Below are 57,671 nucleotides of genomic sequence, written 5' to 3'. Positions count from 1 at the left end.
TGACCGGTTACGGCAATTTCTTTTTCGGTCATAAGGCCGATATCACGTCCGATCGCTTGTGCGGTTGTCTTATGATCTCCAGTAATCATGATAGTCCGAATTCCAGCCTTCTTGGATTCTGCGATCGCTCCATAGACAGCTTCACGAGGGGGATCAATCATAGCTGTCAAGCCTACGAGCACCAGATTTTGTTCATCCTCAAGACCCACTTCAGTGACTGTATTTGGTACAGTTTTGTAAGCATAGGCAAGTACACGTAGTGCTCTGCTGGAGAATTCCTCATTGGCTTCAATGAAACGATCAAGAACCTCCGGTGTCATCGGCACTTCTTGTCCACTTAGTAGTACATGTGTACAAAGACTAAAGAGTACATCTGGTCCGCCTTTAGTGATCATTGCTTTTTGTCCGTTAAAAGTGTGTAAGGTCGTCATTAGCTTGCGATCCGAGTCAAAAGGAAGTTCGGCTTCACGAGGGAAATTATCGCGTATTTCCTTGTAATCTTTATTCATGCTGTTACTGAAGGCAATAAGTGCCACCTCAGTTGGATCGCCTAGTTCTTTACCATCTTCATTAATGTTAGAGTCGTTACAAAGCACGGCAATGTGTAGGAGGCGCCGGGCTTCCTCAGACCATTCTTCGGGCTCTTGATTGAATTGATCACGATCACCTTCCGGTAAAAAGTAATCTACAACCGTCATTTTATTTTGGGTCAGAGTACCGGTTTTGTCCGTACAGATGACACTGGTTGATCCAAGTGCTTCGACGGCTGGCAGCTTACGAATAATCGCATGTTGCTTAGCCATTTTGTTCGTTCCTACGGATAAGACAATCGTTACGATCGAGGATAGAGCTTCAGGAATAGCGGCGACTGCCACCGCGACTGCAAACATTAGGGCATTCAGGATGGCTTCCGTGGTATCCACTGTATCATTCGACAGCCAAACACGTCCGGCTTGGATGGCAAAGATCAAAACGGACAGCACGATAATCGCTACACCCAGCTGCTTGCTAAAGGTTTCGAGCTTACGCTGTAGTGGCGTCTGCTTGGCTTCGGCGCTCTCGATGAGTTCGGCAATTTTGCCGATTTCGGTTGTTAGTGCAGTTCCTGTTACTACAAGAGTTCCACGGCCATATACAACCAAAGAACCGCTAAACGCCATATTACGACGGTCCCCGAGTGGAGATTCCTTCGAGATGGTATCCGTATGCTTCTCTACAGCTTCGGATTCTCCGGTCAGCATGCCTTCATTGATCTTCAAGCTTCCAGATTCTATGATACGGCCGTCGGCTGGTACGAAATCTCCAGCCTCCAGTAATACGATATCACCGCGAACAAGCTCTCTGGCAGGGACGGTTTTTAAGGCTCCATCCCGCAACACTTTAGCCTCGGGTGCCGACATCTGCTGCAAGGCATCGAGTGAACTCTCTGCTTTACGAGTTTGGATGACACTTATAACTGCATTGAGAATCAACACGAGGAAAATGATAAGCGACTCCATAACTTGACCCATAACAATCTGGACAATGGCCGCAATAAGCAGTACGACCACCATAGGGTCCTTGAAATTTTCAAGAAAAAGCTTCCAGAGGGGATCTTTTTTCTTTCCTTTTAATTCATTGTAACCATCACGTTCCAGTCGTTTGTCGACTTCTGCCGACGTAAGCCCGTTAGTTGTACTCTGCACTTCCTGTAAACTGTCTGTTACATTTTTGCGGTAATACTCCACTAATGATAGCTCCTCTCCGCTGTACTGTGTCTTTTTTTTAGGTCTCATAAGCTTCGATTTACTGCATAAGTGCACATAACTGCGTGTTCTACACAAGTATGGTATACCAGTTCGTCAAATCAGTAGACTTCAGGACCTATCTTCAAACTTACGATTCAACTTGACGCAAGTTTCAAAATATGGAGCTTAGTATGCGCATATCTAAAAAAAGATCATTCGTAATCGTCCATATTGTGAAATCTTTTTAATGAATTGGGAAGGCATAGGGAATTCCTAGATCTTGCGTGTGTTTTCCTATGATTATGGGGGATAACACCTTTAGTATTAGTATAGTTGTGGATAGAATTGGAAGGTAAAATAATGTGAGTATACATGTAAGCGTTTACAAGTTGGGGGGCGATTAATAGCAAGAAAAGATGTTTCTGCAAAGAGTGCAAAGGGGTAGCACTGTTTCGTATTTTCTGATTTTAGACCGGATTGAGGGCTGTTACAAGGAATTGTAGGCAATTCGCTAATGCTAAAGACCAAAATTAGGAGGAATGCTGCAAATGAACAAAATGCTTAAACAAGTCATCTCGATCTTACTCGCAATCGCGATACTTATACCGTCAGGTTTGTTTGCTCCGGTTACGGAAGCTGCGACATCTGAAATTCCTGTACTATTGTATCATCGTATTGTCGATACAGCGACGAATGAATGGACAGATACAAGCGTAGATAAATTCAAGAGCACTATGAAATATCTTTATGATAACGGCTATAATACATTGACTGCGGATCAATATGTGAACATTAAAGCCGGTGTCGAGGCAGCTCCTGCCAAACCGATTTTACTCACTTTCGATGACGGGACTCCTGACTTTGTTACCAAAGCTCTTCCGGTATTGGATCAATACGGTATGAATGCTGTGGCATTTATTGTCACTGGATGGATTGGTGCTGGCTACAGCATGTCGCATGCGCAACTGCAAGATTTAGCGACCAACCACCCGAATATTAGTATCCAGAATCATACGGTTGACCATGCTGAAGCTAAATGGAAGACCATGACAAAGGCGGATGCTTCCGCAGAATTAGCTGAGGCTAATAATTATCTTAAAGAAATCACGAATAAAGATCCTCTTCTTTTGGCTTATCCTTATGGCGACTTCAATTCTGATGTTCAGTCTGCAGCTGCAGCGAACGGTATCAAGTACTCCTTTAAAGTAGGGTATCCTAATCAGGGGGATCATGCGCTTGGGCGTTATTACGTACAAATGGGCACAACATTATCCGAAATTGCTAATTGGATTGGTGGACCTGCACCCGGTACGACAGCACCCTCAAGTCCGGTAACGGTTTATCATGAAACCTTTGCGAATGGTAAAGGAGTTGCTATGCAATCAGGGAACGCAAGCTTGACGACAGTCACGGACAAGGTTTTTGCGGGAAATGCTGATGGGGCAGCTTTATATGTTAGTAATAGAGCTAATGACTGGGATGCGGCTGATTTCAAATTCAGCAACATAGGCCTGGTAAACGGTAAAACATATACGGTAACCGCATCCGTTTATGTTGATGCTGACGTAATTGTACCTAGTGGTGCTCAAGCATATCTGCAAACCACTGGAGGCGACAACTATGGACTTTTGACCAATGTGAATTATGAAGCGGGGAAAGAGATTACCTTAACGAAAGAATTCATAGTGGATACGAGCAAGTATTCGAATTTACGAATTCAATCGAACTCAGACGGAAAAGCTGTACCGTTTTATGTCGGTGATCTATTGATTACCGAACAGGTCACTACAGAAGAGCCAACTAGAGAACCGGCGTTACCTTTTACCACTGTTACTTTCGAGGATCAAAAGGCAGGCGGTTTTGAAGGTAGAGCAGGTACTGAAACGCTGACCGTTTCTAACGAAGCGAATCATACGGCTGGCGGTTCCTTCGCTTTAAAGGTAGAGGGTAGAGCAGATACATGGCATGCGCCTTCATTAAATGTGGAAAAATATGTTGACAAGGGCTACGAGTATAAAGTTTCCGCTTGGGTTAAGTTGATCGAACCTACAAGTGCGGAGCTTAATCTTTCTACTCAAATTGGTAAGACGAGTCCTAGTTATCCTTCAATTAGCTCGAAGACTGTTAGCACAAGCGACGGCTGGGTTAAGCTAGAAGGTAAATATCGTTATACCAGTGTAGTAGATGAATACTTGACCATTTATGTACAAAGTTCGAACAGCAAAACGGCATCCTATTATATCGACGATATCACATTTGAAAAGGTAGGATCTGGCCCGATCGAGATTCAAAAAGATTTAGCTTCGATCAAGGATACTTATAAAAATGACTTTCTGATTGGAAATGCTATATCGGGCGGAGATCTGGATGGTATTAGACTGGATCTTCTCAAGATGCATCATAATCTCGTTACCGCTGAAAATGCAATGAAGCCGGATCAGGTTTATTCTTCACCAGGCGTGTTTAACTTTACCGCACAAGATATACTTGTTGATAAAATTTCGGCTGAGGGACTGAAGCTCCATGGACACGTACTGGCATGGCATTCGCAAACCCCGGATTGGCTAAATACAACAACAGATGCGAATAAGAACAAGATTCCTTTAAGCCGGGAAGAAGCTCTCAAAAATTTGAGAACCCATATCAAAACCGTTATGGAGCATTTTGGCGACAAGGTGATTTCATGGGATGTTGTCAACGAAGCGATGAACGATAATCCTTCTAATCCAACCGATTGGAAAGCCGCGTTGCGTTCAGCCCCTTGGAAAAGCGCCATCGGAACAGACTACGTAGAGCAAGCGTTCCTGGCGGCAAGGGAAGTACTGGACTTGCATCCTGAATGGAACATTAAGTTGTATTACAATGATTACAATGATGACAATCAAAATAAAGCACAAGCCATCTATAGTATGGTCAAAGAAATCAATGATAAGTACGCACTGGAACACCCTGGTAAACTTCTTGTAGATGGTATTGGCATGCAAGCACACTACAATCTCAACACGAACCCTGAGAATGTAAAACTGTCATTGGAGAAGTTTATTTCTTTGGGTGTAGAAGTAGGTATTACAGAGCTTGATATTATGGCTGGAAGTAACTCTACAATTACCGAGCAACAAGCGAATGCTCAGGGGTATCTATATGCACAGCTGTTTAAAATCTACAAGGATCATGCAGAAAATATTTCGCGTGTGACATTCTGGGGTCTGAGTGATGGCACAAGCTGGAGAACTGAAAATAGTCCATTACCGTTTGATGGTAACTTGCAAGCTAAGCCAGCTTATTATGGTGTAATCGATCCAGATAAATTTATAGCAGAGCATACACCTGAAAGCGTAAATGCTAATCATTCAACTGCTAAATTTGCAACGCCTGTAGTTGACGGGACTGTTGATGCGGTTTGGAATGACGCTGTGGAAATGCCGATAGATCGCTATCAAATGGCGTGGCAGGGAGCGAGCGGAGTAGCAAAAGCACTCTGGGATGATGAAAATCTGTATCTTTTAGTTCAGGTCAAAGATGCACAGCTTAACAAAAGCAGTGAATATGCACATGAACAGGATTCCGTGGAAATCTTCCTGGATCAAAACAATGCAAAAACAAGCTTCTATCAAAGCGATGACGGGCAGTATAGAGTCAATTATGATAACGAGACTTCATTTAGTCCGGTAAGTATAGCAGAAGGCTTCGAATCGGCTACACAGATTTCCGGCACAAACTACACGGTTGAGGTCAAGATTCCTCTTCAAGGGATAAAACCGGCTAACGATACAAAGCTCGGGTTTGATGTACAGATTAATGACGCTAAAGACGGTATCCGTCAAAGTGTTGCTGCTTGGAATGATACGACCGGTACCGGATATATGGATACCTCCGTTTTCGGTGTGCTTACCCTTCAAGGTAAATCTACTGGATCGGAGCCAACACCAACACCAACACCGACACCTGCTCCAACAAATGAACCATCAGGTAACGGTAACTCTGTTAGTGTTGTAACAACTCCACAGCCTGTAGAAATTGTGAACAAAGCGGGTGTTGTTACGATAAAACCGGCGCTGAAATCCAGTAACGGGCGCACCATAGGTTCGATCTCCAGTGACAGCTTGAAAAAAGCGCTTGAACAAGCTATTCCTGCGGCAAACGGCAAGAAGCAAATCGTTATTGAAGTGCCAAAGCAAACGGATGCGAAATTGTATGATATACAATTACCTGCCCAAAGCTTGACGGGTAATGAAAATTATGAGCTATTGCTGAAGTCGGAAAAGGCTACAATTCAAATTCCAAGCAATATGCTGTCCAATGTAAAAGATCTTGCTGAGCAGGTGACCATTCGTATAAGTGAAGTTTCTGCGGACAGCCTGAGTGCAGTAACCCGCAATTTGATTGGCAACCGTCCGGTTATTGATCTAAGCGTAGTATCAGGTGATAAAGTTATTCCGTGGAATAATCCTGATGCACCAGTAACGGTAGCCATTTCGTACACACCGACAGCGGAGGAATTAAATAATCCAGATTCCATCGTTGTGTGGTACATTGACGGTAAAGGCAACATAGTACCGGTTCCTAACGGCCGATATGATGCTACAACTCAAACGGTTGTATTTCAAACGACCCACTTCAGTATTTATGCAGTAACCTTTGTAAATAAACACTTCGGAGACCTGCAAAACGTGTCTTGGGCAAAACAAGCTATAGACGCTATGGCTGCTCGCGATATCATTAAAGGGACTGACATGAATAGCTTCTCGCCTACAGCTTCTATTAAACGGGCGGATTTCGTTGCTCTTCTCGTAAGGGCACTTGAACTAAAGGGAACTGGTAAAAGCACTGCATTGTTCGGTGATATCCAAAAGACAGACTATTATTATGATGAACTGGTCATCGCGAAGGAACTGGGAATTGTGACAGGTTTAGAAGATGGTACGTTCAGACCAAACAGCAGTATTTCCCGGCAGGATATGATGGTGCTGACTGCGCGTGCGCTAGCGGCATCCGGCAAGCAAATCAAGGCGAGTGGAACTTTCAATGCTTATCTGGATGAAGCAAGCATCTCCAGCTACGCGAAAGACAGTGCATCATTGTTGATCAAATTTGGAGTTGTGAACGGTAAGAATGGTCGAATTGCACCAAACGACACGCTTACCCGTGCTGAAGCAGCAGTTATCTTGTACCGCATCTGGAAGCTGTAGGCTTAGCTTAGAGAGAAAGTCTTTATAGGCGGTTACAAGATATAATCAAAAAAACGTAAACGACAGAAAACAGCGATTCTCCTATCCATGGAGAATCGCTGTTTTTGTTTTTGAATAGGACACAACGGATATGGGCTATGCCAGAAATGAGTTCAAGGGGTGCACGTAAGGAGTGCCAGAGCCCGGGTTTATTTGCTTCTTTATAGGAGTTGCTTTTTGTTCCTCTGCTTCAGGGTCAAACCTGTAGAATTATGGGGAAATCTTCCACATATTTCTACATTAAAAGATCATGTGGATGGAGTATAGGGAAATCCTCCCTATAATTCAGCTGAACTCGGTGTGTTTTATTGAAATTTGGCAATATATAGGGAGGAATTCCGTATAATCTGCTCATATAACAGCTGTGAGCTAATTTATAGGGGGGATTTCCCTATAACACGTTCCACCTAAGCAACATGGTCCTCTACACTAGAGTCTTTACTCGCCAAACCACCGAAAATCTGTGGAACGTACAACAAGATGTGCTCCGTAAACTACAAATTTAAACTAACAGAAGCTAACTCACCCCACAGGGTAATTTGTTCGTCGATCAATATAGAGAGGAATTCTCTGACACAGGAGAACTGTCCTCTTCTTATTTATTACCTTCTCCCTTGGCATTGAGCATGGCGATTAGCTTATCGCCCTCTACGTCGAGGTTCGGAAGCAGACGGTCTAGCCATTTCGGAAGCCACCAGGCTTTGTCGCCGAAGACGGCCATTACTGCCGGAACGAGCGTCATGCGGATGATGAAAGCATCGATTAGGATGCCAAAGGCCAGTGCGAATCCGATCTGCTTGATCATCGCATCAGGTGCGAAGATGAAGCCAGCGAAGACGGAAACCATGATTACGCCTGCTGCAAGCACGACGCGGCTAGCGAGATCGTAACCGTGAACGACACTGTCGTTGCCATGACGTCCATGGACGTAAGCCTCGCGCATGGAGCTGACCAGGAATACCTGATAATCCATCGCCAGTCCGTACAGAATACCAGTGACCAAAATTGGCATAAAGCTTAGCAGTGGGCCTCCCGTGTCAAAACCAAACAGGGAGTGCAGCCATCCCCACTGGTATACGGCCGTGGTTAGGCCAAAAGTAGCGAGGATACTGAGAATAAAGCCTACCGTCGCCTTGATCGGAACGATGACTGACCGGAATACGAGTAACAGAATAATTAGTGATAGAATTACGATGATGCCAATATACAGGGGAAATGCGTCGGATAGCTTGGAAGACATATCAATATTGATCGCAGTGAAACCGGTCACGCCAAGTGTTACATCATTTGCTGATGCGAGGCTTGAAGCGGGATCACGCAGATCCTGCACCAGATCTCTAGTTTTTGTATCTGTAGGGCCGGTTTTAGGGATTAGACTGATAATAGCAATATCTCCGGTTGCGTTGACGCCCATCGGGGATACCAGCGTGACGTTATCATGCATTTGCAGTTCTTGAACCAGCTTGCCAAGTGTCTGCATTGAAATCTTGTCGGACGGATTGTTTGGTTGGGCCACAAGTAGCAGCGGACCGTTGAACCCTTCGCCGAAACCTTTGGAGATGATGTCATAGCTCTGACGTGCTGGAGTGTCCAGATTTGCCGAAGCGCCAGAAGGAATACCTAGCTCCATTTTGGTTACTGGAATCGCCGTCGTGCTAAGAACCAAGACCACTAGAACAATGATAGCCCAGCGGTATTTTACCGTTGCGTTCGCCCAGCGGTGTGAGAACCCGTGACGGGCTTTGTTCGCGGAAGCTAGGTTCTTTGAACGTGCCTTGGCGGTGCAGATCCGTTCGCCGACCAGACCCAAAAGCGCGGGCAGCAGGGTAAGCGCCAACAGAACAGTGATCAGCACGCTGACAGCAGCAACGAGAGCCATCGTTGATAAGAAGCCGATGCCGATGACCAACATACCGCAAAGGGCGATGATGACGGTCAATCCGGCGAAGAATACTGCACTTCCGGCGGTACCGACCGCTCGGCTTGTTGCTTCCTTGGCACTTAAATTCTCATCGAGAATTAACCGCCGCTGCCGGTTCACGATAAATAAGGAGTAGTCGATACCGACAGCCAGACCGATCATGACTGCGAGAATGGGTGTAATGTCATTCATGTGCACAATATTCGAAAGAGCAAAAGCACCGCCGACGCTAATCGCGACGCCAAGGAGCGCGGTGATCAGCGGCAGTCCGGCTGCAACAATCGAACCGAGTGTAATAAACAGCACAACTGCTGCGACGGCTACGCCGATCGCTTCCGTAGATCCGATGGACGGTGTGCTTTTGAGCGAATCACTCGGAATGGCTGTGATCCCGGAGCCTGCCTGTTCGACTTCGGTTACAGCCTTAATCACGTTATCTGGTACAGAAGAGGGGAGTGATGTCTGCTGAACAGTGAACTGGAATTGGAACAGGGCGATGCTACCGTCGGCGGACAGCATGACGCCGGGAACCGGAGCACCATCAACGATTAGTGGCCCGTAAGGAGCTGCCTGAGCTGCCGCAGTAGCTTGACCCGCAGCGTCTGTCTGACTCGCAGCCGCTGAAGGGTCCGCAGTGGCAGTTTGGCCACCAGCAGCTGCTGTTGGGTCTGCTCCTGCAGCTTGCGCCGCCGCCGCGGCTTGCGCGGCCAGTTCAGCAGGATTGATGATATAGTCCATGCTGTAGACATCATTTATAGCCTTCAGAATCAGTGCTGATCTCTCCGGCGTATCTAGCCGTTCTCCATCAGGCGCGGTGAAGGCAACGCTCGCCTGACCGCCAGCAGCCGCTGGAAGTTCCTTGACCAGCATATCCAGTACTTTTTGCGATTCAGTGCCTTCAATTTTCATTTCCGAACTGGACTGGATGCCATTGATACCAAGCAGGGCGCCTATAACACCGAGAATAAGAATCCAAGCCGTAAGGAAATACCAAGGCTTGGAATAAGCTGATTTACCTAATCGGTAAAGAAATGTAGACATAGTATGGTTTCTCCTTTGTATCTCTAAATTAGAAGCCGTTGCGTAAATATGTAAACATGGAATTCAGATATTGATCGAACGATATGGCATCGGAGTATTCATCCTGCGCTTCACCTGGTAGCATGACGTTTAGACGTCCATCCAGAATCGGCACGAACGCTCCGTAAACGGCACCAGCAAGAAGATGTGTATATCCGTCGGCATAGCGTCCATGAGTGAACTGTTCGAGCACTTCCTGAGCGGCAATCTGCAGGCGGCGGAATACGCTGAGGATATAAGGCTCTAGCGACTGGTACTGATTAGCCAGCGATACGAACTGCCGCAATTGATACAGGAACTCGGAAGTAAACTGCAGCTTGAACAATTTATATAGGGCATCCAGCGGTGTTGCATCTGGTGGCAGGTCCTCGAATAACTTGCTTTGACCCTCTCTTGAAGAGTTGCTGATAAAATATGCGGCTACCGCCTCCTCTTTACATGAGAAGTAGTTGGCAAAAGTCCGCCGGGAGTAGCCGGCCTTCTGGACAACGTCGTCGACGATGAAGCCGTCCATTCCTAGTTCAAGCGCAAGCTCGAAGGCGGATTTGGCTAAGGCATAGGCCGTAGCTTCTTTTTTTTTGTCACGCAGCGTCTGTTTGGGGTTCAAGTTATATGTGATCTCCTTTCTTAAGTACAGAGGACATTCTGTGCTCTATTTTCTATTTTTATATTATTGCCCAAAGGGCAAAATTGCGCAATGGGCAATTTTTAGATCATTTAGGCCATGCAATAGAGAATGAAACGAGTGGAGGTTATATTTAGGATACAGGGTAGTGAGCCGCCCGAGCTTGTAAGCAAGGTAGTTGTCAGACTTAAAAGAGATCAGCAATGATTAACATCGCTGATCTCTTTTGCAAGTTGGTTTAAATAGTGCTAATTGCTTCTATATTAAGCTTCTTTAGCAATAATTTTTTTGAGCTTCACTTCGGGTTCTTGCTCCGGATCAGGCGCTTGCCCAACATGTTTAATGAAGAAAGAGAGCAGCAGCCCAAGAATGCCGATACCAACAATAATAGATAGGAATCATTGATCCCTTGAATGGAAGCTTCCATAATCATATGTTCTTGTGTTCCGTTCTATGTGCTGCCCGAAGCCAGCATCTCCTTCATATGTGTTGTAGTACGGCTTGTCATTACAGTGACAAGTAGGGAAGTCCCCACGGCGCCAGCCGAGAGAGTAAGATGAATAACACAGCGCAACACATTGCCGTTTGGTACGGTTCAGCAGCCTTAATTGGCACAGTTATTTCTTGGCTTCGAGATGACATGCCCTACACGCCGGTGTATCTTGCCAGACAGATTAGTATGCTGCGTGCCAACTAATCAAATGAATACGATCAAAAGAAAAAGCCGCGCATTATTGCGTGGCTTTTGATGTACAGAGCGGGTAACTCACTGCACACTGAGATTATCCCAGTTGACTTGGAATTCCTTCAGCATGCCTTCTTTGGTCAGCTTGCCACCGAGATACCCTTGGATGCTGCTGGATAATTCCTGCGGCATCCCGTTCGGCAGACGGGTCCAGTTCCAGGTCAGCGCTTGATCCTTATCGGTATAGGTCAGCACCTCGGCGCCCAGCGCTCCAAGATCTTCTTCGGTGCCCTTAATGCTGTCGAGCGCAGGGATGAACTGGAATTCCTTAGTGATATACTTTTTCCCAGTCTCGGAGGTGACCAGCCAATCCAGGAAGACCTTGGCTTCCTCCTTAACGGGGGAGTTTTTATTGATCACCCAATTGCTTGGCACGCCTACATACAGCTTGTCATTGTCTTCGGGGGTGTCATCAATGGGCATCGGTAGGATACCCAGATTTAGATTAGGATCGATGCCGTCGATCTGTCCTTGCGTCCAGTTGCCCTGCTGCATCATCGCGGCTTCTCCGCTCGCTACCATTGTGACTTGGGTATTATAATCGGTCGAGAGTGGATTCTTGTTGCCATACTCTACAGTAAGGTCCAGCAGGTCGATCCATTTGGAGAAAACCGGGTCTCCAGCGAAAGTTTTGGTGCCGTCCGTAAGTCCGGCGATAAATGCTTCGGGATCTGGCTGCTGGGCGAAAGCTACGTTCACATTATGATTGCCGAGCACGAACCATTCCTGATATCCATTTGCAAAAGGTGTGATGCCTGCTGCCTTTAACTTCTCGGAGGCTTCGCGCAGAGCGGTTAGAGTTAAGGGTTTCTCGGTGATGCCTGCTTTCTTAAACAGGTCCTTATTATAGATGAAGCCGTATCCTTCGAGATTCATCGGCATGCCATAGAGCTTGCCATCTGCGGTCATCTGTTCTGCAGCTAGGGGCTTTACATCCTTGGCCCAAGCTTCACCGCTTAAATCCTCCAGATATTCCATCCACATATCACGTTCATTGTTGCCGCCGATGGTGAAGATATCCGGTTCATCTCCAGATGAGAACTTGGCGCGTAGGGAGGCGCCGTAATCGGTCCCGCCACCCACGCTTTGCACCTCCAGCTTAATATCGGGGTGTTCCTTCTCAAATTCAGTCTTAAGCGAAGCTAGCGCTTCAGATATTTCAACCTTGAACTGGTAGATGTGCACAGTTTTAACTCCATTCGCATTGTCGCTGTTATCTCCGCAGCCGGCTGTCAGACCAGCCAGCAGCAGGGAGCATGCGAGGAGAATTCCACGTTTGGTTCTCATATTCATCATCCTCTCTGGCTGAAAATAACATGTATCGTTAGCCCTTTACAGAGCCTTGGGCAATGCCTTCAATAATATATTTTTGCATCGCTAGGAAAAAGATGACCACGGGCGTAATCCCGAGCACAAGTCCCGGAAGTGCCAAATCCCATTGCTTCGTATATTGTCCGAAGAAGCTATAAGTGGCGATGGGAATGGTGCGAAGCACCGGGTCCTGCAGAATAAGCGAAGGCATCAGGTAATCGTTCCAGATCCACAGGGTATTCAGAATAATGACAGTGACAATAATCGGCTGCATGAGCGGAAGCACAATCCGGAAAAAGGTACCATAAGGACTGTTGCCGTCTACTCTCGAAGCCTCCTCAATATCAAGAGGTACCGATTTGACGAAGCCATGGAATAGAAACACAGTCATCGGGGCGCCAAATCCAAGATACGCTAAAATCAAACCTGCGGTTGAATCCATGACGCCCAGACCGCTAACAACTTGCACCAGCGGGATCATGATCGCCTGAAACGGAATAACCATAGCGGCCACTAAAGCGATATAAAGTATGCGGTTATATAAGCTGTTATTGCGGACCATTTTGTAAGCGCACATAGAGCAGAGGAACGCTAGCAGAATATTACTAATCACCGTGATAATAAAAGAGTTCATAAAGGCACGAGGAAAATTGATAGCTTTCCAAGCTTCGGCGTAGTTGCTCCACTGGAATACGGAGGGCAGCGCAGCGGAATCCGAAAGAATCTCACTATAGCTTTTAACCGAGTTAGCAAGCAGAAAGTAAAACGGTACTAGGAATAGAAGGCCCAGCAGGATCACAATTACTTCGACCAGAAGCAGGGGCACATTGAATTTCTTGGCGGTAGTCTCCATTACAGCTCCACCTCTCTTTTCTTGGTTGCTCTAACCTGTAGCAGGGAGATTGCGGCCACAATGATGAAGAAAATCATCGCTTTCGCGGAGCCCATCCCGAATCGGCTAATAGTATAGGCCTCATTGTAAATATTTAACGCTACAGATTCGGTAGCTTTGAAGGGACCACCCTTGGTCAGCGACAGGTTAAGATCGAACAGCTTAAACGACCAAGAGATAGAAAGGAACAGACAAACGGTTACTGCTGGCATAACCAGCGGGATGGTGACATGGCGTAAAGCCTGAAAGCGTCCGGCACCATCCACTTTTGAGGCTTCAATCAGGCTTTTGGGAACGTTGTTGATTGCAGAAATGTAGATGACCATTAGGTACCCTGCATTTTGCCAGACAAATACGATCACAATCGCCCAGAAGGCCGTCCCTCCGGTGCCCAGCCACGGAAGATTAAAGAAGGACCAGCCCGTAGCCTGTCCAATCGAGGAGAATCCTCTGACAAAAATAAACAGCCAGATGAACCCGAGCAATAGCCCACCAATGACATGAGGGACAAAAAAGACCGTTCTCAGAACATTGCGCGTGAACAGCTTGCGGGTCAGTACATAAGCGAGTGCGAAGCCGAGCAGATTGGTCAGTACCAGACCGAAGAAAGTGAACTTCGCCGTGAACCAGAATGAATGAAGAAAGGAAGGGTCCTTTGTGAAGATATGTAGATAATTCCGGAGTCCGGTCCACTCCACATCACGTGAGATTCCGTTCCAACTGGTAAAAGAATAATAGAGTCCTAAAAAGAAAGGAATCAGCACAATCATAAAGAAAAACAAGGAAGTCGGCCCGACAAAAACAAACTGCTGCATCAGGCGTGATCTTTTTCTATGGTCCATCGTTCCTCACCCCTTTTGGTTAATGTAAACTTTTCATTCTATAACCGGATTGGTGATTAAGCGAAACAAACATACTTGAAATTATCGCTGTTCAGAATGATTTCAACACAGGCTTGACAGCCCTTTCAAAGAATCGGTATGGTGGACTTGTCAGACTAATAGGGGGTTGATGCGCATGTCAGGATTGCTAGGCAATCATTTTGTTACCCAGATTGGAATATTGGTGAATGATGTTGAGAAGGTAAGTACGGCATATGCGGAGTTTTTTGGACTCAAAAAGCCGGAAATTATCGTTACAGATACAGAAGATGTTGCACAGACACGGCATAATGGCGTGGCTACGCAGGCGCGGGCTAAGCTAGCTTTTTTTGATATGGGCTCTTTGCAGCTGGAATTGATTGAACCGGATCATGAGCCGAGTACGTGGCGGGATTACTTGAATGAACATGGTGAGGGACCTCATCATATTGCTTTTATAGTTGATGGAATGAAAGAAAAGATAATACTGCTAGAAGGAAAAGGCTTCCCGCTCCAGCAAAAGGGTGAGTATACCGGGGGGCGTTATGCTTATATGGACACTTTCAAGGAGTTAAAGGTGATTGTAGAGCTGCTAGAGAACGATAAGGATAACTGGGAGGAATAATTATGAATATTATCATTACCGGTGCTGGTCGTGGACTAGGTTATGAACTGGCTGCTGAAGCGCTGAAGCGTGGCCATGGAGTTATTGCTGGGGTTCGCCGTCCCGCTCAGGAACAAACAGCGCTATCCCAGCTTGCTGAAACTTATGGAGATAAGCTTACCATCGCTGCGCTGGACGTGACGGACGAGGCGGGAATCGCGGCACTTGCTGCGAGTCTACAAGAACAAGGACGGACGCTCGGTGCCATTATTAATAATGCGGCGGTGCTCAGCGCACGTGATACATCGATTGAAGCGTTGGATTTCCAAGATATGCGCACAACGATGGATATTAATCTGTATGGACCAATGCGGGTGGTTAAGCATTTCTTGCCGCTACTTACGGAACCTGAATGCTCGATCATCAATATATCGTCGGAAGCAGGAAGTATCACGAATGCTTATCCGAACGACTATCCTTATGGCATTTCCAAAACGGCGCTCAATATGTTCTCACAGCAGCTGCATGTGTATGTAAAAGAACGCGGGATTCAAGTGCTCAGCGTGCATCCCGGCTGGATGCATACGGATATGGGCGGGGCAGAGGCACCGACAAATCCAAATCATAGTGCCGAGGGGATCCTAGACCTGATCGAGAAGCGAACTACACCGGAAGGTCATTTCATGTTTGTAGATTATACGGGTAAGGATATGAAGATTTAGGTGATATATAGGCTGAACTAAAGTTGCGAACAAAAATCTCAGTAGTCACTGCGGTGAATCATTGGACTTCCGGCCGTTGTTGTCCCCAGATTTCTTGATTGAACCGCTCGTCGCGGTGGAAATCTGGGGACAAAGACGGTCGCTAGCGCTCCTGCAGTTCCAATATTCCCCTCCGATCCTTCTCGCTATTCGTTATAATCTTTTATTCAGCCTATATAAATAGGAGTGGCAGTAGAAAGAACCTCGGTAATTGTGCCGAGGTTCTTTTGTCTAAACAACTGCTTATTTCTTAAGCAATAAATAAGCGAAATAAGGTACGCCGATTAGCGACACCATGATCCCTGCCGGAATGCCGTCAGGATCGACGAGATTGCGGCCAACGGTGTCCGCGATCAGAAGTAGCCAGCCGCCCAGCAATACAGCGACGGGAATAAACATCTGATTGCGCGGGCCGACTAGCGATTTCGCAATATGTGGAGCCATCAGTCCGATGAAGGCGATCCCGCCTGTGACAGAAACCGCGGAGGCGGAAGCTGCAACTGCCGTGAGAATTAGAACGATACGTTCACGTTCGAGATTCAGCCCGACACCAATGGCAGAGACTTCACTTAGGCTGAGCAGGTTGAGTCGCTGTGCTTTGTACAGGGTAAAGGGAACTAGTAAGATCAACCAAGGCAGTAAAGCCCAAATGAATGGCCAATCTGTACCCCATATATTCCCTGCGATCCATTTTGCAATAAAATCTACCTTGGCACGATCCGCGGACGAAATGATCACGATCATAACGCCAGACAACGCTAGGGAGAACCCTACCCCAACGAGCACCAACCGAACAGGATCAAGCCCCTTAGTACGACTATATGAAAATAGATAGATTAACGCTGCCGTAAGTAAAGCCCCTATAAAAGCAACCAGCGGCAGCGCATAAATGAATGATCCAGCGCTAACCGGGAAAAAAAGAAAGAAAACAGCGACAGCCACACCCGCGCCAGAGTTGATACCAATAATACCGGGGTCGGCTAGATCGTTTCGTGTAACGCTTTGCAGAATGGAACCGGATAACGCCAAGGCCATGCCTGCCAGCAGTGTAATCAGAATCCTCGGCAATCTTACAGAGAATAATACAAAGTCCTCTTTAAAGGTTCCATGCCCGAACAGAACCGGAAGCAGTCTGTCAAAAGATAGGGAGGAGTATCCGATTCCCATGCTGACGATTGCTGTTAGCAGAATCAATCCGGTGCATACACATAGGATAATACGTTGCTTTCGCACGGGTGCAGAGGAAATCATGAGAGTGTTTTACCTCCTTTCCGAACAACAAACAAGAAGAAAGGTAGCCCAAGCATAGCTACGACGGCGACCACTGGCGTCTCATAAGGTGCATGGATTGTCCGTCCAATTGTATCCGCGAGAAGCATGAACGATGCACCCGTAAAGATCGATATCGGCAAAATATACCGGTAATCGGTACCGACAATTTTACGGACAATATGCGGAATCATCAGCCCTACAAAAGCCATATCCCCAATTAGAGCGACCGATGCTCCAGTCAGCAGAATAATAAGAGTGAATAGTATCCCTTTAACCATAGCGAGATTTTGTCCTAATCCGATGGCTACCTCGTCACTTAAGCTGAGAATGGTTAACTGGTTTGAAAATATTAATGCCACCACAATGCCGATGAGAATAACGGGTGCGATAGCCTGAAGCTGACCCCAGGTTGTACCGATCAATCCACCCGCTGTCCACATCGATACATCCTTGGATATTTTGAAGGCAATGTTTATGCCACTTGAGATAGCATACAGAAAGGCAGATACCGCTGCACCGGCGAGTACGATTCGAATCGGAGAGAAGCCACCTTGGCGCACAGAACCGAGAACAAGCACTAGCACGGCTCCTAGGGCAGCGCCAAAGAAACAAGCAATCATGGTACCAAAATAATTCAGTCCCGGCAGAAATACAAACGTAAGAGCCAGCGCCATATTCGCGCCCGAGGTCAGACCGAGCAGGCCTGGGTCGGCTAATGGATTGCGTGTAACCCCCTGCATGATAGCACCGGATACGGCGAAGGCAGCACCGATCAGCATGGCGGCGAGTTCGCGAGGCAGGCGGATCTCACGCAGAATAAGAACATTGTCTGCCTTTGAATTTGAGGTGATGGCAAGCCACAGATCATTGAAAGTGGTTTCTTTAGCCCCGAATAGCATAGCAATCACGAGGCATATAACCATTACCAGCACGCTACCAAGCAGCTTATATAAAAATGGAATGGAAGTTTGCTTCGTAGTCATTATCTTTATTTTCCAAGAAATTGTTGTTCAAAGAATTCCAACTGGTACTCAAGGCTAAGCGGATCGTTAAAATAGAATGCTTTTGCATCAGCCTCGAAAACACGATTGTTTTTGACGGCAGGGATGCTCTTGTAGATTTCTGTATTCTGGAAGGAATTATCTTCATCCGCATTTTTACTGAAAATAACGTAATCGCCCAGATAATCCTTCAGCACTTCTGTCGAGACAGCAAAGAATCCATCCATTTTGGTGCTTTCTTTTACTGTTTCTGGCATGCCAAGCTTGAAGTCCCCATAGAGGAGTTCAGTTCCGCGGCCAAAGTTATACCCATATACATACAATTGCTTATTAAAGGTCTCAATAACAGAGACAGTTGCATTATCACCGATCTTCGCTCTGATTTCTTCACCCGCTTTTTTGGTGCGGGCACTAAAATCATCGACCCAAGCTTGAGCTTCTTTTTCTTTGTTCACCAATTTGCCGACTTCCAGCTGTTGGGTTAAGTAATCCACTTTATTATAAGTATAAGTAACGGTTGGTGCGATTTGCTTGAATTTATCGATATTCTTAATATCGGAGAGCCCGATGATCAGATCCGGCTGCAGTTCAATGATTTTCTCCAGACTTTCATCGCTAACCGCTTCTACGTCTTTTAGTTGCTCTTCAAAGCGTGGGTTAGTTTTGGACATTTCATCTACGCCCACAACAGGTACACCCAGTGCCATGACATTACCTGTTAAAAAACGGGTGAGTACAACAACACGCTGAGGATGTGTTGGAACCTCAACAGGTCCATCTTCGGATTGATAAGTAAAAGTCGCACTTTCTGACTCCGCAGCAGGAGTAGAAGATGGGCTGTTTGTAGGACTAGCATCATTCTTCGCCTGATTTCCCCCACAAGCACTAAGTGCAATCCCCATAATAAGTACAAACGGAATAAATATCTTTCTCATTAAATAATTCTCCCCTTTTTTGTATGACAGTGTTACTTTGAACAATTCAAACAGTGTAAATCAATCTTCAGCCTATGCCTTAGAGTGATTATGAGAATCATTCGCATTTGTAATCATTATAGGGATCACTTATGTGCCTAACCATGCCTTTTTGTTGGAAAAAAGACTTGGACTATTATTTGCCTCCGAATAAAGCTAACGCTCGTCCTAGTTGTAAGCGAATCGAAGCCGGGTTATAAGGCACCCAATCATCCAGATCAAGTAAATGGACTTTCTTCTGCTGCACTGCGGGAAGCTGGTTCCAATAAGGGGATTGAAAGATCGCTTCAGTATGCGCAGTAGAGCCTTTGGCATCCGGAAATACAATGACTAAAATTCGGTCTCCTGCATAATCTGCAAGATCTGAAACCCCGATCGAAATCGAATGGAACTGGTCTCCCAATCTTTTTATCTCGTTGTCAATCAAGGTCGGTGCTCTAAGTCCAAGGGATTGGTACATCACATAACCTACATTCCTTGCTCCGTAAACGAGTAGCTCCTCAGGCTTGATTACCAGAATGGTGATGATATCGTTAGCGGCTGTGCTCTGCTGTACTATTTCACGGGCTTCTAGCTCTTCTAGTTCAAAATCCTTCAGCCACTGCTCCGCCCGTTCACTCCGCTGAATGGCTCGGCCGATTAGGCGTAACTGATCTTTCCAGCCGATTTCGTTCCAAGAGATCTCCATAATAGGTGCTACCGCTCGCAGCTGCCCGGCCTTCAATCCGTATTCCTCCAGATGTTCTTTGGCCGCAATAATCAGTTCAACGTTGGCATCAAGTAATAGCGATCTGATCTGTTCAGCCGAGCTGTTTGTATTGATAAACTTCATCGACTGCGGTGGCTCCTGATCCGAAAGATTCAAATATTCACTACTTTCAGAGATGGTTACCGCAGGTTCTAAGCCAAGTAACAGCAAATGGCTTGCATAAGGGGTAAGCATTACGGCAACTCGCTGGAAAGAGCTTCGGCTGTAACCAGACGGAGATGCACCTGTCTGCAGCTTAAAACGACGACTGAGATAAAATTCATCCTTATAGCCTACCTTTAGCGCAATTTCCCTAAGCGTGCCTGAACCGTTAAGCAAAAGCTCCTTGGCACTATGAACCCGTAGCCGCGACAGATATTCGCTCTGGCTGAAGCCTGTCACCTGCTTAAACAGCGTTGAATAATGCGAGATGCTTACACCCGCAATGGCGGCTAAGTGCTCACGTGTTATTTTTTCGCTAAAGTGATTTTCCAGGTAAGAAATACTCCGTTCCATCGATGGTTGCTCGTTAACTGTATATCTGGCTTCCTGCTGTTCGAGCAATTGTAGAATAATCTGATGAAAGAGCATTTGATTCTGTACATGGCGTGTTTCTCGATCTGGCAGTCGGTGAAGATACAATTCCCTGACACTGGATACAATGGTAGGCTCATAAGGAAACAACAGCATATTTAAACTCGAAGCCATTTCGCTTTTCCGTATCATCGCACCGCCAGGTATAGCCTGAGTCTGCTCTTGAATCCAGATGGTGAGCTTATAGGCATGAAGCGGCTGCTGGAGATTTGTAATTAAAGAGGCATGAGTATTAGCGGGGAGAAGGATTACGCTTCCTTCCGTAAGCTCATAAGTCAGATTATTGACCTCAAGGCTCCCTTTACCAGCGGCCACTGCCAATAATGCGGTTAGATTCTCATGAATCTGAACTCTTGGTAGATTTGAGGTCCCATACATCGATTGAATGCTGCCAGCGTTATATAAAGGAAAATGAGATTCGGCCCATTCCGGGATAACGTTATTCAAAATAAGGCCTCCGTTACTTGAATATTTTCAAACTATAATGCTATGGATTGAACGGTATTATTGACGTCTGTGGAACTAATTATAACATCTTACCTTTTTAGATAAGCCTGTTAATTATCTGCCCTATATATTCTTTTTAAAGGATACGTCTGTCCAAGAGAAAGCATATTGGATCGAATATATATACTACCAGGTATTCTTTATTCATTTTAAAGAGGTGATTAAGATGAAAAAGCAGATAACCTCCACTAAGAAGCGAAGGCTTCTCGCCAGTCCTAAGCCCAAACGTAATCTGAATTCTAAAGCAACAGCCCAGACTATCAACTTCGCGGTTATTGGGGATAGCCATGTGGGATATGGGAATAGCGCAAGCATTTTTAGAAATCTTTTGCCAAAGGCTGTAGGGAGCGGGAATAAGAGGTTTGTTATTTTTGGAGGAGATAACACGCAAGCGGGAGCGAATCATGGAAATAATGCAAATGCCTATTACAAGGACTTCAAGGATACAGTAACTAGTACGCTCGGAAGTATCCCCTATAAAGCATCGATAGGAAATTGGGAGGCAAGTACCCAGTCCTTATTCAAGCAATATTTAGGTGCGGTAGAAGGGCAAATGAATTTCCCTGGGACACAGGGTAAGGTGAAGTACGTATGGCTTAATTGTGCTCTGGGTCTGTTCACTCCGGGAAGTATAAATATATTGAAAAATTTAGATGATCAGCATTTTTATATTATTGATTTTCATTGGCCTTTAAAAGTGAGCGGGATCACAGTCGATCCTAGCCATGTATTAAGCGCGGCGGAGACTGCTAAGTTTTTTGCAGCTATTCCTACGAAAGTGAGGGATAAAGTGTTAGCTATTTTCACACATCATGGACATTTGTTTTATCGAAAGCTTACTAATATATATCCAGGTTATACAAATACAAAATTCTTTGTGTGCGGATGTTCGGGTGATTATAAATGTAAGCCGAGTGGTGATCGCGGTTATTACAACGCCACATTAACCATCAATGGGACGGCATTAAATGTCGATGCTTTTAAGGTTGCGGTCACTTAGTGAAGAAGTGGATGCGTAAAAATAAAACGCTAATTTTCGGGAGAAAACCGAGATTAGCGTTTTTCTTTTATTAAAATAGCCCATTAATCAAGGAGTTACAGGTAAATAGTAAGTAAGCAGGATTACTTAACATATTTGTATAATAGTTTATATATGTATTGAATAAATTTATTTAGGAGGGCTACCCATGAAAGAACTATTATTTCATTCTTTAGAACAGGCGGGTGTGTCGGCTTACGGTGTAGAGCGCATACGTATAGCAGCTGCACAAATGGTTGAAGACAACATCACACCGGCACAAGTTATTGTTGCTGCGAGAAAGGGGACGCTACTGGTCCATCAAGCGAACGGGAAATTCGGTCCGGAGCCGGGCGCAGCGGAATTAACTGTAGATGCTATTTATCCACTGTGTTCCATAACAAAACTGTTTACGGCAACCGCTATAATGATGTTAATGGAACAAGGAAAGATTGGTCTAAACAGACCTGTTTCCGATTACATCCCCGAATTTACAGGTGAAGGCAAAACTAAGGTATGCGTGCATCACTTACTGACACATACCTCTGGCCTGGAAGGTGAGGTGATTTGGCAGAATGGACAAGCGAAACAGGAACAAGGGGATTACCCTCCACACGAACCTAATCAAGATCCTGATCAGCATAAGTACTTGTATGGCGGTTATGATGCACCGCTTAGTAACGAACCTGGTACGGTCATGTCTTATTGCGGGTATGGCTATGAGCTGTTGGGTGAAATCATCCGGCGCGTTAGCGGACAAGCTTATGATGTATTCGTAAAGGAAACTATTTTTCAACCGCTTGGCATGGAAAATACATATTTTCGGGTGCCGATAGAAGTACGGGACCAAGTAGTTAGACGTGCACCAGAAGCAGCGTGCGCGGAATGGGTGGACAGCGAGTATAATTTGAATTCCGTATCTGCGGGGGGCGGCGCTTACTCCACGGCTATGAATTTGGCTGTCTTTGGCCAGATGTTTCTTAACGGCGGGATATATAACGGAGTACGATTTCTTAGTCCGGTAACCGTAAAAGAAATGACCCGCAACCAAATTCCAGGCGTATCCTCTCAATATAGAGACGAGGTTTTTCCAGAAGCGTATTGGGGGTACGGATGGGCGATTAACGGCTCGAAGCGTGATGGTGGAGATTTGTTCTCTCCAGAAGCCTATTCACACTGGGGCGCGGCAGGTCCTTTCCTCTGCGTTGATCCGATTTATCAGACAGTTACGGTGCATTTATCCGTAGAGCTAGATCACCAGAAGCCATTTAAAAATATGTATGTGGATTACTTCAATAATACTGTTCTGGCAGCCATCACTGATCTTTAATCCTCTTTTTAGTTTTTTTGTCGTGTCATCTATACTTAAAGCGTGCTTTCCCAGTTTCTTCTGAATTGTTTAGGGGTGGTGCCAGTATATTTCTTAAACACTTTGGTAAAATAGCTCTGGTCATTGAAATGTAGCCTCGTAGCGATATCAGATAAGCTAATGCCCGGTAATTCGATTAATCGTTTGGCTTCTACAATCCGCTCGAATTGAATAAAATCACTGATCGTGAATCCTGTTTCCTTCTTAAATAATAGGGAGAGATAGCTTCTGTTCAATCCAGCGACTTCAGCCAGCTTATCTAAGGAGAGTTCCTCATATAAGTGATTAAAAATATAGTTCTGACAGAGAGCCACGGTGCGCGAAAGTTTCGCCATCCGGCTCTCTTTGACATGGTCAGCGAAATCGCAAAGCGCATTAAGAATAGCATGATCTACAGCGGGAACATCCTTTAGTTCTTCGATATGCTGGATATGAAAGTCGCTGAGGGTATAAGAAATCTCCCAATACAGCCCTCCATCTATAGCTGCACGAGTAGCGAGCGTAATACAGGATATCGCCAGATTTTTTTTGTTGCGTAAATGGCTCTTCTTGGAGAGAACTCCATAATTGTCTTCAGGGAAGGTTGCTTGGACACGAAGTAGCTCTGCTTTATTTCCATTTTTGATATGGTGAAATAGAGCTTTTTCCAGCATGGGTTCGTGGTGCAGCCATGTATTCTCACGTCGATAGGAAACATCCAAGTCCAAACTGCCTGCGGGAGGCTGTTTATGTTCAAGAGTTCGGGAGTCGAGTAGCAGTTCGCTAAGAGATAACGTCTTTCCGGTGACGAGCGAGTACATCAGCATAGCGGTATGGTAGAGTCTCATTCTATTCAGTACAGTCAAGCTGCGGTAGTATTGCATCCACTGCTCGTGAAGTCGGAGTGGAACCTCATGGTCGCGCATCAGACTTGCCATATTATCCTCTGAAAGTTGAGTATACAGTGTAGGACCGATCACAATGCTTCTCCCGTAACTGCAGTCTGAGGGCAGATAGAGAAAGATGTAATTCTCTAGAAAATTAGTGGTGCAAATGATCGGTATAGAGAAAGTTGAGCTATCGTGTTTAGAAATGTTCTCGCTTTTAGTAGAATCTACAATTTCTGAGAGTAGCTCATTGATGTTATGAACCCACGGGGCGCTCTCTGAAGAGGAAGGCAGCGCTAGCTCGATTCTCCGATTGGCGTCTAGCAGAAACACAGGAATTTGCAGCGATTCATACAACACTTTACAAATATATTGAGCGCCTTCATGATCGTCTAAATGATTCAATATTTTTCAGCCTCCTTGCCCAACCAGAATACCAAAAATACAATAATAATGCCATAAATGCAGCGTGAAGTAGATTAAAATGGGAATAGATACATTCAGAGGAGGTATTTTATGAAAACCAACATTCATGAACTCATATCACAAATGACCCTTGAGGAGAAAGCAGGACTCTGTTCGGGGCTTGATTTCTGGCATACGAAGGGCGTCGAACGACTCGGAATCCCCTCTTTAATGGTAACGGACGGACCCCATGGCTTACGCAAGCAAAAAGAGAGCGCCGATCACCTCGGACTCCATAACAGTGTACCCGCGACTTGTTTTCCTTCAGCAGCAGGGATGGCTTCTTCCTGGGATCGGGATTTAATCGGGCGTGTAGGTAAAGCACTCGGGAAAGAGTGTCAAGCAGAGAACGTTGCTGTTCTGCTCGGACCGGGAACAAATATTAAGCGCTCCCCACTGAATGGTCGTAACTTTGAATATTTTTCGGAAGACCCTTATCTTTCTTCGGAGATGGGTGGGAATCATATTAAAGGTGTGCAAAGTGAAGGGGTAGGCACCTCGCTTAAGCATTTCGCCGCTAATAATCAGGAGCACCGGAGAATGTCTGTTGATGCTGTTATTGATGAGCGGACGCTGCGGGAGATTTATCTGGCTAGCTTTGAAGGCGCAGTTAAGCAGAGTCAGCCATGGAGCGTGATGTGCTCTTACAATCGGGTAAATGGTGAATATGCCTCTGAGAGTGAATTTCTCCTGACAAAGATTCTTAGAGAGGAATGGGGCTACGAGGGATTCGTCGTTTCCGACTGGGGAGCGGTTAATGAACGGGTGAAGGCTCTACAAGCAGGACTGGAGCTGGAAATGCCGTCAACCGGAGGCATTGGTGATGCCAAGATTGTCGCAGCGGTACAAAGTGGCGAGCTGTCTGAAGAAACGTTAGATCTTGCAGTGGAGCGGTTACTTACATTTGTTTTTAAGGCGGTGGAGAACCGCAAAGATAATGCTTCATTTAATGCTGATGAGCATCATCGTCTGGCTCGTGAAGTGGCGCGGGAGAGCATGGTTCTACTTAGAAATGAGGAAGGCATTCTGCCGCTGTCAAAGCAAGGAACGATTGCGGTCATTGGCGAGTTTGCTAGAAATCCGCGTTATCAGGGCGGGGGCAGCTCACATGTGAATCCGACGAAATTGGACGATGCTTTTGAAGAGATGAAGGCCCTTGCAGGTTCTGCCGGACTGCTATATGCGCAAGGATATGAACTTAATCATGACGGGATTAATGAAGCTTTGCTACAAGAGGCACGGGATACAGCGGCAAAAGGGGATGTAGCCGTATTGTTCCTTGGACTTCCGGATAATTATGAATCAGAGGGTTATGATCGCAGTCATTTGTCGCTTCCAGAGAGCCATAAAGCGCTGATCGATGCAGTGTCCGAGGTGCAAAGCAATATCGTTGTCGTACTCAGCAATGGTTCACCCATAGAAATGCCTTGGATTTATAAAACGAAGGGTATTCTTGAAGGTTATCTAGGCGGTCAGGCTTTTGGCGGTGCAGTGGCAGATTTACTGTTTGGAGAGGTTAGCCCAAGCGGCAAACTGGCAGAGACCTTCCCGATGAAGCTGAGCGATAATCCATCCTTTCTTAATTTCCCAGGTGAAGGGGATACAGTAGAGTATAAAGAAGGTTTGTTTGTTGGCTATCGTTATTATGATAAAAAAGAGCTTGAACCGCTGTTTCCTTTCGGCTTTGGCCTAAGCTACACAGAATTTCAATACAGCAATTTGAGAATCTCTAAGAGCAGCATAAAAGATACCGAGAACGTACAGGTTACGGCTACTGTCAAAAACACGGGTACTCGTGCAGGAAAAGAAATCGTTCAGCTCTATGTTAGCGATGTGAAGAGCAGCGTGATTCGTCCACTTAAGGAGCTTAAGGGCTTCCAGAAGCTAGTGCTTCAGTCTGGTGAAGAGCAAGAGGTTTCTTTTGAACTGGATAAACGCTCCTTTGCTTATTACAACGTCAACATTGGTGATTGGCATGTGGAAAGTGGAGTTTTTGATATTGCTGTTGGTTCATCTTCACGAGATATTCGTCTGACTGCTTCGATTGAAGTAGAATCGACAGTTCCGCTTGCGTTAAGTTATCATCGTAACAGTACCGTTGGTGATTTGCTAGATAATCCACATACGGCAGATAAAGTAAAGAAATTCAGCAGTGTTTTTGGGTTAGGCGATGCGATGGGCGATAATCCAGAAATGTTCATGGCGATGATGAAATATATGCCGCTGCGGGCACTGATTGGATTCGGCCAAGGGAAATATACGGAAGCAGATTTAGCCAAGGATCTGCAAGAATTTAATGCTTTGGCTGTAGAGTAGGAGATAGAAAAGGCCAAGTCTGATCCGAGAATATATCAAAGATTGATTTATTGACAATCTAATATAAGTAAGCCAGTAGTCCATATTAGTCATATATAATATGCACCACTGGCTTATTTTTTTAAATTTCTTGTTCGGATACCGCTATCCGTAAACTTGATGATAGTGGCATGATTTCATAGGTGGGCCTCAACGCTTCCTTGATGGAAATCCGTATTCTTTAGCGTGCCAGGCTACTAGTAGCGCAAGAATCAATAGAATAAACAGTACCCACGGGAAGGAGCGGACACCAACTGTTTCAATAAGAATCCCACCCATCACGCCGCCACCGCCGATAGCTAGGTTCCATGCCGTCACTAACATCGACTGGGCCACATCTGCACTTTCGCCAGCTGCTTCAGCAACTGCTGTTTGTAGTAAAGTAGCTGCTCCTCCGAACGTCAACCCCCATACAGCAACCACTAGATAGATCACTATGGGTTGGCTGCTGCTAATGCCTAGTGCAATGGACGACAAGGCGAAAGCAGCGAGGCTGTTAAGAACCAATGGACGTAGTTTACGGTCGATCAAAATACCGATGACCCAGATGCCTATAAGCGCAGTAATGCCGAAAATAAGCAGTACCAAGTCAACGCGCTGGGTAAGCCCAGCCTGAGTAAGATAGGGGGCAATGTAGGTATACAGGATGTTATGTGCTAGCACCCATGCCAGAACGACAAACAGTACCGGCCGTACCCCTGGAATAACAAAAACCTTGTAGAGAGGGAGCCGCTTATCAGGAGCCTCCCCTGGATAGTCCGGTAGCTTCCAAAGTACCCAGGCGACCAGCATCAGAGCCAGCAGCGACATGATCCCGAAGATGGAGCGCCAGCCCACAAGGGTGCCAAGAAGTGTTCCGGCAGGGACACCGAGTGCCAGAGCGAGAGGCGTGCCAACCATCGCTACCGCCATTGCTCGTCCTTTGAGTGACTCCGGCACCATGCGCCGGGCATAACCTGCTATCATGCCCCATAAGACTCCAGCGGATACGCCTGCGAAGAACCGAGCTGCCAGCGTAAGTACATAATTGGAAGAAAGCGTGGTGACGGTGTTGAATACAAGAAAACCAAGGATGCACATTAGCAGCAGTGGTCGCCGCCGCCATCCGCGCGTCACAGTGGTTAAAGGAATCGCGGCCAACAGCGAACCAAGGGCATACAAAGTGACAAGTTGACCCGCAAGGGCCTCGGAGACTCCAAGCCCCTCACCTATTTGGAGCAACAAGCCGGCCGGAATCGTTTCGGTAAGAATACAGATAAACCCGGTCATAGCAAGGGCGAGTAATCCTGCCCATGGCAAATGTTCAGAAGAGGGGGTACTGGAGGCACTTTGTGTTGCAGAAGTTGTGTTTTGGATCATTGGAGAAGCACCTCTCTTTAATAATTGTGGAAAATTCAATGATACACACTCGAATAGGGTCTACTAGAAGAGAGCCTAGGCCGGTTCATTCCGGACCAAGGCTCCTTGTGTTTCGTTCTTTAGTTATTACGTCTATCATAAATGGCATCACAAAGGTCAACAGTAAACTGACCCGACATGCCTTCTAGTGCCGTATTAGTGAATGCCACGACACTGAGCCGTTGCTTCGGATCGACGAACCACGAATGACCATAGGTGCCACCCATACGCCATGTACCCGGGGATTCCGAAGTGTCTGCGGCGACAGGATCCTTTAGTACCGTAATGCCTAGGCCAAAGCCTCGTCCTGGCCAAAAGGCCATTGGCAGATCATCGATCTGATTGGTTGTCATATCGTGAACCAGAGACTCCGGTAGCAGTGGTGCTCCACCCTTGCGTAATGTTTCCAGCAGTTGCAAAAAATCCCCAGCACTGCCGACCATGCCGGCTCCTCCAGAATGATAGGCAGTATCGTCAAGTGCACGACCAGGGGCAAGCAGGAATCCAGCCGTTCCCTCTATAAAGGCAATACTGTCGGGATCATGTAAAGGCCGTGGTTCTGGAGTATCATTGGCATAGGAAGTGGTCAGTCGTTCTCGATCGACTGCTATAAAACCCGTGTCGCTCATGCCAAGCGGCTTTGTCACGAGTGAATGTACAGCCTCATTGAGTGGTGTTTCTGTGACCTTTGCAATTACAGCTCCTAGCACATCTGTCGCGATGGAGTATTTCCACTCGGTACCTGGCGTATAGAGAAGGGGAACAGAGGCAAGACGACGTAAGTTCTCCTCCAATGTGATGCCGGACTGATCCATACCATCTGATACCCCTGCTGATTGATAGGAACCATTCTCTTCTTGGAAAAATCGGTAAGAAAGTCCTGCGGTGTGTGTCATCAAATGACGAATCGTCAATGTCGCGAACTCGCCATTGTGTAAACGTGGCCGAAACTCTGGAAGCCAACGATCAACGCGGTCTTCCAGTTGTAGGCGACCTTGCGCAACTAATACTAGTGCTGCGGTTGAAACGATAGGTTTGCTAACTGAGGCGAGCCGGAATAAGGCGTCTTCTTGCATAAGTCTGCTCATCTCTCGATCGGCAAGACCGGCAGCGCGGCTATAAACCAGTTCCCCATCTATCGCCACTTTAATGACAGTACCTACCAGGCGCTTGTCAGCAAGGGTTCGATCAATTACTTCATCGATGCGACCTGATAAACATTCGGTATTTATTTTGTTTGAATCCAATATACTCAACAGTCTTCATCCCTTCGGAATAGTTAAAGTCATGAACACTTTACTATTGTAGGGTTATTATATATAACAAGTTATCTTGATTACATAAGGCAACTAAGTTAAATTAGCCTTATAACGGTTAATTACAAGCTAGTTTATAGAGTGAACCTTAAATTTAAAGGAAGTGATTTCGATGGACCATATTGATAAGCAAATTCTTTTTCATCTTCAAAATCAAGCAAGAATTTCTATGACAGAGCTGGGGAAATGTGTCGGTTTATCGCAACCTGCAGTTACGGAAAGAGTTAGGCGTATGGAGGAGAAAGGCATCATCAGCGAGTATCGCACCATAATTTCCCCTGAAAAGATTGGAAAACATGCTGCTGCCTACATGTTATTTCATTCTAGGGATTGTAATGCATTCCTTGATTTCTGCCGCTCAAGTCCTGATGTCGTCGAATGTTACCGTATAAGTGGGGAACACAACTACTTATTGAAAGTAGTAACCGACTCTACAAGAGCCCTCGAGGAGTTCGGAAATCAATGTGACAAATATGGTACCTATACGATTCTAATCGTGATGTCATCGCCAATCGATCATAAATTTCTTATACCATCGCTTGAAGAAGCAAGCATCAACTTGCTGAGTTAGCATTGAACATTACTCTGCTAGCCCTAAGCACAGCAAAAAGACTCTTCTATATAAATAGAGGAGTCTCTTTGCTGTGTTAAGGCATTTAGATAAATAGATTATGACTAGATTGATCCGCTTGACCGAGGTAATACCCTACGCCGCCGATTTTGACGCCGTCGATCAGTTCTTCACGGGTGATGCCCATAAGATCCATAGACATTTGGCAGGCAACGATCTCGACGCCTTGGTCGACAGCCATTTGAATCAATTCTTCCAATGAAGAGACATTATTGTTCTTCATTACAGAGCGGATCATTTTGGAGCCCATGCCCATCATGTTCATATTCGAAAGCGTTAGCTTCCGACTGCCGCGGGGCATCATCGCTCCGAACATTTTACCGATAATATTCTTGTTCACAGGTACTTTCTCATCCTTGCGGATAATGTTTAAGCCCCAGAAGGTAAAGAACATCGTTACTTTTTTGCCGCTGGAGGCTGCTCCATTAGCAATGATGAAGGAAGCGATCGCTTTATCCAAATCCCCGCTGAACACAACCATCGTACTTGCGTTACTAGTTTGGACGGGTTGTGCTCCTGCTAGTGCGGATTCTTCACTCAATCCTTTGCACAGATAAGCTTCGATCATACCCGTAGGCAGCTTCGTTAATTGCAAAAGCGTGTGCTTCGACATGCGAGCCCATGCCTTAATATCTTCATAGAATCCCGGATCGGAAGCCGTTACCTTTAAAATTTGTCCGTCCAAGAGCGGGTCCATGCTCATCTTGACTTGAATCAGCGGTCCAGGGCAGCACAGTCCGCAAGCATCAAGCACGGAATCAGGTGTTAAATCCAGTTCTTGTTCGACTGGGACGGATACAGTGGCGCTGGAGTTGGCCGAGAAAGCTGTAGCATTGGTATTTGCTGTAGCTGAAGCAGTGCCAGTCCCATTGCTAGTGTCAGTTCCCGCTGCTGCGATTTCTTTACGGGCTGCCACTGAAATACCTGCGTTTGGCGTCAGGCTATCTTTTTTTTTAGGCGAATATTTACTCAGTTGATAGGTCTTATAGCCTCCAGTCAGATTCTTCACACGGAAACCTTTTTGCTGCAAAATCCGGGAAGCTGTGTAGCCTCTAAGTCCAACTTGGCAATACACCCAAATTTCTTTACTAGGGTCAAGCTCACTTAGACGACCACGCAGATCATCCACAGGGATGTTAATGGAGCCTTCAATATGGCCGTTGGCATGCTCGATTTCCGAACGTACGTCAACTAAAATGGTATTGTTGTTGTCACGACCTTCTAAATCCTTAGGAACGAATACTGTAGTCATGCCTTTTAAAATATTTTCAGCAGCAAAGCCAGCCATATTCACTGGATCTTTAGCGGAAGAGTAAGGAGGGGCATAGGTAAGCTCCAATTCCGTTAAATCAGTGACCGTACCTCTAAAGCGAATCACTGTAGCGATATCGTCGATACGTTTATCTACTCCACTGTAACCCACAGCTTGTGCGCCGAGCACCGTACCTTTTGGATCAAAGATCAGCTTCATTGATATTGGAGTTGCCCCCGGATAATAAGTTGCATGAGAGCTTGGATGAACATAAATCACGTGATACGGTAAGCCTAAACGCTGTAATGTTTTTTCGTTATTGCCGGTAGAAGCACCAGTCACACCAAATACTTTAATGATAGAAGTCCCTTGGGAACCTTTGTAGGTAGTGCCTAGACCACTGACGTTGTCCGCAGCAATCCGTCCTTGCTTATTGGCAGGACCAGCTAGTGGAATAGCAGTTTTAGTTCCGTTCACGAAATCAACCACCTCGACCGCGTCACCTACTGCATAGACCTGATCCAAATTTGTTTCCATGCGCTCGTTGACCAAGATATGGCCGCGTGGACCGAACTCTAAACCACTATCCTTCAAGAAAGAGGTATCCGGCGAAACGCCGATGGCCAGCAGAACCATATCACTTTGAAGCACAGTGCCACTTGCCAACTGAACCTCTATTTGTTCACCAACTTCTGCAAACCCTTGGACCATATCGGAAAAAATAAGATTAACGCCATGCTCGTCGAGCTCTTTTGCCAGAATAGAAGACATTTCAGTATCGAACGGAGCTAAGATTTGTGGACCCGCCTCGATCAAGCTTACTTCTAGACCTGCTTCTCTGAGGTTCTCCGCCATCTCAACACCGATAAACCCACCACCGATCACAACGGCGGAACGAGTGCCTTCGGCTGCAACTTTGGTTTTGATTTTATCGGTGTCGGGAATGTTGCGCAGCATGTGAATTTTGGAACTATCGATACCAGGTAGATTCGGACGAATCGGTTTAGCGCCTGGCGATAAAATAAGCGCATCGTAACTCTCTTCATAGGAACCACGTTCCTTGCTTTCTACTCGTACTTTCTTGTTTACAGGGTCGATAGACACCACTTCGCTTTGAATCCGAACATCGATGTTAAATCGTTTATGCATCGCCTCTGGTGTCTGAACCAGCAGCTTGGAGCGATCCTGAATGGAACCTCCGATATAATAAGGTAGTCCACAATTGGCAAAAGAAATGTACGGATCACGCTCAAACATAACGATATGAGCCTCTTCATCTAATCTCCGAAGCCTGGCGGCCGCTGATGCGCCTCCTGCAACTCCACCGACAATCAGTACTTTTTTACTCATGATGATTTATTCCTCCCCTAAAAATAGCTGAATTAGATGTTTGATTTTCTCGTCTTTAACAGAATAGTTAATTTCCAGTCCATTACGTTCCGTTTCGACAATGCCTAGAGCTCTAAGCTTCTGCAAATGCTGGGATACCGTAGATTGTGGAAGGTCGAGACAGTCCTGCATGAAGCTAACGTTGCAGCTGCCTTTTTCAAGCAGACCTTTAATGATGCACAAGCGAACGGGATGAGCGATAGCCTTTAAGGTCTCGGCGGTTTGGTTATAGGCTTTGAAATTTTTGTCCATGGTTATGAACTCCTCGCTTTACAAAATCCTTATATAGGAATATTATGATATAGTGATATGAAAATAAAGTTATTTTTATAAAAGAGAAGGAGAGATGCTCGATGTCTTTTAAAATTTCAAAGGAAATTACCCCTCAGCAAGTGGCGGAACGTCTGAAGAATGGAGAGGCTCCTACGCTACTAGATGTACGCGAACCCGCCGAATGGGTGGAGGGACATGTGATCGGTGCGAAGCATATTCCGCTTGGGCAGCTGTTAATGCGTATAGATGAACTAGATCCTAATGGAGAGACGATTGTGATGTGCCTAAGTGGTGGTCGTAGTGGACTGGCGTGTGAGCTGCTGAGCGAAAAAGGATATAACGTTGTGAATATGATGGGCGGATTAAGCGCCTGGACGGATGATTTTTTGGTACGGGGGTAATAGCATGAACATGGTGTTTACGATTCTACTGAGTATAGTAATTGCTTTTAGTATTGTAAGGTTCTTACGTTACGCTTGGCCAGTCCGTTCACTCTCCTATGTAGAAGCCCGCGACGTTCGCGAATTAGCAGATCAATCATTGGACATGAAAATGCTCGATGTTAGAGATGCCGTAGATTATGAGAAGGATAGTATCCGTGGTTCGATAAATATATCGATTGGGCGGTTAGCCTATGTCTGGCAACACTGTCTATCTCCTGAAGATTCGGTTCTAATTCTTGCTGATAGTTACTATAAAAGAAATAAAGCTGCGAGGATCCTTTATAAGCAGGGCTTTCGAAAGTTATATGCGGTAAATGGTGATTTTTTAGGAAGCAAAAGAACACTCTCCGACATTTCGGTGAAAGGTTGTTGTGAAGGATAATGGATTTAAGCTCATTGATGTCCCGTCTCGGATTTGGTAAAAGCGCAAGTGTAAGTGTAAGAACGCTAAAGGTGTCAGAGTTTCGGAGCGAAATGGAGCAATCCAAAAATAGGCTGCTGATCGATGTCCGCGAACCGGATGAATACAAGAGTGGATTTATTCCGGGGGCGAAAAACATCCCGCTGTCTCAGTTGGAAAAGCGGCTCGGTGAGATCCCTAAGGATCGGGATGTGTTGCTCTACTGCCGCAGCGGTATGCGAAGCAAAAGTGCAGCGCGGATTCTGAGTAAGCAGGGGTATACTCGGCTTGCACATTTGCAGGGCGGGTTAAGTAGCTGGAATGGGAAGTTGAATCGACGGTAGGCTTTAGGGGATTTCGTACTGAGCATAGTTCACCTGAGATAGCTTTAACGTACTTAAACTAATTAGCTTTTTTGCTGGATAAGTTTTATTTAGCTGGATCTAGTGTTGGCTTTTGAGTGTTATTGACAGTATTAGAAAGTGAATATTATACTTTTGAGTAATAGGACGAAGCACGTCCCGTACCCATATTGGGTGCGGGATTTTTTTATGCCAAGGAGGAGAGGTAGTATGGGATTTGCGGAGGAGCATCGTAAGTGGGTAGAGGATCATATTAGTCGAAGAACAGGAGAACGTCGGGGGAGATTGGAGCGGGGACATGGCCATGGTGAGCGGATGTTTTTGGAGAAGGTATGGTGGCCTATGATGGGGCATTTCAATGACCTTCATCCTGAATATGAAGTGTTGGATTGGCGTAGCAAGCCCTACTTTGTTGATTTTGTGTGGAAGCCTGGACGGGTTATGTTTGCATTTGAAGTAAAGGGCTACGGCCCACATGTGCAAAATACAGACCGAACACGCTACAGGCAGGAGCTGAATCGAGAGACTTATCTGCAAATCGCGGGTTATCGGGTCGTGGCGATTCCTTATGATGATCTGGATGCGAGTCCTGAACTTACGATTACTTTGTTAAGACCATTGTTGATGCCGTACCTCGCTGTGAAGATGGAGGAGAAAAGGGAGTTTAGCCGACTGGAGCGTGATATTTTGCGGATTGCGGTTCGCACGAATGGGTGCATTCGTCCGGTTGATTTGGTGAGGGAGCTTGGGATTGATAAGCGTACGGCTCGAAAAGGACTGAGTGCTCTCAGCGAAAAAGGAAAGTTTTTCCCAATAGTTTCTCAGGAGAGCGGTAGAGTCTGCAAATATGAATATATCCATTCCTTAAAGGATATTCAGTTATGGTAAGGCAATTAAAATACCCCAGATACCGCCCATAAGGCTAAAATTGGGCAGAAGAGGGGTAAAAATACCCCAGATACCGCCCATAAGGCTAAAATTGGGTAAAAGAGGGGTAAAAATACCCCAGATACCGCCCATAAGGCTAAAATTGGGCAGAAGAGGGGTAAAAATACCCCAGATCCCACCCAAAAGGCTGGAAATGGGCGAAAGAGGGGTAAAAATACCCCAGATCCGACCCAAAAGGCAAGAATTGGGTAAAAGAGGGGTAAAAATACCCCAGATCCGACCCAAAAGGCTAAAATTGGGCAAAAGAGGGGTAAAAATACCCCAGAGCAGCCCTCTCCAATCCACCTCGCCCCCTTATCATCCGCATCTCACTTCACCAAAGGAGACGGGCGAGCGAAGCACCCCATAAATCTCTAATTGTGACCTGATTTTCACTTAGATTGTTTAGGTGTTACTTATCGAGCTAATCTTCTATGATTATGTTGATAGACCAGATTTGTGTTAGACACAGACAACTACCTCGAGAACATATGAAACCGCTATCAACTTGAATCGAAGGAGCGATTATGATGGAAACAGTGACATCTAAATATCCATTTCAGCAGATTGATTTACCCTTAAATGACCGAGTGCAGGATTTGATCTCCAGATTAACGCTTGATGAAAAAGTAAGCCTGATTCCCCAGTATCAAGCGGCCATAGAGCGTTTAGGCGTTGGAGCCTATAAGCATGGTACAGAAGCGGCGCACGGAATCTCCTGGCTTGGAAAAGCGACCTCTTTTCCTCAGCCAAGCGGACTAGCTTGTACTTGGAACCCAGAGTTAATGAAGGAAATCGGCTCGGCCATTGGAGATGAAGCAAGAGCATTTTACAAAAAGAATCCAACGGTGAATGGCCTGACATTATGGGCACCAACGGTGGATATGGAGCGTGACCCACGTTGGGGTAGAACGGAAGAAGCTTACGGTGAAGATCCAGAATTAACTGGACAACTCAGTACATCACTTGTGCAAGGAATCCAAGGCGATCACCCGGTGTATTTGAAAGCGGTCGCAACGCTTAAACACTTCCTAGGGAACAACAACGAGATCGAACGCGGAAATTGTTCCGCCAGCATCGATCCGAGAAATATGCGTGAGTATTATCTGGAAGCATTCAAGCCTGCTTTTCAAGAAGGTGGCGCACAGTCTATGATGACCGCCTATAACTCGGTGAATGGCGTGCCTGTAATTCTTCATCCGGCAGTAATGGATGTTGTCAAAGGCGAATGGGAAATGGATGGGTTTATCGTAAGCGATGCCGGCGATCTTTTTGGGATTGTGAAGGATCATAAGTATTATGAATCTTTTGCACAGTCGATGGCGGAATCTATCAAAAACGGAATTGACAGCGTAACAGAAGAAACTGAAGAGACGATCAAGGTTCTTCATGAAGCACTAGACCAAGGCCTACTATCAGAGGAAGATCTGGATCGTGCACTAACTAACACATTTAGAGTTCGTTTCCGTCTGGGAGAGTTTGACCCCGATGAAGGTAATCCATATGCAGCAATCGACGATTCCGTAATTCTTAGCAAAAAACATGCCGCACTTTCCTTGGAAGCTGCCAAACAATCCATTGTGCTGCTGAAGAATGATCAGGTAACATTGCCACTGAGCAAGACTGAATTAAACAAAGTGGCGATTATTGGTCCACTTGGCGATGAAGCTTTCAGAGACTGGTATTCCGGCACATTACCTTATGGAGTGACTCCGCTGCAGGGTGTTAGCAAAAAGCTGCCTGGTAAACAGGTTACTTTTGAGAGCGGTGCTGATCAGATTATCTTTACCTCAACAGCTAACGGCCAAGCGATCGGAATTACGGGTGAGGACGGAAGGTTGGCTGTACAGCATGACACGGCAGAGCACGGAGAATTGTTTCAACATACGGCATGGGGCTGGAATAGTAATACTCTGAAGGCGACAAGCCGTGGACAGTATGTAACTTTAAGCGAAGCGGAGACACTTACAGCATCTGCTGATGAAATCTACGGCTGGTTTGTAAAAGAATCCTTGAACATTGTCCCGGAAGCTGAGGGTAAAGTCTCTTTGCGGACTTGGAATGACAAATTGATCTCTGTGAATGCTGAGGATGGCACGCTGCAGGTTGCAGATCAGGACGCAAGTGTGGACGCTCGTCTTTTCAAAAAGAACATCGTTACAAACGGACTGGACGCTGCGGTAGAAGCTGCCAAAGCAGCTGAGGTAGCAGTGGTTTTTGTCGGTAATCATCCACTTCTTAATGGAAAAGAAGAAATCGACAGACCTGATATTGTACTTCCGGAAGAGCAGGAACGTTTGGTCAAAGCAGTCTATGAAGCGAATCCGAATACAGTGGTAGTTATCGTCGGCAGTTATCCGATTTCTTCCACTTGGATTGACGAGAATATCCCGGCAGTATTGTATACATCCCACAGTGGACAAGAGCTTGGCAATGCGGTTGCAGAAGTGTTGTTCGGAGATTACAGTCCTTCTGGCAAGCTGAATATGACTTGGTTCCGTTCTGTGGAGCAGCTGCCTGAGCTGATGGATTATGATATTATCAAAGGTAAAAGAACCTATATGTACTTTGACGGTAAGCCATTGTATCCTTTTGGTCACGGCCTAAGTTATGCTGAAATGAATTACAAGAATCTAAATTTGAGCACAAAGGAACTGCAGCAAGACGATACGCTTAACATTTCCGTTCAAGTGGATAATACTGGAGCAGTCGATGGGGACGAGGTTGTTCAGTTATATGTGCAAGCTTTGAATTCCCGGGTCAAACGTCCGGTTAAACAGCTGAAGGGCTTTGAAAAAGTGAGCATTACCGCAGGTCAATCGAATACTATAGAGTTTGCATTACCAGCTACAGAGTTAGCATTCTGGGATGTTACACGCGAACAATATTGCGTCGAAAATGGAGAATACGCAATTCAGATCGGCCGTTCTTCTGCTGATATTAAATTATCTTCAGTAGTAACGGTGAAAGGGGACATCATTCCTTCCCGTAATTTATATAACAACACCAAAGCAGAGAACTATGATGACTACGAAGGCGTATATCTGGACGAATGCAAAGCAGGCGGGGCTTCGGTACATCCGGTAAAAGAGGGCGCTTGGATCGCTTTTAATGACGTATTGTTCAATCATGGAGCAGTAGCAATTGAAGCTCTGGTCTCCTCTGCAAAAGGTGGCAGCATTGAGATCAGAACCGGAAGCGCAGCTGGGAAACTGGTTGGAACCGTGACCGTCCCTTCTGGTGGAGTTCTGCAACAGTGGGACACATTGAAAGACGAAGTATCCGTGGAGCCGGGTACTAGCGATGTTTATGTAGTTTTTAACGGTGAGGTGCTTCTCAGCCGGTTTCAATTTAATCAATATTAGAGATGACCTTTGATTATGGGATGGAGTGTGCTATATGGAGTGTTTGGGATGTCGGATTGCTAACGGAATTGAGCCTAACGTAAAAGTAGTATATGAGAATGAATTTATTACTTGTGTGCTAGATATCGCTCCGTTTAACGAAGGACATCTCCTGATCCTTCCTAAAAAGCATTACTGGGATCTCGAAGACATCGACTCTGAGACTTCCTATGCGATAATGGACGGGGCGAAGAGGTTGTCAGTTGTTCTGAAGACTTTGTTCGAACCAGAAGGTATAAGCATTTGCCAAAATGGCGGAAAGTTTAACGATTTGACCCACTATCATATGCATATTATCCCTAGATACGAAGGCGATGGATTCGCTTGGAGTGAACCAATACACCCGCACGGTGCTGAGAATTTTTTAAGTCACACGCAAGCAAAGATTCTTGACGTATTAAAAGGACTATAAACATAAAAAGGGCATTCCTGAAGCAATATCAGGGATGCCCTTTTCCTTTTATTATAGAGTAACGCTCTAATCACATCCGCCACCCCCACCGGAATCTCCTCCGCCGAAATCTCCCCCGCCACTGTGTCCGCTATCCCCACCCCAGCTATGACCGCTGTCATGTCCGGAATGGTGATGGGAGTCGCTCCCGTGATGGTGTTGTTGATGTTGGTGATTAGAATGATTCGGGTTATTTGTATCCAGCAGATCTGGATGGCTAGCTGCCATAAAAGACATGTTGGCGGCGTCATCTCGTCTATTTCTTTCAAATCGGTTGCTGTTCGAGCTTGAACCATTACGAACTACGGACTGTACGATTATAAATACTATAACACCAATAAACAGTATCCCAAAGACCATTAGATCGCCCTCCTAGTTGTTCATTATAAGCTGTATTTTCTTAAATTGTACCATAATATTGAATAAATGGATTTAAGGAAATGAAATCAACGCTTATCTTCAACCTTTCTTGATAGTTGCTATGAGTTTGTTCTTTTTTATTTAGAAAAGGTTGATTTTATCACCCCGATTTGCTACCATACGATGTAACTTAATAGTTATTGTTTTCTAGGGTTCCGCAGCTGGTGCACAGCTGGTCTGGTCCGAGGGAAAACGCACGAACAGCATCGTTCGTGTCTACACGGAGGGATAAAAGCCCGGGAGGTATCGTTATAAATGACGATGACCTTCCGGGCTTATTTGTTTGTTTCGTGGGCAATTATAAAGTTAGTGAATTGAAGGAGGGCTTGGAATGAAGAACAATTCAGAGTGGTTAAAGGTAGTTGGTGCAGCTGTTTTCGAGGTCATGTGGGTCATCGGCTTAAAACATGCCTCCACGATGTGGGAGTGGCTGATAACTGTGGTAGCTATAATAATAAGCTTTTATGTGATGATTTCAGCGAGTACCAAATTGCCGGTCGGCACGGTATATTCCGTGTTTGTTGGTCTAGGAACTGCAGGGACAGTAGTTGCGGACATGGTTTTATTCGGAGAACCGTTCAAGTTGATGAAGCTGGTTCTAGTGGTTATTTTGCTGGCAGGCGTTATAGGATTGAAAATGGTGACCAAAGAAGCCGAAGTAAAGGGGGCGTCTTAAATGGCATGGGTATTTCTGGTCGTTGCTGGTTTATTTGAAATGTTTGGCGTAGCTATGATTAATAGGTTGAATAAACACCGGAATTTCCTGTCGTTCGCGCTGCTCTTTCTTGGTTTTGGAGCAAGCTTTCTGTTCCTGTCTTTAGCTATGAAGAGTCTGCCGATGGGAACAGCTTATGCGGTATGGACGGGGATCGGTGCATCCGGCGGAGCGATTCTGGGGATGATATTGTATGGAGAGGCCAAAGACTGGCGCCGGATCGTCTGTATTATTATGATTCTGGGGGCTGCTGTGGGACTAAAGCTGATAGCTTAGTCAGGTATTCATTCTTTACTTTTTCTCTTCAAAAGAGAGATTAGTTATAAATTGGACACGATTCAGATGTTTAGAAAGGTTCTTATAGGTCGTATAAAGTAAGTATACAATACTTCAATAAGGGGATTTTTAATATGACTAAGGATTCAATCGAACATTTGGCTGAAATCGCAAGAATGAACCAATCTAACCGCATGCTGCTTCCAGATGGAACGTCACTTCCCAGAATTGGGCAGGGCACTTGGAATATGGGTGACGACAATTCCCGTAGGGACGAAGAGATTGCTTCCCTGCGATTAGGCGTGGAGCTAGGCATGGATTTAATAGATACGGCTGAGATGTATGGGGACGGACGCTCGGAGCTTTTAGTAGGTGAGGCTATCCAAGGCATTCGGGATCAAGTTTACTTGGTGTCAAAAGTCTATCCACATCATGCCGGGAATGAGAACCTTATCCGCAGCTGTGAAGAAAGCTTGAAACGCTTGAATACGGATCATCTGGATCTTTATTTGCTGCATTGGCGGGGAGATATTCCACTAGAAGAGACTGTTGTAGGTATGGAGAAACTAGTCTCTCAAGGAAAAATAGCAAGATGGGGTGTATCCAATTTCGATGTCGACGATATGAAAGAACTGCTTGGTATTGCTGGTGGAACGCATTGTGCAACCAATCAGATTCTATATCATTTAGGGTCCAGAGGAATTGAAACTGAACTGCTGCCATGGCAGAGAAGTCACAAGATCCCGGTAATGGCTTACTCACCGCTTGCACAAGCTGGTTCACTCCGAAAAGGAGTAATCGAGAGTGAAGTCGTTCAGGAAATCGCCAGTGCACATCAGGCAACTCCGCTTCAGATTATGTTAGCTTGGACGATGCGTGAAGAGGATGTTATTTCTATCCCAAAAGCTTCTTCTCGTAAGCACGTCATTGAGAATGCTGCTGCAGGCTTGATTACGCTAAGTGACGATGAAATTTGGAAGCTGGACGAAGCTTTCCCAATACCTTCTTGGAAAGTGCCGTTAGATATGATTTAATTCAGTTCTATTCACATAAAGAGAAGCCCTCAATCACTGTAAAAGTGTTTGAGGGCTTCTTCTGTCATTCCTTGTGCGATTAGCTGTTCTCAATAATTGTCTGTAGTGTAGTCCGGTCAAGGCCTTCTACCAGCTTGATCAGAAGCTCTTTAGCAGCATCGTAGTCATCACTGTGAATCACTGATGAAGCGGTGTGTATGTAGCGGGAGCATATTCCGATTACTGCGGAAGGAACGCCAATTCCACTAACATGAACCTGACCTGCGTCTGTTCCGCCTTGGGATACAAAATACTGATATTTGATCCGGTGGGTATCCGCTGTATCTTGAACATATTCAATCAGACCGCGATGTGTAACCATCGTAGGATCAAAAATACGCAAGAGAGCCCCTTTGCCCAGATGGCCAAATGCCTGACTGTCACCAGTCATATCGGCAGCAGCGCTCGCGTCCAGACCGAAGAAGATGTCTGGTGACAGGAGATTAGCCGCAGTACGCGCGCCCCGAAGACCTACTTCCTCTTGTACAGTGGCACCAGCGAAAACGGTATTCGGCAGCTTTTTACCATGCAATGCTTTAACTAGTTCAATGGCGAGACCTACGCCGTAACGGTTGTCCCAAGCTTTCGCCAAGATTTTTTTGGGATTAGCAAGGGGAGTAAAAGGACAAATCGGCAGAACTTGTTGGCCTGGTCTAACGCCAAAGCTTTCTGCTTCTTCACGGCTGTCTGCACCGATATCAATATACATTTTGCTGATTTCGCCAGTCTTACCACGTTCTTCGTTGCTTAGCAAATGGATAGGCGTACTGCCAACAACTCCGGTCAGCGTTCCTTTAGGTGTAATGATATGTAGGCGCTGGGATGCAACAGCAGAGGCAAGCCAGCCGCCAAGTGGTTGAAAACGGATCATTCCGGTGTTAGTAATTCCAGTTACCATAAAACCTACTTCGTCAAAATGCCCGGCGACCATAATCTTTGGCCCGTTCTCTTCGCCGCGCAGTACGCCGAACAAACTACCGAGACGATCCTGTACGAACTCTTCAGTATAAGGAGTCATAGCATCCTTGACGTAAGCGCGGAGTTCGCGTTCAAATCCTGGGGCTGAGGGAAATTCGGTAAGTGTTTTGAACATGTCCAATGTTTCTTGATTCATATGAATTCACTCCTTTATTAAAATATAAGAACTCATTTATACATCATTCTTATATTTCTACGAGAAACGGATGTTATCCATAAATGGACTACATCGTTATTTCTTCCTGCAACCTAGTATGAACATTCTGGGCTCACTTGTCCATGACAAGAGACAATGAACACCGGGCACGAGCTCCACGAATACTATGCATTAGAGGCTTTGGTCAGGAGCCTTAGAAAGGATGCGAAGATGAATGAGGGTAGCGGGTAGCGTACCCCCAAGAAGGGTGCAGGGAGGATTATCAAGTAGGAGCCTACAAGGAAACGGAACGCGGAGACGATACTGGCGACACAATCCAAGGGAAAGAGAAGCAGTACTTATTTTTGTGCTCTTTTTATTGCTGATTGTTGTGTTACTGTATTTTTCCTGAACTGGAGGGACATAACGAAGCGGAGGATGGCAAACAATAAGGAAAACTTCTAAGCGAAGAGCAACTTAAGGGGCTTAAAAGTGAGTACTATGCTTGTCAGCCCCCTTCGCCTAACTTTCAGGAGGTGCCTCAATGCCGGCGAAAACTAAGAAATCGGGTGTCAAGCTGAAGCTAGACACCCTGACTCCACAAGATTACGAGAAATTGTCGAAGCCCTTTGTTCCCGCCAGGCCCGTATTCAAAAACTGCATACGAGCGTTTATTGCTGGCGGCATAATCTGTGTTATTGGACAAGGTGTTCAGGAAGCTTTTATGGCAATCTTCGATATGACCTCCAAAGAAGCTGCCAGTCCCACAGTCGCGGTGATGATCCTACTCTCTGTAATCCTGACCAGCTTTGGCGTGTACGACAAAATGGCGCAATGGGCTGGTGCAGGAACCGCAGTTCCGGTGACCGGGTTCGCAAACAGTATGTGCTCTGCAGCTCTGGAGCACCGCGCTGAGGGTCTTGTACTTGGTGTAGGCGGCAATATGTTTAAGCTTGCGGGTTCGGTCATCGTATTTGGTGCCGTCGCTGCTTTCATAATTGGTATCGTCTATATCTTTTTGGGCACAGGAGGTGCACACCATACATGAAACAGCTTGGTAGTCAGACATGGGAGTTCACGAACCGCCCCATTATTTTAGGCTCTTCCGCAGTAGTTGGACCGGAGGAGGGAGAAGGTCCTTTAGCTTCAGATTTTGATTTTATATTTGATACGCTGGAAATGGATGAGAAGACATGGGAGAAGGCCGAGCGCGCTCTGTTTGAGAAGGCTTCCCATCTGGCTCTGATTAATGCGAATATCGATAAACAAAAGCTGGAGTTTTTTGTCGGCGGAGATTTGATGAACCAGATTATCAGCAGCTCTTTCGCGGCAAGAAAATTAGGTGTGCCTTATCTCGGAGTCTTTGGTGCTTGTTCTACTTCTATGGAGAGCCTTGCGATTGCCTCAATGATCGTTGATTCTGGAGGCGGTAAGTATGCGCTAGCGGGAACATCAAGTCATAACTGTACGGTGGAGAAGCAGTTTCGTTATCCAACGGAATATGGTTCGCAGAAACCCCCAACGGCGCAATATACAGTTACAGGTTCGGGTTGTGCTGTAGTGGGTCAGAATGACGGTTCGGGTAACTATCCAGTCGTGGTTTCGGCCACGCTTGGACGTATTATGGATCTTGGTTTGACAGATCCTTTTAATATGGGGACGGCTATGGCACCTGCGGCCGCGGATACAATCACTGCGCATTTTCGGGATACAGGTTTATCTCCAGGGCACTATGATTTAATTGTTACCGGCGACCTGGCATCCGTAGGGTTACCTATAGCCAAGACCCTATTGGCTAAAGAAGGAATTCCTATGGAGCAAACAACCTTTGACGATTGTGGTTTGCTTATCTACGACTTGGAGAAACAGAAATATGTGATCGCTGGAGGAAGCGGCTGCGGGTGCTCAGCGGTTGTAACCTATGGTCATATCCTTAAGCGGTTAAAAAAAGGTGAACTTAAACGGGTGCTTATAGTGGCAACGGGCGCACTTTTATCACCTTTGTCTTATCAGCAGGGAGAGAGTATTCCATGTGTTGCTCATGCCGTAGCCATAGAGAGCGGAGGTGAAGCATAATGATGATTTACTTATGGGCTTTTCTGATTGGAGGAGCCATTTGCGTTATAGGACAGCTGATGTTCGATGTATTGAAGCTGACACCTGCACATACGATGAGTACCTTAGTTGTAGCCGGAGCGATTGCTGATGCTTTTGGTATTTACGACCCACTTGTGAAATTTGCGGGTGCTGGGGCAACCATTCCGATCACAAGCTTTGGGAACTCCTTGGTTCATGGGGCATTAACGGAGCTGGAGCGGGATGGCTGGATCGGTGTAGTTACGGGTATTTTTGATATTACAAGTGCGGGCATCTCGTCAGCTATTGTGTTCTCCTTTTTGGCAGCTTTAGTTGTACGACCGAAGGGGTAAAGTTGATTCTACATGAAAAGGTTGTCGTCAGAAAAAGACGGCATCCTTTTTTTGTATTTTAAAATTGTAGGATGTTTCATCTTATGGTTTTTTTTGTATCCGCACTTCGTGATCTTCAACAATGTACTTTGGGTCCCTTAATCATGTAAAATATAAATAATACTGCTTATTCTGGCTAGGAGGATCATATATGCCCGTACGTCAAGAATCGATGCACACTATGAATGCTGTACGCACTAATTTGGAATCCTGCATACTTGGAAAATCATTTGAAATACAATTATTGTTAACCGCTCTGCTTGCTGGTGGTCATGTATTGATCGAGGATGTACCGGGAACAGGAAAAACCCAGCTAATACGCGCACTTTCAAGATCAATGTCCGGTGAATATCGCCGGATTCAATGTAATCCAGATATACTTCCGAGTGATATTACAGGTGTATCTGTCTATCATCCTAGGGATGAGATGTTTCATTTCCGGCCTGGTCCGGTGATGACGAATATTTTGCTAGCCGATGAGATTAACCGTGCCACTACGAAGACACAATCCGCACTTCTGGAAGTGATGGAGGAACGAAACGTTACCGTAGATGGAGAGACGTATCCACTTCCTCATCCTTTCATGTTATGTGCTACCCAGAATCCGATAGACTTTGAGGGAACCTATACACTGCCTGAAGCCCAATTAGATCGATTCATGCTGAGAATTAGCCTCGGATATCCTGATGCAGCGACGGAGAAAAATTTATTGCTGAGCCATCAGGAAGGCCAACCGGTGGACAGGCTTTCTCCAGTAACAAGCATGGAACAAATTGCAGGGATTCAGGAAGAAATTCGCGACATCTTCATGAGTGATCCTGTGCTGAATTACTTGTTAGATATTGTGCGGCAGACAAGAGAACATCCACTTGTAATGCTGGGTGCAAGTCCACGTGCCTCACTATCCTTTATGATGGCTTGTAAAGCTTATGCCTTTTTGCAAGGACGAGATTACGTTCTGCCTGATGACGTGAAGATCCTTACTCCATTTGCCTTGGGTCATCGGATATTGCTGCGTCCAGAGTCGCGCCTAGATAATATTAGCGTAGAATCTTTGCTTCAAAAGCTTCTGCAGAGCATTCATGTGCCTGTTACGATGAGGCAATGATATGAGACGTTATTTGTCGTCGGTTGCAGCCATCATTCAGCCCTCTAAGCTTGCAAGCATCCTTGTAATTTGGAGTATTACACTCTTATATGTACTTTTTCAGGGCGGGAAAACTGCATTTATGTTGTTTATCATGGTCTCTGTACTTATTGCATATTTGATTGCTGGAGGTTTAGGAGGCGTTCGGCGAGCTAAGGGCACCCGCAGTCTTTATTCTGAACAAGACAAGGGGGATTTGCTCTCTGCTGGAGGGCATCTTCGTGTAAAACTAAAGGTTACAATCCCCGGGATTTTGCCCTTGCCTTACGTTGTTGTAAGGGAAGTTCTTAAGCGGCATAATGGAGAATCGTGGGTATTTGAAGAAAGTTTGATCCCAAGCCTCAGAGGCATTGGGGAACTAAAGTTTCAGACACCAGCCTTAGAGCGTGGAACATACACATTCGCTAATACGGATATTATCAGCCAAGATATATTTGGGCTTGTCGAGCATAAGGGAACATTTTTATCGGAAGGACAATTTCAGGTTTTGCCTCGTGCGATCTACGTTCCGCGCTGGCAGTTATATGAGAGAAGATCTCGGCTATCTGGACCGCAGACATCCGTTGTTCAATCTCGGCGTGAAACCACACAGATTAATGGCGTCCGTGACTATGTATATGGTGATCGCTTGACGCGAATTCACTGGAACGCTACTGCTAAGACAGGCTCTTGGAAATCCAAAGAGTTTGAGCATGAGTCGATTCCCAAAACCATTCTAGTCCTTGATGGAAGCACATCAGCTTATATGAATACGAATCAATTCGAACTAGCAGTTTCGGTGACGGCATCACTCCTCGGCTTCGGCATTCGGGAGAGAATTGGAATTGGTCTGTGTTGTTTGGATAAGACGACGAAGGTGTTCGCACCTGTTGAAGGTGCTGCTGAACGTCAGAAGATGATTCAATATTTAATCGATCTAAACGCTGAGGGACGCGGTCCGCTTATCTCCCGATTGGAAAAGGGATACCGTATGTTTCCTAAAGGTTCTTACTTCGTGTTAATCAGTCCACAGCGTGGACAGCCTGTACTTGATGCACTACGCTGGGCTGATAGCAGAGGAATGACTGCTTCTCACATTCATGTGCGAAATTCCGCAGAGATAAATAGTGGTAACGAATGGATAGACGTCCTTAGGACTCGCGGAATAACCGGTTATGGTATTAGCTCGCTTCAAGAGCTTCCCTCAGTGTTAGGAGGGGAAGGATGATATGAGAACCTGGTGGAATCAGATAAAATTCTCCTGGCACCGTTCTGTCGGCCTATTTTGGCTATTGATTATTGCACAGCAGTGGATTTCTTATACGGAACCCATCTGGTTAAATCAAACCACTGCTTCTGTATGGGCTGCCCTTCTAACGATCACCGTCATTGAGATTTTTATCCCTGTTAAAGTTCAATTCAGACTGATTATAGAAGCAGCAGCTATTATTTATATCGTTTATCGCAACATTACTAATTATGGAATTTATGTTCCTGATCCATGGTCCACAACCCTTCTTGATAAACTCCAGGATACTAGTGTGTATATGGTGCCGTATATCTGGTTTGCTCTTGGTGCCTCTGCTTTGCTGTTGCTATCGTCTTGGTGGGTATCCTCTAAGAAGCGTATCTTATGGTTTATAGGAATGAACATTGTAGCGCTGGCTGCGCTTGATTCCTTTACATCTATTGTATTGTGGCAGGAAGTGGCTTGGACAGTATTTGCGGGTATGGGATGGCTTGTCAGCCAGCACCTGAGAAGTTTTCAGCTACATTATCCGCGTGGATGGGTACATTTGCTGGAATATCCCTCGAAAATAGTCATGAATATCGCAATCGTCTTCTCTCTGGTTATTTTAATCGGTGTGAATATGCCGGATGTAAGGCCTACTTTGACGGATCCTTATACAGCGTGGCAAGAGTGGAATGGAATTGGGAAATCTTCTGGTAAGAGCACAACTGGAACAACGAATTCCAATACGGGCTCAGGTTCTTCTGTTAACAATACTTCGTCTGGCTATAGTCTGAATGATGACAACCTGGGCGGGGGCTTTAACTTCGATTATACCCCGGTGATGACAGTGGTTTCAGATTTGCGTGTTTATATGCGAGGAGAAACACGCAGAATCTATTCTGGAAGTGGATGGTCGGATAAGGATCGATTGAAGCGAGGACCTATAGAAGAGGTGGAGACGGGGAAATCCTTGGAGCAAAGTGTGGCTTCTAAGGTCACTACCCGCACACTGAAACAGACGGTTAAAGTGCTTAATAATAATGAGTTTCCGGTGTTATTCGGTGCTTATTCTGTAACTTCGGTGGATTCATTGAATGGGGAGGCAGCCGGGAAGGGTCTTTTCTGGAGAGATCGTGATAGTGAGCTTCTATGGGATATGGATAAGAAAAAACTAGACTATCCTTCCACCTTCGAGCTGACTTCTGAAGTTCCCGTCATTCCTGTTCAGGAATTGACAGCAAAGACCTATGAGGAGCTATACAAAGGTAATGATCTGGAGGAAAGCTTCCTTCAGCTGCCTGATGACTTCCCTCGACGGGTTAAAGATCTGGCCGAGGAAATTACAGCCCAAGGAACAACTCCGTATGAAAAAACAGCACTTTTGCAACAATACTTACAACAAACCTTTCCATATACCAACAAGCCGGATATAACACGTGTTTCAAGTGAGGATTTTGTAGATGGATTTTTGTTCGAGCTGAAGGAAGGTTACTGTGATTATTATTCTACGGCACTAGTCACTATGGCACGTTCCCTAAACATCCCTGCAAGATGGGTTAAAGGTTATGCACCTGGAGAACAGCCAGAAATGCCTATGAATCTGGAGCAGCAGGTGGGTGCGGCAAATAATAATTACACGATTACCAATGCAGATGCCCATTCCTGGGCTGAGGTCTATTTTGGTGAGTATGGTTGGATTCCTGTTGAAGCTACACCGGGGTTTAATGCTCCTCTCCTGACTAAGAATGAGCAAATACCTGAGACAGACCCGGAAGATCAAGATGAAATGGCAGAACCAACACCTGCACCTGTGACTAATGCACAAGCAGATCAAGGCTTCCATGTGGGTTTATGGGTAATTTTGGCGGCAGTGGTTGTATTATTATCCTGGACTATTTTTAAAGTTTGGCATATGCGCTTTAAGCTTCGCTTCTTCGTTCAACAGATGCGAACGGGCCGACCTTTAACGCCTGATCAGAAAGTTGTGGCTGAAACTGAGCGTTGGGTAAGGTATTTGCATCGTAAGGGAATGATGAAGGAAGAGCATGAAACATTGCGTGAAGCCGTTGCCCGCTGGAGTCATGAACGACCTGCTGTGGCCAATCATCTTTCTTCACTGCTAACGATGTTTGAACAAGCGAAGTATAGCCCTGATGTTATTGAAGACAAAGACTGGCAGAGCGTGTATACTGAAGCTTTGCGGCTGCGGAGAACGATAAGATCCAAGAAATAGCGTTTATGCAGTAAATCATTGCTATAGATTTATTTGCGTAGAGCATGGAGTATGTTATAGTTTTTTGTATGAAATCGAGGTGAACGTATTGTTTGAAATGTTAGTTCCCAAACTCCGGGTGAATACGGTATTCGATATTTCTCTAGAAGAGCTGTATCGACAGGGATACCGTGGAATCATTACGGATCTGGATAACACACTGGTCGGTGCCAAAGCGCCTGTGGCTACTCCGGAGCTGTTGTTATGGTTTGAGAAGGTGAAGGAAGTGGGCTTTAAGCTCATCATCGTATCCAATAACAACATGGAACGGGTGTCACGCTTTGCTACACCGCTTAATATTGAATTTGTGCATCAGGCTCGTAAACCGAGTAATGCTCCTTTTCTCAAAGCGATGAAGCAGATGGAGTTGCCACCGGAGCAGACGATTGTGGTGGGAGACCAAATGCTTACAGATGTATACGGTGGAAATCGGCTTGGCCTGTATACCGTATTGGTGCTGCCAATCTCCGTTAAGGATGAAGGGTTCGGCACAAGATTTAATCGTCGGGTAGAGCGAGTTGCTCTGACACGGCTTCGTAAAAAAGGATTGTGGCACGAGGAGGAAAAATAGTAATGAACGAACAAAGTGAAACACAGCGTACTGAGAAGTGTAGCGGTTGTGGTATCAAGCTTCAGACGGAGCATAAGGATCGACCAGGATACCTTCCGGAAGTCGCACTAGATCGGGACCCTGTGATTTGCCAACGCTGTTTCCGGATTAAGAATTATAACGAGGCTTCATCTGTTTCTGTTAACCAGGATGAATTTCTTCGCTTGCTGAGTGGAGTAGGGGAGAAGAATGCACTTGTTATTCATATTGTTGACATTTTCGATTTTGAAGGCAGTTTGATTTCCGGCCTTCAGCGGTTTGTCGGTAATAACCCAGTTATTCTTGCAGTGAATAAATGTGATCTGCTACCTAAGGTTACGAACTGGAATAAACTGCGTAACTGGATGCAACAACGCTGTAAAGAAGAAGGATTGCGGACAGCTGAAATCGTACTTTGTAGTGCGAAACGTAATCAAGGCTTTGACCGTTTACTGGAAGCCGTAACAGAACTGCGTGGTGAGCGTGATGTTTATGTAGTGGGTGCTACGAATGTAGGGAAATCCACGCTTATCAACCGTTTGATTTCGGACTATAGTGATTTGGAGCAGGAGTTAACCACCTCGCGTTATCCTGGTACAACACTCGATACGGTCAAAATCCCACTAGATGATGGCCACTATATAATAGATACGCCAGGGATCGTGTATCCATGGCGTTATAGTGAACTAGTTGAACGTCAGGATCTGGATGCAGTTATGCCGGCCAATCCGTTGAAGCCTGCTGTCTATCAGTTGAATGAAGGACAGACGCTATTCTTCGGTGGACTGGGACGTTTTGATTTCGTGCAAGGTCCGCATCAATCGTTCACTTGCTTTATTAGTGGTACTTTAAAAATCCATCGCACCAAACTGGAACGTGCAGATTCCCTTTATGCGGACCATCGTGGTGAAATGTTGTCTCCTCCAGGAAGTGACCGGATGGACAAGCTGCCACCATGGCAACGTCATGAGTTCCGAATTAATAAAGGCAGTCGGAGCGATCTATATATTTCAGGTTTGGGCTGGATTAAGGTCAACGGGACAGAAGGCGCAGTCGTGGCTATCCACGTTCCGCGTGGTGTGAAGGTGCTTACCCGCCCTTCGATGATCTAACGGGAGGCTATTACAGTGTCTTTGATTACTGCAACCGAGGGCTACAATACCGGGAATATTTTACTGGGCGTAATGGGAGATCCTATTATACAATCCAAATCTCCTATTATGCATGAAGCAGCACTGCAAGCACTGGGAATTCCGGGGGCTTACGTGCCGCTTCATATCCTTCCAGAGAATCTGGAGGATGCAGTGCAAGCGATTCGCACGCTTGGATTCCGTGGGGTAAATGTGACGATTCCGCATAAGGTTGCGGTGATGTCTTATGTGGATCTATTAGATGAAAGTGCGGTAGCCGTTGGTGCAGTCAATACGATTGTTAATAATAACGGGATACTCACCGGATATAATACGGATGGAATCGGTTATGTACGTTCGCTTAAAGCGGAAGCCATTTCTGATTTGTCAGGTACGAAGATTATGGTGATTGGAGCCGGTGGAGCAGCTAGAGGAATTGTTGCCGCACTGCTTCAGGAGAAGCCTTCTTCTATCCTTATCGCTAATCGCAGTGCTGATAAGGCACAGGACTTGGCTGCAGAGTGCCAGAGCAAAGGGAATGTGGTCGGGATTAGCATGAACGAAGTAGCGGAAATGCTGGATGGCGTTGATGTACTGATCAATACAACCTCCGTAGGAATGTATCCTCATATGGATGAGACACCTATAGATCCTGAACTACTTCGTGCAGGGATGGTCGTAAGTGATCTGATTTATAATCCACTGCGCACGCGTCTATTGTTAGAAGGACTTGAACGAGGCTGTACGATTCATGGAGGCCTCGGGATGTTTGTCTATCAAGGGGCTTATGCATTGGAGTATTGGACAGGGCAGCCTGCTCCTACGGAAATCATGCGACAGACCATACTCCATTGTCTGGGTGGAAAAGAGTAAGAAATGGATTCATCAATTTAGGGTAATAATATATGTTAATTAAGGAGTTATTCATTTATGTTAACTGGTAAACAAACACGGTATCTTCGTTCATTGGCGCATCACCTCGATCCTATTTTTCAAGTGGGCAAAGGTGGAGTAAACGATCACCTCGTACGCCACATTGAAGAAGCTATTGAGAAGCGTGAACTTATGAAGATTAGTATACTGAGCAACAATATTGAGAATCCCAAGGAAATCGGTGCGCAACTTGCCGAACAATCGGGTTCTGAGCTAGTACAAGTGATCGGAAAGACCATTGTCTTGTACAAAGAATCGCGTGATAACAAAACCATTGAGTTGCCCCGCTAATACCTGAAAGCATACTACGGAGGAGGTCGTCCTCTTGAAAGTTGGAATTATGGGAGGTACCTTTGATCCTCTTCATATTGGTCATATGATGGCAGCGGAAGCCGCTAGAGAAACTTATGGACTTCAAGAAGTATGGTTTATGCCTTCACATATTCCGCCTCATAAACATGAGGCAGGGGTATCTGGCGCAGATCGGCTGGCAATGGTGCAGGAAGCGATACACAATCATGATGCTTTTCGCACATTAGATTGGGAAGTTGTCAGAGGTGGCGTTTCCTATACGTATGAGACCATAAGAAGGCTGCAAGAGGCGTATCCGCATTTCGATCTTTATTTCATCATCGGAGCGGATATGGTCCAGTATTTACCGAAATGGAACGAGATTGAAGAGCTTGTGCAGCGGCTTACATTTATCGGCGTAGGTCGTCCGGGAACACCTCTTGATCTAGACGCATTGCCAACTTATATAGCAGAAAAGGTACTTCTAGCAGATATGCCTCTGGTTGATATTTCATCAACGATGTTAAGAGAACGGGCTGCAACTGGAAAGTCCATTCGTTATATGGTACCTGAGGCAGTGTTCGATTATGTTCAAAGGAGTGGATTGTATGGCATACAGCCGCGAAGCTCTGATTGAGGCGGTTCGGGCACAAATGCCTGCTAAACGCTGGAAGCATACACTGGGCGTCATGGAGTCATCCATTCAACTAGCGGAGCAATATGGCGCTGATCCTGAGCGTGCGGAGACAGCGGCAATTCTGCATGATGTGGCCAAGTACTGGCCTGTGGAGAGAATGAAGGAGATTATCGAGGAGAATCATCTGAACTTGAATCTTCTGAAGCATGACAAGCAGCTGTGGCATTCGGAAGTAGGTGCTTTTGTAGCAGAGCAAGATTATGGGATCACAGATCCGGATATTCTTAATGCGATCCGTTTTCACACCTCAGGTCGTGAAGACATGAGTTTACTTGAGAAAATTGTCTGTCTCGCCGACTATATCGAGCCTGGCCGCGATTTTCCAGGGGTTGATAAGATACGTAAGCTGGCAAAAGTAAGTTTGGAAGAAGGACTAGTTGCGGGATTTGATTCTACGATTAGTTTGCTACTGGAAAAACGCCGAGTGATCTTTCCGTTAACGGTACTGGCGCGTAATGATTTAGTTAGAATATTGGAGGATAAAATATGAGTGTACAACCAAGCAAGCTGTTAGAACTAGCCCTTAAGGCTGTGGAAGATAAAAAAGCAATGAACGTAGTGGCATTAGATCTGCGTACTGTTTCACCGATTAGTGATTACTTCATCGTGTGTCATGGTAATTCGGATATCCAAGTACAGTCCATTGCTACCGAAGTCCGCAAAGTGGTCCATGAAGCAGGCGGCGTAATCAAGGGGATTGAAGGAATGGATTCAGCACGCTGGGTGCTGATGGATCTTGGGGATGTTATCGTTCATATTTTCCACCGCGATGAACGTGAATATTACAATATCGAGCGTCTGTGGTCGGATGCGAAGGTAGTGGAGACTGTATGAGCCTGATTGCAGGAACTACAGTTACACTTAATGTAGTAAGAGAGGTATCCCCATACGGATTTTTCCTGAATGCAGGAGATCAGGATGTTATGCTGCATTATACTGAGCTTACCGAGAAGGTTAAGACAGGTGATAAAGTTGAAGTCTTTATCTTCTTCGATACCGAGGACCGTCTAGCGGCAACGATGAAGAAACCGTTTCTGACATTGGGCGAAATGGCCTTATTGGAAGTGGCTGATATCCATCCGCGTCTAGGTTGCTTCTTGGAAATGGGTCTCGGACGGCAGCTGCTGCTGCCCATTCGTGAGCTTCCAGAGCTTCCAGAGCTGCGCCCTCAGATCGGTGACTATGTGTATGCGATTATGGAGCATGATAAACAGGGGCGTCTTCGTGCTAAATTAGCCGGAGAACAGGAACTAGCTCCGCTAGCACTTCCTGCACCTGAATCCTGGATGGGACAGACTGTAACAGCCCGGGTGTACAAACCGCTGCAGATGGGGACTTTTGTTCTTGTAGATGCTGGGGTTTTAGGCTTTGGTATTATCGGTATGGTCCATTCCTCTGAACGGAGTCGTTTACTGCGTCTTGGAGAACAGTTCGAAGCACGTGTCTCCCATATTCGCGAGGATGGACGTGTTAACCTTTCTATGGGTCTCCGTAAAGAAGTAGGTATGGATGTAGATTCTGCCACGATTTTGGAGTTCTTGCATGCCCGTCCGGGTGGAGCGATGCCTTATTCAGATGCAACACCACCTGACATTATCAAGCAGCGTTTCGGAATTAGCAAATCAGCGTTTAAGCGTGCGCTTGGTAAGCTGATGAAGGAAGGCCATATTACCCAAAAAGAGAATTGGACGTATCTTGCTCCTAAGGAAGAGGAAGGTTCAACCGAGGGAAATGAAGAAACAACCGAATAATTTAAAATATAAGAGATCTTGTGGGGACGCCGAGAGCGTTTATGCTTGATGGGTCAATAATAGAGTCATATTAAATGTTGTAATAGAAAGCGGTGTACTAGTGTCTTCCTATGGGAAATTTGCTTATGTATACGATGAGCTCATGGCAGATATGCCGTATCCTGATTGGATCTCCTTTGCTGAAACCGCATGGAGCAAATACGGTAAGCCTGTAACCGTGGCTGAGCTTGGCTGCGGCACCGGGAGTATCACTATTCCTTTGGCGGGTTCAGGGTATCATATGACCGGAATCGATCTATCTTCAGATATGCTCTCAGTGGCACAGCGCAAAATGGAAGAGCATCCCCAGGGACGGCGCTTCTTGCGCGAAGGTAGTGTTCGTTGGATTAGACAAAACATGAAGGAATGGGAGCTTCCAGAGCTTGTGGATTCTGTGATTTCTTTCTGTGATTGTCTGAATTATGTGCTGGAAGAAGACGATATCAGAGCTGTCTTTGCTAGTACCTTTGCAGGACTAAAGCAAGGCGGCACCTTTCTGTTCGATGTACATCATCCAAACACACTGATCCGTTATGAAGAAGAGCAGCCCTTTATTCTGGACGAACCATCGGTGTCTTATATTTGGACTTGTGAGATGGATGTCCCTCGCCGCGAAATAGAACATAATCTGTCCATTTTCGCTCGCGAAGAGGGACGGGGTGATGTATATCGCCGTTTCGAAGAGACACATATTCAGCGTGCCTACGATCCTCAGTGGATGAAGGATGAACTGCTTAAAGCTGGATTTAGTGATGTGAAGACTTACGCTGATTTCGAGTGGATAGAGGCGGATGATGATGCGGAACGTTTATTTTATATTGCTATAAAATAAATATTCAACATACTAAGAAGGGCTGTCCCAAAGGCTATGAAAATAGCTGATGAGACAGCCCTTCTTAGTATGAGTTTGGTGTGGTTCCTGCTATTGAAAACGAGAGGCTAAAAATAAGCAAATAACGTCATCTGATTCCGTATGCTTCATGGAATGTTGGATTCATGATTTATGATTCGTGTATGAAGAAGTAGCTGTAATTGCGCCAATATGTATATCAAAAAAACCGGGCAGTGTTTATGCTACCCGGCATCTTCCAATCCTTACCGATGCTCAAACAGATCAATGGCACCCAATACGACATGAGCCAGACCAAATCCAAGTACGCCTGTTGCTGCCATCTTATACTTGCTTCCAAGAAAAGCGGCGCTAGAAGCGGTTACGACGGTTCCAAGAACAGCGGGAATTAGACCTTCACGCATTCGAAACACTCCTTCTCGGTGGTTTGGGAGACAAGGTTATTATGAGTCAAACTCAAAAAAATATACAACGCAAAAGAAGACCTTAGAACAGTTATTGCTGGTTCTAAGGTCTTTTTGTTTAGGGAATGTTTTACTCTGATAAGGTAACGGCAGTACGAGAAGCGCCAATTTCTACTTCATGAACATCATATAGTACACGTGCCAGTAAGTCCTGGCTATAGTTGCCAAAATGCTTGCCGTAAATGGTGAGTCCGCGTTTGTTTACAGGCTTGTCCGTTACGGCTATCCGGAAAGTAAGCTCGCTCTTGTAGTCAAGCTGAATATCATCCAGGGTCACGTCAGAAATCCGGCAACCGTCAATAAAGCTACCTTCATTATTGATACGAATCAGTTTGAGCATACCATATTGGTTTAAATGTGGAGGCCACCAGTCTGGATTAAACGTTCCACGCGTGTCTCCGAAATCTCCAGGACTAGTCCAGTAGCCGATTTCAATTCCATTTAAGTAGAAATAAAGATCGGAGGGATAGTTATCGTTAGATCCAGGGGCCTCAGAGCCAATCTCCATCGAGAATTGGATTTCGCGGAACGTTTGATTAGCTTTAAGATAGTTCGGAATTCTATATTCAAGAAAGCCTTCAGCCATCCAAATGATCTCGGATTCAATCCGCTGAGGATCAGCGAAATAACGGGGTTCGTCGAAGTCGCCGATAATGCTGTCTTTGGTAGCAAGTCCGCAGGTCGGAACAGCCTGATAGTTGCTATAATGTCCTACTTGGATTTCTACTTCGTAGAGATTATCAACATCCTTGCTGCGAAGATCAACAATAAGCTTATCCTTATTTAAATAGCAGACCTTCTGAATACCGTGTTTACCCACGGATGTGTTTATCTCGATGAGACCGCTTTCTTCTAACTTTTTAATATGCATCGTGATTGCGCCATTGCTGAGGTTCAGCTTTTTGGCAATTTCATTCAGATTCAGTGCTTGATTGGTAGCTAAAAGTTCGAGTATGAGGATTCTGATTTCAGAACTAAGCGCCTTAAATATTTCAAGACCACTCATTAAATCTTTAATATAGATCATTTTATCAATACCTTCTTCCAAATGGTCATAAAT

At 45.7% G+C, this 57,671-nt stretch carries 52 protein-coding genes and 1 riboswitch (1 of these 53 running past the window's edge); of the genes, 32 read left to right on the top strand and 20 right to left on the bottom strand.

The window, feature by feature from the left end:
* On the bottom strand, positions 1-1,727 hold the 5' portion of the coding sequence (locus ACWNM1_RS14465) for a cation-translocating P-type ATPase (protein ID WP_449601466.1). The gene continues 928 nt to the left of window position 1, outside the view; the window shows 1,727 of its 2,655 coding nt (coding positions 1-1,727); the start codon lies at positions 1,725-1,727; the stop codon falls past the left edge of the window.
* A gap of 548 nt (positions 1,728-2,275) precedes the next feature.
* On the opposite strand from ACWNM1_RS14465, the gene ACWNM1_RS14460 reads away from it, so the two are divergent.
* A complete protein-coding gene (locus ACWNM1_RS14460; RefSeq protein ID WP_449601464.1) occupies positions 2,276-6,916 on the top strand; it encodes an endo-1,4-beta-xylanase in 4,641 nt (1,546 codons plus the stop codon).
* A gap of 634 nt (positions 6,917-7,550) precedes the next feature.
* Here the strand turns inward: ACWNM1_RS14460 and ACWNM1_RS14455 are convergent.
* A complete protein-coding gene (locus ACWNM1_RS14455; RefSeq protein ID WP_449601463.1) occupies positions 7,551-9,917 on the bottom strand; it encodes an MMPL family transporter in 2,367 nt (788 codons plus the stop codon).
* 28 nt (positions 9,918-9,945) lie between these two features.
* Complete coding sequence (locus ACWNM1_RS14450; protein ID WP_449601462.1) at positions 9,946-10,563, bottom strand: TetR/AcrR family transcriptional regulator; 618 nt, start codon at positions 10,561-10,563, stop codon at positions 9,946-9,948.
* A gap of 574 nt (positions 10,564-11,137) precedes the next feature.
* Between ACWNM1_RS14450 and ACWNM1_RS14445 the strand changes: the two genes are divergently transcribed.
* Positions 11,138-11,278 carry a TetR-like C-terminal domain-containing protein gene (locus ACWNM1_RS14445; protein ID WP_449601461.1) on the top strand — a complete coding sequence of 47 codons (141 nt, stop codon included), beginning with the start codon at positions 11,138-11,140 and terminating at the stop codon, positions 11,276-11,278.
* Between the two features lie 69 nt (positions 11,279-11,347).
* Here ACWNM1_RS14445 and ACWNM1_RS14440 read toward each other — a convergent pair whose 3' ends face one another.
* Genes ACWNM1_RS14440 through ACWNM1_RS14430 form a run of 3 tightly spaced genes read right to left on the bottom strand, consistent with a single transcriptional unit; the run spans position 11,348 to position 14,371 of the window.
* Complete coding sequence (locus ACWNM1_RS14440; protein WP_449601459.1) at positions 11,348-12,613, bottom strand: ABC transporter substrate-binding protein; 1,266 nt, start codon at positions 12,611-12,613, stop codon at positions 11,348-11,350.
* Positions 12,614-12,650: 37 nt separating this feature from the next.
* Positions 12,651-13,490, bottom strand: a complete 840-nt coding sequence (locus ACWNM1_RS14435) for a carbohydrate ABC transporter permease (protein ID WP_076298168.1) — start codon at positions 13,488-13,490, stop codon at positions 12,651-12,653.
* Positions 13,490-14,371, bottom strand: coding sequence for a carbohydrate ABC transporter permease (locus tag ACWNM1_RS14430; protein ID WP_449601457.1), 882 nt, complete (start codon positions 14,369-14,371; stop codon positions 13,490-13,492). The genes ACWNM1_RS14435 and ACWNM1_RS14430 overlap by 1 nt, the downstream gene beginning before the upstream one ends.
* A gap of 175 nt (positions 14,372-14,546) precedes the next feature.
* On the opposite strand from ACWNM1_RS14430, the gene ACWNM1_RS14425 reads away from it, so the two are divergent.
* Positions 14,547-15,014: a VOC family protein gene (locus ACWNM1_RS14425; protein ID WP_449601456.1), complete on the top strand. Its 468-nt coding sequence runs from the start codon at positions 14,547-14,549 to the stop codon at positions 15,012-15,014.
* Between the two features lie 2 nt (positions 15,015-15,016).
* Complete coding sequence (locus tag ACWNM1_RS14420) at positions 15,017-15,715, top strand: SDR family oxidoreductase (protein WP_449601455.1); 699 nt, start codon at positions 15,017-15,019, stop codon at positions 15,713-15,715.
* Between the two features lie 282 nt (positions 15,716-15,997).
* Here ACWNM1_RS14420 and ACWNM1_RS14415 read toward each other — a convergent pair whose 3' ends face one another.
* From ACWNM1_RS14415 to ACWNM1_RS14400, 4 genes are all read right to left on the bottom strand, one after another.
* Complete coding sequence (locus tag ACWNM1_RS14415) at positions 15,998-17,005, bottom strand: FecCD family ABC transporter permease (protein WP_449601454.1); 1,008 nt, start codon at positions 17,003-17,005, stop codon at positions 15,998-16,000.
* Entirely contained in the window at positions 17,002-18,009 is a 1,008-nt protein-coding gene (locus tag ACWNM1_RS14410) for a FecCD family ABC transporter permease (RefSeq protein WP_449601453.1), read from the bottom strand. The genes ACWNM1_RS14415 and ACWNM1_RS14410 overlap by 4 nt, the downstream gene beginning before the upstream one ends.
* A 5-nt stretch (positions 18,010-18,014) precedes the next feature.
* Positions 18,015-18,962 carry an iron-hydroxamate ABC transporter substrate-binding protein gene (locus ACWNM1_RS14405; protein ID WP_449601452.1) on the bottom strand — a complete coding sequence of 316 codons (948 nt, stop codon included), beginning with the start codon at positions 18,960-18,962 and terminating at the stop codon, positions 18,015-18,017.
* Positions 18,963-19,137: 175 nt separating this feature from the next.
* Entirely contained in the window at positions 19,138-20,790 is a 1,653-nt protein-coding gene (locus ACWNM1_RS14400; protein ID WP_449601450.1) for a helix-turn-helix domain-containing protein, read from the bottom strand.
* A 226-nt stretch (positions 20,791-21,016) separates the two neighbouring features.
* Between ACWNM1_RS14400 and ACWNM1_RS14395 the strand changes: the two genes are divergently transcribed.
* On the top strand, positions 21,017-21,850 hold the full coding sequence (locus ACWNM1_RS14395; RefSeq protein ID WP_449601448.1) for a metallophosphoesterase family protein: 834 nt from the start codon (positions 21,017-21,019) through the stop codon (positions 21,848-21,850).
* Between the two features lie 187 nt (positions 21,851-22,037).
* A complete protein-coding gene (locus tag ACWNM1_RS14390; RefSeq protein WP_449601447.1) occupies positions 22,038-23,198 on the top strand; it encodes a serine hydrolase domain-containing protein in 1,161 nt (386 codons plus the stop codon).
* Between the two features lie 35 nt (positions 23,199-23,233).
* On the opposite strand, the gene ACWNM1_RS14385 is transcribed toward ACWNM1_RS14390, so the two are convergent.
* Entirely contained in the window at positions 23,234-24,508 is a 1,275-nt protein-coding gene (locus ACWNM1_RS14385; protein WP_449601446.1) for a helix-turn-helix transcriptional regulator, read from the bottom strand.
* 111 nt (positions 24,509-24,619) lie between these two features.
* Between ACWNM1_RS14385 and ACWNM1_RS14380 the strand changes: the two genes are divergently transcribed.
* Positions 24,620-26,884 (top strand): beta-glucosidase, encoded by a 2,265-nt coding sequence (locus ACWNM1_RS14380; RefSeq protein ID WP_449601445.1) that lies wholly within the window; start codon positions 24,620-24,622, stop codon positions 26,882-26,884.
* A 189-nt stretch (positions 26,885-27,073) separates the two neighbouring features.
* On the opposite strand, the gene ACWNM1_RS14375 is transcribed toward ACWNM1_RS14380, so the two are convergent.
* A complete protein-coding gene (locus tag ACWNM1_RS14375; RefSeq protein WP_449601443.1) occupies positions 27,074-28,282 on the bottom strand; it encodes an MFS transporter in 1,209 nt (402 codons plus the stop codon).
* 119 nt (positions 28,283-28,401) lie between these two features.
* Positions 28,402-29,577: a serine hydrolase domain-containing protein gene (locus ACWNM1_RS14370; RefSeq protein WP_449601442.1), complete on the bottom strand. Its 1,176-nt coding sequence runs from the start codon at positions 29,575-29,577 to the stop codon at positions 28,402-28,404.
* A gap of 172 nt (positions 29,578-29,749) precedes the next feature.
* Here ACWNM1_RS14370 and ACWNM1_RS14365 point away from each other — a divergent pair, with 172 nt between their 5' ends.
* Positions 29,750-30,208, top strand: coding sequence for an Lrp/AsnC family transcriptional regulator (locus ACWNM1_RS14365; RefSeq protein ID WP_341125902.1), 459 nt, complete (start codon positions 29,750-29,752; stop codon positions 30,206-30,208).
* 85 nt (positions 30,209-30,293) lie between these two features.
* Here ACWNM1_RS14365 and ACWNM1_RS14360 read toward each other — a convergent pair whose 3' ends face one another.
* Both ACWNM1_RS14360 and ACWNM1_RS14355 read right to left on the bottom strand, forming a co-directional pair.
* The gene (locus ACWNM1_RS14360) at positions 30,294-32,870 is read right to left on the bottom strand and encodes an FAD-dependent oxidoreductase (protein ID WP_449601441.1); all 2,577 of its coding nucleotides are present in this window, start codon (positions 32,868-32,870) and stop codon (positions 30,294-30,296) included.
* 6 nt (positions 32,871-32,876) lie between these two features.
* Positions 32,877-33,161 carry an ArsR/SmtB family transcription factor gene (locus ACWNM1_RS14355; protein ID WP_042185935.1) on the bottom strand — a complete coding sequence of 95 codons (285 nt, stop codon included), beginning with the start codon at positions 33,159-33,161 and terminating at the stop codon, positions 32,877-32,879.
* 101 nt (positions 33,162-33,262) lie between these two features.
* Here ACWNM1_RS14355 and ACWNM1_RS14350 point away from each other — a divergent pair, with 101 nt between their 5' ends.
* The 4 genes from ACWNM1_RS14350 (at position 33,263) to ACWNM1_RS14335 (ending at position 35,275) form a co-directional block, all read left to right on the top strand.
* The gene (locus ACWNM1_RS14350) at positions 33,263-33,583 is read left to right on the top strand and encodes a rhodanese-like domain-containing protein (protein WP_341125897.1); all 321 of its coding nucleotides are present in this window, start codon (positions 33,263-33,265) and stop codon (positions 33,581-33,583) included.
* Between the two features lie 4 nt (positions 33,584-33,587).
* On the top strand, positions 33,588-34,007 hold the full coding sequence (locus ACWNM1_RS14345; RefSeq protein ID WP_449601440.1) for a rhodanese-like domain-containing protein: 420 nt from the start codon (positions 33,588-33,590) through the stop codon (positions 34,005-34,007).
* Entirely contained in the window at positions 34,007-34,369 is a 363-nt protein-coding gene (locus tag ACWNM1_RS14340) for a rhodanese-like domain-containing protein (protein WP_449601438.1), read from the top strand. The genes ACWNM1_RS14345 and ACWNM1_RS14340 overlap by 1 nt, the downstream gene beginning before the upstream one ends.
* 228 nt (positions 34,370-34,597) lie before the next feature.
* Positions 34,598-35,275 (top strand): hypothetical protein, encoded by a 678-nt coding sequence (locus tag ACWNM1_RS14335; RefSeq protein ID WP_449601436.1) that lies wholly within the window; start codon positions 34,598-34,600, stop codon positions 35,273-35,275.
* On the opposite strand, the gene ACWNM1_RS14330 is transcribed toward ACWNM1_RS14335, so the two are convergent.
* Positions 35,267-35,620: a hypothetical protein gene (locus ACWNM1_RS14330; RefSeq protein ID WP_449601435.1), complete on the bottom strand. Its 354-nt coding sequence runs from the start codon at positions 35,618-35,620 to the stop codon at positions 35,267-35,269. The genes ACWNM1_RS14335 and ACWNM1_RS14330 overlap by 9 nt on opposite strands.
* A gap of 224 nt (positions 35,621-35,844) precedes the next feature.
* On the opposite strand from ACWNM1_RS14330, the gene ACWNM1_RS14325 reads away from it, so the two are divergent.
* Both ACWNM1_RS14325 and ACWNM1_RS14320 read left to right on the top strand, forming a co-directional pair.
* Positions 35,845-38,679 (top strand): glycoside hydrolase family 3 C-terminal domain-containing protein, encoded by a 2,835-nt coding sequence (locus ACWNM1_RS14325; protein WP_449601476.1) that lies wholly within the window; start codon positions 35,845-35,847, stop codon positions 38,677-38,679.
* Between the two features lie 34 nt (positions 38,680-38,713).
* Positions 38,714-39,130: an HIT family protein gene (locus ACWNM1_RS14320; protein ID WP_449601433.1), complete on the top strand. Its 417-nt coding sequence runs from the start codon at positions 38,714-38,716 to the stop codon at positions 39,128-39,130.
* Positions 39,131-39,196: 66 nt separating this feature from the next.
* Here the strand turns inward: ACWNM1_RS14320 and ACWNM1_RS14315 are convergent, their stop codons facing one another.
* Positions 39,197-39,529 (bottom strand): hypothetical protein, encoded by a 333-nt coding sequence (locus ACWNM1_RS14315; RefSeq protein ID WP_449601432.1) that lies wholly within the window; start codon positions 39,527-39,529, stop codon positions 39,197-39,199.
* 196 nt (positions 39,530-39,725) lie between these two features.
* Positions 39,726-39,834: riboswitch (guanidine-I (ykkC/yxkD leader) on the top strand.
* An 86-nt stretch (positions 39,835-39,920) separates the two neighbouring features.
* Between ACWNM1_RS14315 and ACWNM1_RS14310 the strand changes: the two genes are divergently transcribed.
* The 3 genes from ACWNM1_RS14310 to ACWNM1_RS14300 all read left to right on the top strand — a co-directional run bounded on the left by ACWNM1_RS14310 (position 39,921) and on the right by ACWNM1_RS14300 (position 41,614).
* Complete coding sequence (locus ACWNM1_RS14310) at positions 39,921-40,265, top strand: DMT family transporter (RefSeq protein ID WP_449601431.1); 345 nt, start codon at positions 39,921-39,923, stop codon at positions 40,263-40,265.
* Entirely contained in the window at positions 40,266-40,580 is a 315-nt protein-coding gene (locus ACWNM1_RS14305) for a DMT family transporter (protein ID WP_042125359.1), read from the top strand.
* 134 nt (positions 40,581-40,714) lie between these two features.
* A complete protein-coding gene (locus ACWNM1_RS14300) occupies positions 40,715-41,614 on the top strand; it encodes an aldo/keto reductase (RefSeq protein ID WP_449601430.1) in 900 nt (299 codons plus the stop codon).
* A gap of 79 nt (positions 41,615-41,693) precedes the next feature.
* Here ACWNM1_RS14300 and ACWNM1_RS14295 read toward each other — a convergent pair whose 3' ends face one another.
* Positions 41,694-42,767 carry a M42 family metallopeptidase gene (locus ACWNM1_RS14295; RefSeq protein WP_042185952.1) on the bottom strand — a complete coding sequence of 358 codons (1,074 nt, stop codon included), beginning with the start codon at positions 42,765-42,767 and terminating at the stop codon, positions 41,694-41,696.
* Positions 42,768-43,311: 544 nt separating this feature from the next.
* Between ACWNM1_RS14295 and spoVAC the strand changes: the two genes are divergently transcribed.
* The 15 genes from spoVAC to ACWNM1_RS14220 all read left to right on the top strand — a co-directional run bounded on the left by spoVAC (position 43,312) and on the right by ACWNM1_RS14220 (position 56,129).
* On the top strand, positions 43,312-43,815 hold the full coding sequence (gene spoVAC, locus ACWNM1_RS14290) for a stage V sporulation protein AC (RefSeq protein ID WP_449601429.1): 504 nt from the start codon (positions 43,312-43,314) through the stop codon (positions 43,813-43,815).
* Positions 43,812-44,843, top strand: a complete 1,032-nt coding sequence (spoVAD, locus tag ACWNM1_RS14285; protein ID WP_449601428.1) for a stage V sporulation protein AD — start codon at positions 43,812-43,814, stop codon at positions 44,841-44,843. The genes spoVAC and spoVAD overlap by 4 nt, the downstream gene beginning before the upstream one ends.
* A 2-nt stretch (positions 44,844-44,845) precedes the next feature.
* Complete coding sequence (gene spoVAE / locus ACWNM1_RS14280) at positions 44,846-45,196, top strand: stage V sporulation protein AE (protein WP_036675923.1); 351 nt, start codon at positions 44,846-44,848, stop codon at positions 45,194-45,196.
* 190 nt (positions 45,197-45,386) lie between these two features.
* Positions 45,387-46,343, top strand: coding sequence for an AAA family ATPase (locus ACWNM1_RS14275; RefSeq protein ID WP_076284318.1), 957 nt, complete (start codon positions 45,387-45,389; stop codon positions 46,341-46,343).
* Position 46,344: 1 nt separating this feature from the next.
* A complete protein-coding gene (locus ACWNM1_RS14270; RefSeq protein WP_449601427.1) occupies positions 46,345-47,589 on the top strand; it encodes a DUF58 domain-containing protein in 1,245 nt (414 codons plus the stop codon).
* Position 47,590: 1 nt separating this feature from the next.
* A complete protein-coding gene (locus ACWNM1_RS14265) occupies positions 47,591-49,828 on the top strand; it encodes a DUF4129 domain-containing transglutaminase family protein (protein WP_449601426.1) in 2,238 nt (745 codons plus the stop codon).
* Positions 49,829-49,916: 88 nt separating this feature from the next.
* Complete coding sequence (locus tag ACWNM1_RS14260) at positions 49,917-50,438, top strand: YqeG family HAD IIIA-type phosphatase (RefSeq protein ID WP_042193454.1); 522 nt, start codon at positions 49,917-49,919, stop codon at positions 50,436-50,438.
* Between the two features lie 2 nt (positions 50,439-50,440).
* Positions 50,441-51,568 (top strand): ribosome biogenesis GTPase YqeH, encoded by a 1,128-nt coding sequence (gene yqeH / locus ACWNM1_RS14255; RefSeq protein WP_449601425.1) that lies wholly within the window; start codon positions 50,441-50,443, stop codon positions 51,566-51,568.
* Positions 51,569-51,640: 72 nt separating this feature from the next.
* Positions 51,641-52,459, top strand: a complete 819-nt coding sequence (gene aroE, locus ACWNM1_RS14250) for a shikimate dehydrogenase (protein ID WP_449601475.1) — start codon at positions 51,641-51,643, stop codon at positions 52,457-52,459.
* A gap of 57 nt (positions 52,460-52,516) precedes the next feature.
* Positions 52,517-52,810, top strand: a complete 294-nt coding sequence (gene yhbY, locus ACWNM1_RS14245) for a ribosome assembly RNA-binding protein YhbY (protein ID WP_076284314.1) — start codon at positions 52,517-52,519, stop codon at positions 52,808-52,810.
* A gap of 34 nt (positions 52,811-52,844) precedes the next feature.
* Complete coding sequence (locus ACWNM1_RS14240) at positions 52,845-53,447, top strand: nicotinate-nucleotide adenylyltransferase (protein WP_449601424.1); 603 nt, start codon at positions 52,845-52,847, stop codon at positions 53,445-53,447.
* Positions 53,419-53,997, top strand: coding sequence for a bis(5'-nucleosyl)-tetraphosphatase (symmetrical) YqeK (gene yqeK, locus ACWNM1_RS14235; RefSeq protein WP_449601423.1), 579 nt, complete (start codon positions 53,419-53,421; stop codon positions 53,995-53,997). The genes ACWNM1_RS14240 and yqeK overlap by 29 nt, the downstream gene beginning before the upstream one ends.
* The gene (gene rsfS / locus ACWNM1_RS14230; protein ID WP_042125383.1) at positions 53,994-54,341 is read left to right on the top strand and encodes a ribosome silencing factor; all 348 of its coding nucleotides are present in this window, start codon (positions 53,994-53,996) and stop codon (positions 54,339-54,341) included. The genes yqeK and rsfS overlap by 4 nt, the downstream gene beginning before the upstream one ends.
* Entirely contained in the window at positions 54,338-55,258 is a 921-nt protein-coding gene (locus ACWNM1_RS14225; RefSeq protein ID WP_042185974.1) for a CvfB family protein, read from the top strand. The genes rsfS and ACWNM1_RS14225 overlap by 4 nt, the downstream gene beginning before the upstream one ends.
* Positions 55,259-55,358: 100 nt before the next feature.
* Positions 55,359-56,129: a class I SAM-dependent DNA methyltransferase gene (locus tag ACWNM1_RS14220; protein ID WP_449601422.1), complete on the top strand. Its 771-nt coding sequence runs from the start codon at positions 55,359-55,361 to the stop codon at positions 56,127-56,129.
* Positions 56,130-56,392: 263 nt separating this feature from the next.
* On the opposite strand, the gene ACWNM1_RS14215 is transcribed toward ACWNM1_RS14220, so the two are convergent.
* Both ACWNM1_RS14215 and ACWNM1_RS14210 read right to left on the bottom strand, forming a co-directional pair.
* The gene (locus tag ACWNM1_RS14215) at positions 56,393-56,551 is read right to left on the bottom strand and encodes a hypothetical protein (RefSeq protein WP_036675694.1); all 159 of its coding nucleotides are present in this window, start codon (positions 56,549-56,551) and stop codon (positions 56,393-56,395) included.
* Between the two features lie 130 nt (positions 56,552-56,681).
* Positions 56,682-57,638, bottom strand: a complete 957-nt coding sequence (locus ACWNM1_RS14210) for an ArsR/SmtB family transcription factor (RefSeq protein WP_042131966.1) — start codon at positions 57,636-57,638, stop codon at positions 56,682-56,684.
* Positions 57,639-57,671 lie beyond the last annotated feature (33 nt).

Source organism: Paenibacillus sp. Marseille-Q9583, assembly GCF_976954365.1.
The sequence above is the reverse complement of the archived record's forward strand: the minus strand, read 5'-3'. Positions and strand labels throughout refer to the sequence as shown.

Coding starts and splice junctions, on each gene's coding strand:
- ACWNM1_RS14460 (WP_449601464.1), top strand. CDS start 2,276: ATGAACAAAATGCTTAAACAAGTCATCTCGATCTTACTCGCAATCGCG.
- ACWNM1_RS14455 (WP_449601463.1), bottom strand. CDS start 9,917: ATGTCTACATTTCTTTACCGATTAGGTAAATCAGCTTATTCCAAGCCT.
- ACWNM1_RS14445 (WP_449601461.1), top strand. CDS start 11,138: ATGAATAACACAGCGCAACACATTGCCGTTTGGTACGGTTCAGCAGCC.
- ACWNM1_RS14440 (WP_449601459.1), bottom strand. CDS start 12,613: ATGAGAACCAAACGTGGAATTCTCCTCGCATGCTCCCTGCTGCTGGCT.
- ACWNM1_RS14435 (WP_076298168.1), bottom strand. CDS start 13,490: ATGGAGACTACCGCCAAGAAATTCAATGTGCCCCTGCTTCTGGTCGAA.
- ACWNM1_RS14430 (WP_449601457.1), bottom strand. CDS start 14,371: ATGGACCATAGAAAAAGATCACGCCTGATGCAGCAGTTTGTTTTTGTC.
- ACWNM1_RS14425 (WP_449601456.1), top strand. CDS start 14,547: ATGTCAGGATTGCTAGGCAATCATTTTGTTACCCAGATTGGAATATTG.
- ACWNM1_RS14420 (WP_449601455.1), top strand. CDS start 15,017: ATGAATATTATCATTACCGGTGCTGGTCGTGGACTAGGTTATGAACTG.
- ACWNM1_RS14415 (WP_449601454.1), bottom strand. CDS start 17,005: ATGATTTCCTCTGCACCCGTGCGAAAGCAACGTATTATCCTATGTGTA.
- ACWNM1_RS14410 (WP_449601453.1), bottom strand. CDS start 18,009: ATGACTACGAAGCAAACTTCCATTCCATTTTTATATAAGCTGCTTGGT.
- ACWNM1_RS14405 (WP_449601452.1), bottom strand. CDS start 18,962: ATGAGAAAGATATTTATTCCGTTTGTACTTATTATGGGGATTGCACTT.
- ACWNM1_RS14395 (WP_449601448.1), top strand. CDS start 21,017: ATGAAAAAGCAGATAACCTCCACTAAGAAGCGAAGGCTTCTCGCCAGT.
- ACWNM1_RS14390 (WP_449601447.1), top strand. CDS start 22,038: ATGAAAGAACTATTATTTCATTCTTTAGAACAGGCGGGTGTGTCGGCT.
- ACWNM1_RS14380 (WP_449601445.1), top strand. CDS start 24,620: ATGAAAACCAACATTCATGAACTCATATCACAAATGACCCTTGAGGAG.
- ACWNM1_RS14375 (WP_449601443.1), bottom strand. CDS start 28,282: ATGATCCAAAACACAACTTCTGCAACACAAAGTGCCTCCAGTACCCCC.
- ACWNM1_RS14365 (WP_341125902.1), top strand. CDS start 29,750: ATGGACCATATTGATAAGCAAATTCTTTTTCATCTTCAAAATCAAGCA.
- ACWNM1_RS14360 (WP_449601441.1), bottom strand. CDS start 32,870: ATGAGTAAAAAAGTACTGATTGTCGGTGGAGTTGCAGGAGGCGCATCA.
- ACWNM1_RS14355 (WP_042185935.1), bottom strand. CDS start 33,161: ATGGACAAAAATTTCAAAGCCTATAACCAAACCGCCGAGACCTTAAAG.
- ACWNM1_RS14350 (WP_341125897.1), top strand. CDS start 33,263: ATGTCTTTTAAAATTTCAAAGGAAATTACCCCTCAGCAAGTGGCGGAA.
- ACWNM1_RS14345 (WP_449601440.1), top strand. CDS start 33,588: ATGAACATGGTGTTTACGATTCTACTGAGTATAGTAATTGCTTTTAGT.
- ACWNM1_RS14340 (WP_449601438.1), top strand. CDS start 34,007: ATGGATTTAAGCTCATTGATGTCCCGTCTCGGATTTGGTAAAAGCGCA.
- ACWNM1_RS14335 (WP_449601436.1), top strand. CDS start 34,598: ATGGGATTTGCGGAGGAGCATCGTAAGTGGGTAGAGGATCATATTAGT.
- ACWNM1_RS14325 (WP_449601476.1), top strand. CDS start 35,845: ATGGAAACAGTGACATCTAAATATCCATTTCAGCAGATTGATTTACCC.
- ACWNM1_RS14320 (WP_449601433.1), top strand. CDS start 38,714: ATGGAGTGTTTGGGATGTCGGATTGCTAACGGAATTGAGCCTAACGTA.
- ACWNM1_RS14315 (WP_449601432.1), bottom strand. CDS start 39,529: ATGGTCTTTGGGATACTGTTTATTGGTGTTATAGTATTTATAATCGTA.
- ACWNM1_RS14310 (WP_449601431.1), top strand. CDS start 39,921: ATGAAGAACAATTCAGAGTGGTTAAAGGTAGTTGGTGCAGCTGTTTTC.
- ACWNM1_RS14305 (WP_042125359.1), top strand. CDS start 40,266: ATGGCATGGGTATTTCTGGTCGTTGCTGGTTTATTTGAAATGTTTGGC.
- ACWNM1_RS14300 (WP_449601430.1), top strand. CDS start 40,715: ATGACTAAGGATTCAATCGAACATTTGGCTGAAATCGCAAGAATGAAC.
- ACWNM1_RS14295 (WP_042185952.1), bottom strand. CDS start 42,767: ATGAATCAAGAAACATTGGACATGTTCAAAACACTTACCGAATTTCCC.
- spoVAC (WP_449601429.1), top strand. CDS start 43,312: ATGCCGGCGAAAACTAAGAAATCGGGTGTCAAGCTGAAGCTAGACACC.
- spoVAD (WP_449601428.1), top strand. CDS start 43,812: ATGAAACAGCTTGGTAGTCAGACATGGGAGTTCACGAACCGCCCCATT.
- spoVAE (WP_036675923.1), top strand. CDS start 44,846: ATGATTTACTTATGGGCTTTTCTGATTGGAGGAGCCATTTGCGTTATA.
- ACWNM1_RS14275 (WP_076284318.1), top strand. CDS start 45,387: ATGCCCGTACGTCAAGAATCGATGCACACTATGAATGCTGTACGCACT.
- ACWNM1_RS14270 (WP_449601427.1), top strand. CDS start 46,345: ATGAGACGTTATTTGTCGTCGGTTGCAGCCATCATTCAGCCCTCTAAG.
- ACWNM1_RS14265 (WP_449601426.1), top strand. CDS start 47,591: ATGAGAACCTGGTGGAATCAGATAAAATTCTCCTGGCACCGTTCTGTC.
- yqeH (WP_449601425.1), top strand. CDS start 50,441: ATGAACGAACAAAGTGAAACACAGCGTACTGAGAAGTGTAGCGGTTGT.
- aroE (WP_449601475.1), top strand. CDS start 51,641: ATGGGAGATCCTATTATACAATCCAAATCTCCTATTATGCATGAAGCA.
- yhbY (WP_076284314.1), top strand. CDS start 52,517: ATGTTAACTGGTAAACAAACACGGTATCTTCGTTCATTGGCGCATCAC.
- yqeK (WP_449601423.1), top strand. CDS start 53,419: ATGGCATACAGCCGCGAAGCTCTGATTGAGGCGGTTCGGGCACAAATG.
- rsfS (WP_042125383.1), top strand. CDS start 53,994: ATGAGTGTACAACCAAGCAAGCTGTTAGAACTAGCCCTTAAGGCTGTG.
- ACWNM1_RS14225 (WP_042185974.1), top strand. CDS start 54,338: ATGAGCCTGATTGCAGGAACTACAGTTACACTTAATGTAGTAAGAGAG.
- ACWNM1_RS14215 (WP_036675694.1), bottom strand. CDS start 56,551: ATGCGTGAAGGTCTAATTCCCGCTGTTCTTGGAACCGTCGTAACCGCT.
- ACWNM1_RS14210 (WP_042131966.1), bottom strand. CDS start 57,638: ATGATCTATATTAAAGATTTAATGAGTGGTCTTGAAATATTTAAGGCG.